At 36.5% G+C, this 57,671-nt stretch carries 53 protein-coding genes and 1 pseudogene (2 of these 54 cut by a window edge); 27 read left to right on the top strand and 27 right to left on the bottom strand.

Annotation, left to right across the window (positions count from 1 at the left end; all coding sequences use genetic code 11):
* Nucleotides 1–609 carry the 5' portion of a metallophosphoesterase gene (locus tag LV716_RS08905; RefSeq protein WP_163417390.1) on the bottom strand. It extends 117 nt beyond the left edge of the window, so only the first 609 of its 726 coding nucleotides appear in the window; its start codon is at nt 607–609; the stop codon falls past the left edge of the window.
* Between the two features lie 196 nt (nt 610–805).
* On the opposite strand from LV716_RS08905, the gene LV716_RS08900 reads away from it, so the two are divergent.
* The 4 genes from LV716_RS08900 to LV716_RS08885 all read left to right on the top strand — a co-directional run bounded on the left by LV716_RS08900 (nt 806) and on the right by LV716_RS08885 (nt 8,011).
* Nucleotides 806–4,486: a T9SS type A sorting domain-containing protein gene (locus LV716_RS08900; protein WP_163417389.1), complete on the top strand. Its 3,681-nt coding sequence runs from the start codon at nt 806–808 to the stop codon at nt 4,484–4,486.
* A gap of 191 nt (nt 4,487–4,677) precedes the next feature.
* Nucleotides 4,678–5,091: a hypothetical protein gene (locus LV716_RS08895; protein WP_163417388.1), complete on the top strand. Its 414-nt coding sequence runs from the start codon at nt 4,678–4,680 to the stop codon at nt 5,089–5,091.
* Nucleotides 5,092–5,138: 47 nt separating this feature from the next.
* On the top strand, nt 5,139–6,086 hold the full coding sequence (locus LV716_RS08890) for a carbohydrate kinase (RefSeq protein WP_163417387.1): 948 nt from the start codon (nt 5,139–5,141) through the stop codon (nt 6,084–6,086).
* Entirely contained in the window at nt 6,083–8,011 is a 1,929-nt protein-coding gene (locus LV716_RS08885; protein ID WP_163417386.1) for an amylosucrase, read from the top strand. Before LV716_RS08890 ends, LV716_RS08885 begins: the two co-directional genes overlap by 4 nt.
* Here the strand turns inward: LV716_RS08885 and LV716_RS08880 are convergent.
* On the bottom strand, nt 8,008–9,144 hold the full coding sequence (locus tag LV716_RS08880) for an ATP-binding protein (protein WP_163417385.1): 1,137 nt from the start codon (nt 9,142–9,144) through the stop codon (nt 8,008–8,010). The two genes, LV716_RS08885 and LV716_RS08880, sit on opposite strands and share 4 nt — an antisense overlap.
* Nucleotides 9,145–9,332: 188 nt before the next feature.
* Here LV716_RS08880 and LV716_RS08875 point away from each other — a divergent pair, with 188 nt between their 5' ends.
* Both LV716_RS08875 and LV716_RS08870 read left to right on the top strand, forming a co-directional pair.
* Complete coding sequence (locus LV716_RS08875) at nt 9,333–10,685, top strand: hypothetical protein (protein WP_163417384.1); 1,353 nt, start codon at nt 9,333–9,335, stop codon at nt 10,683–10,685.
* Nucleotides 10,682–11,938 (top strand): hypothetical protein, encoded by a 1,257-nt coding sequence (locus LV716_RS08870; protein WP_163417383.1) that lies wholly within the window; start codon nt 10,682–10,684, stop codon nt 11,936–11,938. Before LV716_RS08875 ends, LV716_RS08870 begins: the two co-directional genes overlap by 4 nt.
* On the opposite strand, the gene LV716_RS08865 is transcribed toward LV716_RS08870, so the two are convergent.
* A complete protein-coding gene (locus LV716_RS08865) occupies nt 11,935–12,693 on the bottom strand; it encodes an SDR family NAD(P)-dependent oxidoreductase (protein WP_163417382.1) in 759 nt (252 codons plus the stop codon). The two genes, LV716_RS08870 and LV716_RS08865, sit on opposite strands and share 4 nt — an antisense overlap.
* Before the next feature lie 160 nt (nt 12,694–12,853).
* Here LV716_RS08865 and LV716_RS08860 point away from each other — a divergent pair, with 160 nt between their 5' ends.
* The 16 genes from LV716_RS08860 (at nt 12,854) to LV716_RS08785 (ending at nt 30,783) form a co-directional block, all read left to right on the top strand.
* The gene (locus LV716_RS08860; protein WP_163417381.1) at nt 12,854–13,855 is read left to right on the top strand and encodes a MoxR family ATPase; all 1,002 of its coding nucleotides are present in this window, start codon (nt 12,854–12,856) and stop codon (nt 13,853–13,855) included.
* Nucleotides 13,856–13,942: 87 nt separating this feature from the next.
* Complete coding sequence (locus LV716_RS08855) at nt 13,943–14,809, top strand: DUF58 domain-containing protein (protein WP_163417380.1); 867 nt, start codon at nt 13,943–13,945, stop codon at nt 14,807–14,809.
* On the top strand, nt 14,810–16,483 hold the full coding sequence (locus LV716_RS08850; RefSeq protein ID WP_233759266.1) for a BatD family protein: 1,674 nt from the start codon (nt 14,810–14,812) through the stop codon (nt 16,481–16,483). It abuts the gene before it with no gap.
* Nucleotides 16,484–17,482 carry a VWA domain-containing protein gene (locus tag LV716_RS08845; protein WP_163417379.1) on the top strand — a complete coding sequence of 333 codons (999 nt, stop codon included), beginning with the start codon at nt 16,484–16,486 and terminating at the stop codon, nt 17,480–17,482. It begins immediately after the preceding gene.
* A 6-nt stretch (nt 17,483–17,488) separates the two neighbouring features.
* On the top strand, nt 17,489–18,535 hold the full coding sequence (locus tag LV716_RS08840) for a VWA domain-containing protein (protein ID WP_163417378.1): 1,047 nt from the start codon (nt 17,489–17,491) through the stop codon (nt 18,533–18,535).
* Nucleotides 18,528–19,409 (top strand): tetratricopeptide repeat protein, encoded by an 882-nt coding sequence (locus LV716_RS08835; RefSeq protein WP_163417904.1) that lies wholly within the window; start codon nt 18,528–18,530, stop codon nt 19,407–19,409. Before LV716_RS08840 ends, LV716_RS08835 begins: the two co-directional genes overlap by 8 nt.
* Nucleotides 19,409–21,190 (top strand): BatD family protein, encoded by a 1,782-nt coding sequence (locus LV716_RS08830; RefSeq protein ID WP_163417905.1) that lies wholly within the window; start codon nt 19,409–19,411, stop codon nt 21,188–21,190. The genes LV716_RS08835 and LV716_RS08830 overlap by 1 nt, the downstream gene beginning before the upstream one ends.
* On the top strand, nt 21,187–21,951 hold the full coding sequence (locus tag LV716_RS08825) for an SH3 domain-containing protein (protein WP_163417377.1): 765 nt from the start codon (nt 21,187–21,189) through the stop codon (nt 21,949–21,951). The genes LV716_RS08830 and LV716_RS08825 overlap by 4 nt, the downstream gene beginning before the upstream one ends.
* Nucleotides 21,952–22,006: 55 nt before the next feature.
* A complete protein-coding gene (locus tag LV716_RS08820) occupies nt 22,007–22,315 on the top strand; it encodes a hypothetical protein (RefSeq protein WP_163417376.1) in 309 nt (102 codons plus the stop codon).
* A 68-nt stretch (nt 22,316–22,383) separates the two neighbouring features.
* Entirely contained in the window at nt 22,384–23,991 is a 1,608-nt protein-coding gene (locus tag LV716_RS08815) for a SulP family inorganic anion transporter (protein WP_163417375.1), read from the top strand.
* Nucleotides 23,975–24,601 carry a carbonic anhydrase family protein gene (locus LV716_RS08810; protein ID WP_163417374.1) on the top strand — a complete coding sequence of 209 codons (627 nt, stop codon included), beginning with the start codon at nt 23,975–23,977 and terminating at the stop codon, nt 24,599–24,601. The genes LV716_RS08815 and LV716_RS08810 overlap by 17 nt, the downstream gene beginning before the upstream one ends.
* A 28-nt stretch (nt 24,602–24,629) precedes the next feature.
* Nucleotides 24,630–25,355 carry a ceramidase gene (locus tag LV716_RS08805; protein ID WP_233759265.1) on the top strand — a complete coding sequence of 242 codons (726 nt, stop codon included), beginning with the start codon at nt 24,630–24,632 and terminating at the stop codon, nt 25,353–25,355.
* Entirely contained in the window at nt 25,348–26,367 is a 1,020-nt protein-coding gene (gene pheS / locus LV716_RS08800; RefSeq protein WP_163417373.1) for a phenylalanine--tRNA ligase subunit alpha, read from the top strand. Before LV716_RS08805 ends, pheS begins: the two co-directional genes overlap by 8 nt.
* Nucleotides 26,368–26,572: 205 nt before the next feature.
* Complete coding sequence (locus LV716_RS08795) at nt 26,573–28,228, top strand: SulP family inorganic anion transporter (protein WP_163417372.1); 1,656 nt, start codon at nt 26,573–26,575, stop codon at nt 28,226–28,228.
* Nucleotides 28,229–28,466: 238 nt separating this feature from the next.
* Nucleotides 28,467–29,660 (top strand): histidinol-phosphate transaminase, encoded by a 1,194-nt coding sequence (locus LV716_RS08790; protein WP_163417371.1) that lies wholly within the window; start codon nt 28,467–28,469, stop codon nt 29,658–29,660.
* A gap of 4 nt (nt 29,661–29,664) precedes the next feature.
* A complete protein-coding gene (locus LV716_RS08785; RefSeq protein ID WP_205600111.1) occupies nt 29,665–30,783 on the top strand; it encodes a permease in 1,119 nt (372 codons plus the stop codon).
* Between the two features lie 282 nt (nt 30,784–31,065).
* Here LV716_RS08785 and LV716_RS08780 read toward each other — a convergent pair whose 3' ends face one another.
* The 4 genes from LV716_RS08780 to LV716_RS08765 form a co-directional block, all read right to left on the bottom strand.
* Nucleotides 31,066–31,815, bottom strand: coding sequence for a YqjF family protein (locus tag LV716_RS08780; RefSeq protein ID WP_163417370.1), 750 nt, complete (start codon nt 31,813–31,815; stop codon nt 31,066–31,068).
* A 204-nt stretch (nt 31,816–32,019) separates the two neighbouring features.
* A complete protein-coding gene (locus LV716_RS08775) occupies nt 32,020–32,685 on the bottom strand; it encodes a hypothetical protein (RefSeq protein ID WP_233759264.1) in 666 nt (221 codons plus the stop codon).
* A 96-nt stretch (nt 32,686–32,781) separates the two neighbouring features.
* Nucleotides 32,782–33,693 (bottom strand): sugar phosphate isomerase/epimerase, encoded by a 912-nt coding sequence (locus tag LV716_RS08770; RefSeq protein ID WP_163417368.1) that lies wholly within the window; start codon nt 33,691–33,693, stop codon nt 32,782–32,784.
* 94 nt (nt 33,694–33,787) lie between these two features.
* On the bottom strand, nt 33,788–34,588 hold the full coding sequence (locus LV716_RS08765) for an endonuclease/exonuclease/phosphatase family protein (protein WP_163417367.1): 801 nt from the start codon (nt 34,586–34,588) through the stop codon (nt 33,788–33,790).
* A gap of 471 nt (nt 34,589–35,059) precedes the next feature.
* Here LV716_RS08765 and LV716_RS08760 point away from each other — a divergent pair, with 471 nt between their 5' ends.
* The 4 genes from LV716_RS08760 to LV716_RS08745 all read left to right on the top strand — a co-directional run bounded on the left by LV716_RS08760 (nt 35,060) and on the right by LV716_RS08745 (nt 38,557).
* Nucleotides 35,060–35,761 carry a response regulator transcription factor gene (locus tag LV716_RS08760; RefSeq protein WP_163417366.1) on the top strand — a complete coding sequence of 234 codons (702 nt, stop codon included), beginning with the start codon at nt 35,060–35,062 and terminating at the stop codon, nt 35,759–35,761.
* Complete coding sequence (locus LV716_RS08755) at nt 35,751–37,136, top strand: HAMP domain-containing sensor histidine kinase (protein WP_163417365.1); 1,386 nt, start codon at nt 35,751–35,753, stop codon at nt 37,134–37,136. The genes LV716_RS08760 and LV716_RS08755 overlap by 11 nt, the downstream gene beginning before the upstream one ends.
* 84 nt (nt 37,137–37,220) lie before the next feature.
* Nucleotides 37,221–37,724 (top strand): hypothetical protein, encoded by a 504-nt coding sequence (locus tag LV716_RS08750; protein WP_163417364.1) that lies wholly within the window; start codon nt 37,221–37,223, stop codon nt 37,722–37,724.
* A gap of 206 nt (nt 37,725–37,930) precedes the next feature.
* Nucleotides 37,931–38,557: a hypothetical protein gene (locus LV716_RS08745; protein WP_163417363.1), complete on the top strand. Its 627-nt coding sequence runs from the start codon at nt 37,931–37,933 to the stop codon at nt 38,555–38,557.
* 92 nt (nt 38,558–38,649) lie between these two features.
* Here LV716_RS08745 and LV716_RS08740 read toward each other — a convergent pair.
* The 20 genes and pseudogenes from LV716_RS08740 to LV716_RS08645 all read right to left on the bottom strand — a co-directional run bounded on the left by LV716_RS08740 (nt 38,650) and on the right by LV716_RS08645 (nt 57,531).
* Nucleotides 38,650–39,509, bottom strand: a pseudogene (locus tag LV716_RS08740) (helix-turn-helix domain-containing protein).
* A gap of 131 nt (nt 39,510–39,640) precedes the next feature.
* Nucleotides 39,641–40,459: a DNA alkylation repair protein gene (locus LV716_RS08735; protein ID WP_163417362.1), complete on the bottom strand. Its 819-nt coding sequence runs from the start codon at nt 40,457–40,459 to the stop codon at nt 39,641–39,643.
* A gap of 155 nt (nt 40,460–40,614) precedes the next feature.
* On the bottom strand, nt 40,615–41,718 hold the full coding sequence (locus tag LV716_RS08730) for a serine hydrolase (RefSeq protein ID WP_163417361.1): 1,104 nt from the start codon (nt 41,716–41,718) through the stop codon (nt 40,615–40,617).
* A gap of 186 nt (nt 41,719–41,904) precedes the next feature.
* Complete coding sequence (locus LV716_RS08725) at nt 41,905–42,366, bottom strand: DinB family protein (RefSeq protein WP_233759263.1); 462 nt, start codon at nt 42,364–42,366, stop codon at nt 41,905–41,907.
* 229 nt (nt 42,367–42,595) lie between these two features.
* Nucleotides 42,596–42,985: a VOC family protein gene (locus LV716_RS08720; RefSeq protein ID WP_163417359.1), complete on the bottom strand. Its 390-nt coding sequence runs from the start codon at nt 42,983–42,985 to the stop codon at nt 42,596–42,598.
* A 77-nt stretch (nt 42,986–43,062) separates the two neighbouring features.
* Nucleotides 43,063–43,929: an AraC family transcriptional regulator gene (locus LV716_RS08715; RefSeq protein ID WP_163417358.1), complete on the bottom strand. Its 867-nt coding sequence runs from the start codon at nt 43,927–43,929 to the stop codon at nt 43,063–43,065.
* 17 nt (nt 43,930–43,946) lie between these two features.
* Complete coding sequence (locus LV716_RS08710; protein WP_163417357.1) at nt 43,947–44,423, bottom strand: TrmO family methyltransferase; 477 nt, start codon at nt 44,421–44,423, stop codon at nt 43,947–43,949.
* 337 nt (nt 44,424–44,760) lie between these two features.
* Nucleotides 44,761–45,576: a PD40 domain-containing protein gene (locus tag LV716_RS08705; RefSeq protein ID WP_163417356.1), complete on the bottom strand. Its 816-nt coding sequence runs from the start codon at nt 45,574–45,576 to the stop codon at nt 44,761–44,763.
* Between the two features lie 129 nt (nt 45,577–45,705).
* Complete coding sequence (locus LV716_RS08700) at nt 45,706–46,620, bottom strand: alpha/beta fold hydrolase (RefSeq protein ID WP_163417355.1); 915 nt, start codon at nt 46,618–46,620, stop codon at nt 45,706–45,708.
* A 149-nt stretch (nt 46,621–46,769) separates the two neighbouring features.
* Entirely contained in the window at nt 46,770–47,162 is a 393-nt protein-coding gene (locus tag LV716_RS08695; RefSeq protein ID WP_163417354.1) for a carboxymuconolactone decarboxylase family protein, read from the bottom strand.
* A gap of 139 nt (nt 47,163–47,301) precedes the next feature.
* A complete protein-coding gene (locus LV716_RS08690; protein ID WP_255674480.1) occupies nt 47,302–48,078 on the bottom strand; it encodes an AraC family transcriptional regulator in 777 nt (258 codons plus the stop codon).
* 189 nt (nt 48,079–48,267) lie between these two features.
* Nucleotides 48,268–48,711: a hypothetical protein gene (locus LV716_RS08685; RefSeq protein ID WP_163417352.1), complete on the bottom strand. Its 444-nt coding sequence runs from the start codon at nt 48,709–48,711 to the stop codon at nt 48,268–48,270.
* 235 nt (nt 48,712–48,946) lie between these two features.
* Nucleotides 48,947–50,548, bottom strand: a complete 1,602-nt coding sequence (locus LV716_RS08680) for an Eco57I restriction-modification methylase domain-containing protein (protein ID WP_163417351.1) — start codon at nt 50,546–50,548, stop codon at nt 48,947–48,949.
* A gap of 6 nt (nt 50,549–50,554) precedes the next feature.
* Nucleotides 50,555–51,277 carry a PaeR7I family type II restriction endonuclease gene (locus LV716_RS08675; protein WP_163417350.1) on the bottom strand — a complete coding sequence of 241 codons (723 nt, stop codon included), beginning with the start codon at nt 51,275–51,277 and terminating at the stop codon, nt 50,555–50,557.
* A gap of 217 nt (nt 51,278–51,494) precedes the next feature.
* Complete coding sequence (locus LV716_RS08670; protein WP_163417349.1) at nt 51,495–52,451, bottom strand: hypothetical protein; 957 nt, start codon at nt 52,449–52,451, stop codon at nt 51,495–51,497.
* Between the two features lie 781 nt (nt 52,452–53,232).
* Nucleotides 53,233–53,454: a helix-turn-helix transcriptional regulator gene (locus tag LV716_RS08665; RefSeq protein ID WP_163417348.1), complete on the bottom strand. Its 222-nt coding sequence runs from the start codon at nt 53,452–53,454 to the stop codon at nt 53,233–53,235.
* A gap of 368 nt (nt 53,455–53,822) precedes the next feature.
* On the bottom strand, nt 53,823–54,914 hold the full coding sequence (locus LV716_RS08660) for an SMEK domain-containing protein (RefSeq protein ID WP_163417347.1): 1,092 nt from the start codon (nt 54,912–54,914) through the stop codon (nt 53,823–53,825).
* Between the two features lie 234 nt (nt 54,915–55,148).
* Nucleotides 55,149–56,090 (bottom strand): alpha/beta fold hydrolase, encoded by a 942-nt coding sequence (locus tag LV716_RS08655; protein ID WP_163417346.1) that lies wholly within the window; start codon nt 56,088–56,090, stop codon nt 55,149–55,151.
* A gap of 131 nt (nt 56,091–56,221) precedes the next feature.
* Nucleotides 56,222–56,785, bottom strand: a complete 564-nt coding sequence (locus LV716_RS08650) for a DUF4870 domain-containing protein (protein ID WP_163417345.1) — start codon at nt 56,783–56,785, stop codon at nt 56,222–56,224.
* A gap of 266 nt (nt 56,786–57,051) precedes the next feature.
* On the bottom strand, nt 57,052–57,531 hold the full coding sequence (locus tag LV716_RS08645; protein ID WP_163417344.1) for a CYTH domain-containing protein: 480 nt from the start codon (nt 57,529–57,531) through the stop codon (nt 57,052–57,054).
* Nucleotides 57,532–57,558: 27 nt separating this feature from the next.
* Here LV716_RS08645 and dinB point away from each other — a divergent pair, with 27 nt between their 5' ends.
* Nucleotides 57,559–57,671, top strand: the beginning of a protein-coding gene (dinB, locus tag LV716_RS08640) for a DNA polymerase IV (RefSeq protein ID WP_163417343.1). The gene runs 997 nt beyond the window's last position; 113 of the gene's 1,110 nt are visible here — the first part of the coding sequence; the start codon lies at nt 57,559–57,561; the stop codon falls past the right edge of the window.

The raw sequence follows: 57,671 nt of genomic DNA, 5'->3' as shown, positions 1-57,671 counted from the left end.
ATTCCAAATATTGGCCTTGTTTTTAGGAGGTACCAGTTCCTTTTTTGAAACTGGTGTATGACCAATAAAAATTTCTTTATAGTGAACCAATCTTTTTGGAAAGTTTTCATCTTCAGGTTTTAATTCAGGATTTAAAGCTTGTACCATTTCCCATAACGTGCGGTCCCAATAAAAGGTTTGATGAAAGTACTCGTAATCCACTCCCTTGAGATTGGTATAACCGGCATGAAGGTAAAGTCTGTTATTGGCATCCAGATGATAGTTTTGTAACTGGGCGTAAAATTCCAAATGTTCTTCCCATTTTTCTTTTTTTACCCCCAAATAAGAATCCCTTGTAGCCTTTCCGCCATGGGCCAACCACTGCGGGTTTTCCTTTTGGGTCAACAGCCAGTCTCTGCAGAGTTCGTCGTGATTACCGCGGATAAAAGTACAGTTGAGCTCATTTTTTAAATTAATGAGAAAATCAACGGTCTCAACAGCTGTGCTCCATCCATCTACGTAATCTCCCAAAAAAATGAGATGATCATCTGGGTTTACTTCAGCTTTTGCCAAAAGCTGTTCCAAAGCTCTTATACCAGAATGAATATCACCTACTACCAATGTTCGCATCTGCTAAATTTTGAGCAATGATACGGAACAAATGGTTCCCCACATTAAAAAAGAATATAAAGTTAAAACCTAAAAAATTCCAGTTTAGGCTCTAAACATAAATTAACAATGTATTTCATCGATTTTTGTAAGGCACTTTAACAATACTTTAGGTTTTTTGTTATATTGAAAGGCTATTCAATTAAACCTCAACTATATGAAAAAAATTCTACTCACTAGAGTCGCATTATTTTTTTGCGGCTGCCTTATGCTAAGCATTTCAAATTTAAAGGCACAAAACCTAAAAAACACTCATGACGACGCACCTCAAAAAGGTCACAATCTCTACAAACAGTCAAAGCTCTATGATAGTAAGAAAGGGCCAACAGGTGCAAAACCAAAAGCGGTAGGAGACCGTGCAATGGATCGCTTGTCCTATGAATTTAGACAAGTACAAGACCCTTTCACCAAAACAATCCCCGATAACATCCGGTTGAAAGAAGCTGCTTTTTCTGGAAAAATAGACTCCACCGACATTCAACAGCAAATGTCAAAAAGTTATGGAAGCGCAGTTTCCAAAAAAAGATTCTTTTACTGGCGAAATCGTGGTCCTGCAAATGTAGGCGGTAGAACACGTGCCCTAGCACTGGACAGACGTAACGAAAACACTATTCTTGCAGGTGGTGTTTCCGGCGGCCTATGGCGCTCGACCAATGCTGGTGATAGCTGGCGCAGAGTTACTAGAAAATGGCAATCTCCAAGCATAACCGCAATTGTACAAGATCCTAGAAAATATAGGAGCAATGTATGGTATTACGCTTCAGGGGAGCGATATGGAAATTCCGCAGGAGCACCTGGGGCATTCTATCAAGGAACAGGAATCTTCAAATCCTTTAACAATGGAAGAAGCTGGATACAGATGCGGGACAACATATCTGATAACGATGTTACCACAATATCTTCCTTTGATATTATAAATAGTTTGGCCGTGCATCCTTCAAACGGATATGTTTACGCTGCTACTTTTGATGGATTGTTTCGTTCTAAAGATGGAGCAAGGTCTTTTGAAGAAGTTCTGCCAAGCGGATTCGATAGCCAGACTGAAATTATGATTACGCCCGACGGAACACTTTATGGAACCGTAGATATTTTTGGAGGTGAAAATGCAGGTTTCTTTACCTCACAAGATGGTGAAACCTGGACGAATATCACACCCGAAGGAATATTTCCTTCTTTTGGAAGAACAGTAATGGCCTATGACCCTTCAGACGAAAATAGAATCTACTTCTTTTCCTATGATCTTAGCAATGCTGGCGAGGCATTCCTTTGGAGATACCAAGCAGATGCTGAAACCCCAGAAGAACAATGGGTAGACCTTACCGCTAACCTTCCTACCAATATTGGTGGTAGGGCCGGAGATTTGGATTTACAAGGCGCCTATAACATGATTATCAAGGTACATCCTACAAATCCGGACTTGGTATTTTTGGGCGGAACCAACTTGTACAGGTCTACAACAGGGTATACTACACCTACGGGACGCGAAGGTTGGATAGGTGGTTATACCGCCTTTGAAGATAGTTTTGCATTATACCCTAATCATCACCCAGATCAACATAATATGGTCTTTTTACCCTCTAATCCCAATAAGGTAATTACCGGAAATGACGGTGGTGTGCAAGTGACTGAAGATATTACCATTCAAACAGAACCTGTAAGTTGGACTTCTTTAAATAATGGATACATCACAACACAACCCTATGCGATTGCCATAGATCCAGAAGGCAATAGCGAAGATGTAGTAGCTGGTTTTCAAGATAATGGAACATGGTTCACGAACTCAACCAATGGGAGTGACCCTTGGGAGAGCGATTTTGGTGGTGACGGATCTTATAATGCTATAGCGGATGGAGGCCTTACCAGATATGTCTCATCGCAATTTGGCAATGTGTACCGTCTCAATTTTAATGAAACCAATGAATTCCAATCCTTTACGAGAGTACAGCCTGCGGGCGCAACCGGTTTTGATTTTGTTGCACCATTCTTATTGGACCCTATCAATGATAATATAATGTATATGCCCGCGGGCAATCGTATGTGGCGTAATAATAATTTGGACGAAATACCCTTATTCTCCAATGCGTTGGCAACCGTAAACTGGGTTGAACAAACGCAAACCGCAACCCCAGATGGTTCTTTGATCACTGGATTGGATGTATCCAAATTTCCAGTTGCAAACCGACTTTACTACGGAACTTCGAGTGGTTTGATTTTCAAGGTAGAGAATGCCAATTTGGATGACCAAGCTGTTGTGGATATCTCCAGTGGCAAAGGGCTTCCAACAGGGAACATCAACCAAATGTATGTAGATCCCAATAACGCCGATAAAGTTTTTGCAGTGTTCTCCAACTACAATATCCAAAGTATATTTATGAGTAAGAATGCTGGAGAAACTTGGGAGAATATTAGTGGTAATCTAGAAGAGAATAGTGATGGTACGGGCAATGGCCCATCTGTAAGATGGTTTGCTATAGGAGGAAACAATAACCTTTACTATGCAGGAACCAGTACAGGTCTTTATGTCGCATTTTGGCTAAACGGAGAGCGTACCAGATGGTTTAGGGAACCTTTCGTAGTAGGGAATGTTGTTGTGCCACAAGTAAGAACAAGAGAAGATGGTTTTGTGGCTGTAGCTGCACATGGAAACGGTATATACAATGCCCAGTTCTTTGCTACTCCCTCACCAGAAGCTACACTAAGTACCGCTTATTTACTACCCGATTTGAAACTGCCACTGAACAGTGCGGACAGAGAAGTAAACGTAGAAGATTTATTTGTAAACTCTTCGGGGGGTTCAATATCCATAGAATTGACCAATTCCAATCCTGAGTTGGTTACCGCTGAATTGAACGGAGATATCATTTCCCTATCCTTTGCCTCAGATAGTGAAGGTACCGCAGCTATAGGACTTATAGCAACTTCGGGCAAGGAACAGGTAGCCGAAGGGTTCACTGTTACACTCACTGAATTCCCAATTTATGAACAAAATGATGTTTCGACAAGTAGCAATCCTTCACAATTGATTCCAGATTTTGGTGGAGCTTTGCTACAATCAGCAGACGATTTTATTGTTCCCGAAGGAAGTCAATGGACCATAAATAATCTTGTTGCTTTTGGTGGTGCCAATAATAGTCCATCCTTGACCAGTGCATCCGTTGTAATCTATGAAAACAACAATGGTGTTCCAGGACCAATTGTTTATGATAGTGGAGCTTTAGCACTTTCTTCAGCACCCACAAATACTAATCTAAGTATAGATTTACCTGAACCCGTTCAGTTGGAAGCTGGCACCTATTGGCTTTCTGTTTATGCCAATTTGGATTTTCTGCCCAATGAGACCCAATGGTTTTGGTTGACACAAGCCGGATTGATAGGGAACGAATCACTATTTAGGGATACTGCAGATTTGTTTGGCGCCGGTGCTGTCGATTGGACCAATAAATCTTTGGTCTTTGGCGGTCTTCCAGAAGACCATATTTTTCAGATATTCGGAACGGCCGATAATGGTTCCGAAGGCGATACAGCTATGGAAATAGCACCTTCTGGAATAGCTGAGGAACAACCCTCTCAAAATTTGGCAAATATTGAAACCGACGTAATCACCGCCGTATGGCCAAATCCATCAACGGAAGAGTTTTATTTTGCTCTAAAAAATAACGAGAACACTAAGGTAAGCACACAGATATTCAATATGGTAGGGCAGATGGTTTACGAGAAGTCAGATCAAGATGGTTCCAAACCATTCATCTGGAATGCCTCTAACAGCCCAGCAGGAATTTATTTTGTAAAAATCACTGGTGCCAATATCAACGAGAATTTTAAAATTATTAAAAGATAAAGGCTTTTGATTTCCTTGCATAAAGCTATCTAAACTGTCATAATGAGCCTGTCGAAACACTAATCTACTGATAATCAACATTCAGTTTCAACAGGCTCAACATGACAACCTAAAATAAAACTTTTTAAATGCCCATATTTTAACGTCCAGACCATTTAACTTTTCCGTACATACTTAAAGATAAAGTAGTTATGAAACCAATACTTCTTTTATTGTTGTTCGTTTTAAGTAATTCTTGCGATGAATCCGAAGATATGGCACTGTTGGAAAATCCGGAAAATGAACAAACAATACCTCAGCAACAAGCAATAGGTCCTGATGAAATTTTGTTTAAAATCAAAATTCTTAAAGCAGTTGAAGCTGATAAGGAAATATGCGGTACGCAGAAAGAAAATGTATTTGGAGTAGAAGTTGTGGAGGTCATGGTATCAGGAAGCAGTTTAAACCAAAAGTTGTCAAAAAAACATCAAATGGATGTTTCCTTTCTCTTTAAACCAAACCCTTTAGCTGCCGAGACTATAATTGAAGCTAAAGCTAAAGAAACCCTTTGCGAAGATTCCTCTCTTACCTATTTTACCATTATTGCACATAAAATATTGGAATAGCAGCTTTTTTCTCCTTACATTGGATTCTCTAATTAGTAATACAGGGTATGAGAAAAGTTTTCTGTATTGGTGAGCTTTTAATAGATTTTGTTGCCGAGAAACAGGGTAACGACCTTTCAAAAGCCATTGAATTCACCAAAAAAGCTGGTGGAGCTCCTGCAAATGTAGCCTGTGCCATCTCTAAACTTGGTGGTCGAGGTGTTTTTGTAGGGTGTGTGGGAGATGATCCTTTCGGAAACTTTTTAATCGATACCTTAAAAAGGGAAAGCGTTGATGTTTCTTTTGTCCAACGCTCCAAAACTTTTACGACCCTTGCTTTTGTTTCATTGGCCGAAGATGGGGAGCGGGATTTTGTTTTTAGCAGAGGTGCCGATAAAGAACTTGTCTATGAAGCCGAGCTCAGAAAAGACTTCAACGGAAACCTACTTCATCTAGGAGCTGCAACTGCACTTTTGGGAGGTACTCTTGAAAAAACATATGGCAAATATTTGTTCGATGCGCTTACCAAAGATATGTTTATAAGTTTTGATCCAAATTTTAGAGGTGATCTTTGGAAAGAAGACAGGCAACAGTTCGTTAAAAAATGTATGCCTTTCGTTGAAAAATCCCATTTGTGCAAATTCAGCTTGGAAGAAGCCCAATTATTGTCGGGCAAAGATGACATGTATGAAGCCTGTGGGTTTCTTCATGAAATTGGCGCAAAAATAATTACCATAACACTCGGCAAAGAAGGGACTTTGTTAAGTGCGAACAATGTTAGAAAGATTGTACCCAGTATTGAAGTTAAACCCGTTGATACTACCGGTGCCGGAGATGCCTTTATCGGTTGTCTTTTACAACAAATCGCTGTCTTGGATAATTTTAATCAACTTTTTGAGAATGGACATACCTTGTTTCAAATGGTTGAAAGAGCAAATAAAGCTGGAGCACTTACCACTACCAACTATGGTGCAATCGCTGCCATGCCCACTAAATCCCAGCTTGAAGATCAATGAACCAAGCCGCCCTACACGATTTGATTTCCTCTAAATCAAAGGAAAAAAATCCAGAAGTACTGCTCAATCTTCGTTTGGCCACGAACCTAAGTCTGATTCAACAATTGTTTTTTTCAATATATCCTGAAGAAAAATATTTTGATGATTTTCAGAAATTGCTCAATCTCTTCCCAAAGTTATTTGCTTCACGACCAAATCCTCTCAAACAACAAGACCTAAAAAGATTGGGAGAAGGTAATTGGTATCTATCAGAAAAAATGGTGGGGATGCAATTATATGTGGAGCATTTTAATGAAGACCTAAAAGGACTTCAAGAAAAAATTCCCTACCTAAAAAAATTGGGGGTCAACTTTTTACATTTAATGCCAATCACCACCCGTCCAAAAGGCGAGAATGATGGAGGTTATGCAGTGAATAGTTATCATCAGGTAGATAAAAAATATGGTACTAAAAAAGATTTACTTGAATTGGCAGCAGCGCTAAGAAAACAAGATATGTTCTTGATGCTGGATTTTGTGGTCAATCATACTTCCAATGAATTTTCTTGGGCAAAAAAAGCGGCTCAGGGCAATAAAAAATATCAAGGGTATTATTACACCTTTGAAGACGAAACCATTCCAAAGGAATTTGAAAAATCCTTGCCAGAGGTTTTCCCAGAAACTTCGCCCGGTAATTTCACCCATATACCTGAAATGGATAGATGGGTGATGACCGTTTTCAACGATTATCAATGGGACCTTAACTATACCAACCCAGAAGTATTCATGGAGATGTTGACCAACTTGGTAAAACTGACCAATATGGGTGTCGACTTGGTACGGTTCGATGCGTTGGCATTTCTTTGGAAAAGAATAGGTACGGATTCTCAAAATCTACCAGAAGCACACAACCTCATCACATTGTTCAGAATGTGTTTACAAGTAGTAGCACCAGGTACGATATTCTTGGCCGAAGCCATTGTAGCGCCAACAGAGATTGTTAAATATTTTGGAGAAAACCAACAAGAGGGCAATGAATGCGAAGTTGCTTATAACGCTTCTTTAATGGCGCTCTTGTGGAACTCGATTGCAACAAAAAAAACCAATTTGTTGTACAAAAACTTGACCAATATTCCTGCAAAACCAAAAGATTGTACGTGGATCAATTACATCCGTTGCCACGACGATATAGGCTTAGGCTATGACGATAGGTTTATTGAAGCAATGGGCTGGAATCCACAACAACATCGAAAATTTTTGTTGGATTACTACTGCCAACGATTGGATTGGTCTCCTGCTTGCGGGTTACTATTTATGCATAACCCAAAAACCGGTGACGGAAGAATTACAGGAAGCGCAGCATCATTATTAGGGCTGGAAGAAGGATTGAAGAAAAAAGATGATGCCCTTATTGATGAAGCCGTATCAAAAATCATCATGCTCCATGGAATCATTCTTTCTTTTGGAGGTATTCCCATGATTTATGCCGGTGACGAAATCGGTACACTTAATGATTATTCTTTTTTAAAGAACGATTCAAAAAGAGACGATAGCCGCTGGGTGAACAGACCCCGACAGGATTGGGAAATTATTGCCGAAGTGGAGAAGAAGGATTTGCCCCAATCCAAAATATTTCTTGCGTTACAAAAATTGATTGCTATTAGAAAAGAAAATCCTGTTTTTGCAGATGATAATGGTATTTCGTTATGCTATACAGGAAACGACCATATTTTTGCCTTTGAAAGAACGGGCAATTCCAAAAATGGATTATTGGTTATCTGTAATTTTGATGTGAATCCTCAAGTAGTAGAGGCAAGTTGGATTTTAAAACTCGGCTATTTCGCAAAAGGCGAACCAAAAGATTTGGTCTCTAACGAAAAAGTATTTCTAAAAAGCGGTCTGCTGGAACTGGCACCCTATCAAATGCTTTGGCTTAAAAAGTCTTAATTGTATCTCACTTTTCTTAAAACTCGCAAAGACTCCTTTAGAGACCCGTATACGCGTTTATTCGCTGATTTCAATAGCGGTCGGGCAAGTTCCATTTGTTCCTTGGCTTCTTCAAATCCATTTAGGTAGCAAATAAGATACGTTGCAGGCAGGTGTGTCAAATCTTTTTCCTCGGTCTGATTCAATTTGATTTTCTTTTCCAGCTTCTGCAACAAAGAATTATTAATATTTAAAACATGATGTAGTGTTTTTTTATCATACTGTGGTGGTTCAAAAACCAGTTTACTATTTATCGTATACTTTCCATTATCGGAAAAAGTAATTACCATTTCTTCTAATGGAAAATACTTTTGTTGCGAACCCAATCCCAGCTGTACAAATTCCAATGTGCTGAATGAATCGTCATCGTAGGTAATGGTAATCTCATCAAGGGCAGAATAAAACAATTTGACCTGTTCATTGATCAATTCAATATCAACCCTGGAATAATAGTTTTTATTGTTGACCTTTTTTTTATTCCCTGCCCAACAGACTACAAATTGTTCTTTAAAAACCTTATAATCACTAGTTAAGTCCGCATGCCTATTGTTCATAAAATTGATGACCGCATCAAGGGTGAGCTCTATGTTATTGCGGGCATGTAGTTCTATGGTCGCTACGGCTTCAGAATTAATATCCTTTAATTCAATATCAAAAGCTTTGGGCAAGCTTATACTGCCCTCCCTAAAGAACACGGCCCCACCATAATATTTCCATATGTTTTTCCTAAGTGCACATACCTTACCGTTGGACCTTATGGTGACCAATCCCACAACCTTGCCTTCTGGTAAATGTGGAAATGGGATATTCTCATATGAAATGATGGGGGGATTGTCCAAGTAGGCATTTACCAAATTTTGAATCTTACTGTCATCAAAGAAATCTACCCCCACAATCTTATTGTCCTCGTCCTCTACGCCGATTACAATAAAAGAATTGTTTATAGGATTACTGTTTGCAAGTGCGCAAACATGCTTTAAAAACTTTGCCTTACCTTCTTTCTCGCCAATGGATATGAACCTCTTTTTATCGTAAAAGCTATTCTCATCATTATGTGCTAAAAGATTCTTTACAAGAAGGCGTTTATTAATCATAGCAAAATAGGATAGCCCTTGTAAAGTTATAAAACCAAACCTTTTAAAAGCCTATGGTTGATAAGATGTTAACTAGTTTTCCATTGCAGGGGCATTCTCAGGTCCGTTCATCCAAAACACGGAAAACAGGGGTATGTACCAGAGTAGTAAAGCGTATTTTTGTTGGAATCGTCAAAACTTTTGATCAAATGAAAAAGTGTGTCTTTATTTTGATTTGTACAGCATTGGTGAATTTCAGTTGCAGTGATTTCAAAAAAGTAGGACCGATTATTACCAGTGAAATACCTGGGGATTTTATTGGTTATGCAACGGACATTAGTCAAGATGGAAGCATTATAGCTATGGGCGCTCCTTTTAATGACACAGCGGCTTTAGGCGGTGGAGAAGTAAAAATATTAAAGAACGAAAATGATAAATGGCAACCTCTTGGAAAGCCATTGCACGGGAAGAAGATAGGCGGGCATTTTGGTTATGAAGTAAAGCTGAACGCAACGGGAAAGATTGTGGCGATAAGCGCCCCCAACAGTAATTCCAATGGTGAAAGGGCAGGACTGGTCCAAGTTTTTGAGTTTACCAAAAATGGATGGGAACAACTTGGGCAAGACTTAACAGGGGAAAATCCTTATGACAATTTTGGAAAAAGCGTATCCCTAAGCGATGATGGGAAAACACTGGCCGTTGGTTCCCCCAAAAACCAAAAAAGCGATAAAGATACCGGACATATACAAGTATACAATTTAAATAACGGCCAATGGAAACCATTGGGCAATGCAATAAAGGATAAAATCTTTTTGTCGGATAAAGAAAGTATTTATGATGTTCGTATAGATATGGAAATCGTAGAAGTCCCATATTTTGGTAATTCGATAAGCCTTAGTGGTGATGGCAGCACTATAGCTGTTGGTTCGGAAACCGGTTTTAGTGAACGGTTTTATTCAGATGCCGATTATACTACTACCGGATCGGGCACCGAGAGCGTATTGGTATTCAAATGGGATGGTTCCTTTTGGCTATGTGTTGGTAATCCCTTGTTATCAAATGAAGATTATGCCCCTGGTTTTGGAGAAAGTGTATCGTTAAATTATGACGGGTCTGTTCTTGCCATTGGATGTAACGGTTATCAAACCTACAAAACCACTGAAGATGGAGAAGATTTGTTAACCGGTTTTGTAGATACTTACCAGCTAAATTCTCAAGGAAGCTATACACTTAAGGGAGAACGTATTTATGGTATAGACTTGGGGACTTTTGGCATGGAAGTTTGTTTGGACAATGAGGGCGGTACCTTATTGGTCAGTAGTTACGGAAGAGACGATGATTCCAAAGCGTTAAATATGAACTTTGTTTCATTGTTCAATTTTAGGGATGGCCAGTGGCAGTTCCAAGGAGAAAAAATAAAACGCGACCAAGCTTACAATGGTTTTGAGACCTCCATCTCGTTGAGCAATGATGCCAGTACACTGATCATAGGCAATTGTGACATGGACGATAATAATATGAGCTACGGGGAAGTTTTGGTTTATAAAAACAAGAAAAAATGAAAGAATATTGTTTGTTACATCGTTTACTGCTCGTCTTTCTTTCGTTTGGAGTTTTATCATCATGTTTAGAAAACAGCAAAGAGCGAGATGGTAGTTTTAAAGATTGGAAACAAGTTGGAAATACCATAACCTTAGAGAAAAGTTCTATATCCAACAGTGGGAAAAAAAATCTATTTGTTTCCCTATCACCACTGACCATTGGTGTTGCCGATTTTGAAAAACCTATCGATACTTCATATATCCCAATGGTCGCCAAGCTCTTTGAACGCGATGAGAATAAGCAGTGGAATACATATATTCCAAAAAAAGAAGATACTGCTTTGATAGCACAAGCTGGCATTTTTTCCATGGCAAAAACCAAGACGCGACTTGTTGCAGGGCATTTAGGATATCAGGAACTGGAGTCGACTCAAATAGTAACCGCTGAATCCTCTGGTGGAAAATGGACTTTTACCGACACCCTTGGTGTAGCATCCAATGCATATCGTACTTTAAATGAAATAAAACTTAGTGATGATGGCAATACTATGGTTGTTTTTCCACAACTCGCCTATTTAACCAATGCCTCGATCCAACTATTTAAAAGAACCGAAAATAAGTGGCATCCAAAGGGGAAGCCCATTATCGTGAAACATCTAGAGCCTGAAAATCATTCTGGAGGTAACTTTTTAAATTATGTGGCACTGAGTCCAGATGGTTCAAAGGTAGCTTTTGGAAACCCTTTTGACGATATAAACGGCACAGATTCAGGGAGTGTAAAAGTGTTTGTTTTTGATGCCAGTACAAAAGAATGGAAACAGGAAGGAAATACAATATATGGAGATTATCCCTTCCAATCTTTTGGGCTATCTATGTCTTTTACGCCCAATAAAAAAGGTCTATTGGTAGAAAGTCACTCAAGAAGTGCTAAAGACGAGCATGCTTTATTTGAATTCAATGAGGGAAAATGGAAAAGAAACATCGATTACTTTAAAACTGAAAAAAATGGTGTTGTAGGTAATATCATTTCAATCCATGAAAACGCACAGACATTATTATCATCAGATGCAGAAGCCAATGATCTCTATGATTATCCCAAAGTAATCTACCTTTATGAAAGACAGGATAAAGGATGGAAGAATATTGGGAAGATATCAGGAATCCATGGCATGGTTCTGGAACATGACTTCATTCCATCAGAAAACGCTATTGTAATCTTATTTGATAATTACCCAAATCAAAAAATAGGATTATATAAACCAGAATCTCATTAGTCCTTTTTAATGATTGTAGAACTTGCCTGAGCTGTTGGCATCACCACTAAATCAGCAATATTCACATGGTACGGTCTGGTAATCGTAAAAAGAATAATATCAGCAATATCTTCTGGTCGTAAAGGTTGATAGCCTTGATACACTTTCTCGGCTTTTTCGGTATCTCCCTTAAAACGAACATCACTAAATTCCGTTTGAACCAGTCCCGGGTTTATCGCTCCAACTCGAATCCCATGAGCGTTCAGGTCTATTCGCATACCTTGGTTTATGGCATCTACCGCATGTTTACTGGCGCAGTACACATTTCCTCTGGGATACACCTCTTTACCTGCCGTAGAACCTATGTTGATGATATGGCCTGACTGCCTCGCTACCATTTGGGGCAAAACAGCTTTTGACATATATAGAAGCCCCTTTACATTAATGTCCAACATCGCATCCCAATCATCTATACTTCCCTGGTCAATGGTGTCCAATCCGTGTGCGTTTCCAGCATTGTTCACCAATACATCAATTTTAGAAAATGCTTCGGGCAATGTTTGTATTGCTTCAAAAACAGCAGATTTATCCCTAACATCAAAGTTCAAAGTATGAACATTGGTAAAATCGCTCAACTTTTCTTTAAGTTCATTCAATAATTCCTTCCTTCGGCCACAAATTATCAACTGAAACCCCTCTTTTGCCAATAAAGTGGCTGTTGCTTTTCCTATTCCACTGGTCGCTCCTGTGACCAATACTGTTTTTATACCTGCCATATTGCAGTGAAAGTAAAAAATTAAACCCTTAAATACTTCACAAAACTAGGGCTTTGGCGTTTTTTTTAACCATTAATTAACAGACGGATTTTAAATTAATTTTCATTTTGCACTTCTTAGAATAAACACATACATTAACACAATATTTTTAAAAGTTCCTATGGAAGAAAACACTACTATAGATATTAGTGCTGTGAATGAGAAAATTGCCAAGGAAAGTGCATTCATTGATTTGCTCACCCTGGAAATGAACAAAGCCATTGTTGGTCAAAGACATATGGTGGAGCGATTGCTTATCGGTCTTTTGGGCAGAGGGCATATCCTATTGGAAGGTGTTCCGGGTCTTGCAAAAACTTTGGCCATCAATACTTTGGCAAAAGCGGTAAAAGGAGATTTTAGTAGAATTCAGTTCACGCCTGATCTTTTACCTGCGGATGTTGTTGGAACTTTGATTTACAACATGAAAGAGAATGATTTCTCCATAAAAAAAGGTCCAATTTTCGCAAATTTCGTTCTAGCGGATGAAATCAACAGAGCTCCTGCAAAAGTACAGTCAGCATTACTGGAAGCCATGCAGGAACGACAGGTTACCATTGGGGACGAGACGTTTAAATTAGAAGCCCCTTTCCTGGTTATGGCAACGCAAAACCCAGTTGAGCAAGAAGGAACATACCCTTTGCCCGAAGCGCAGGTTGACCGTTTTATGCTCAAGACCGTTATAGATTACCCCAAGCTCAATGAGGAACAACTCATCATGCGCCAAAATCTAAAGGGAGCCAACGAACCCATAAAACCCGTGGTTACCTTAAAGCAGATTTTGAGTGCGCAGCAAGCAGTGCGTGAGGTCTATATGGACGAGAAAATAGAAAAATATATATTGGATTTGGTATTCGCTACCCGTTATCCAGAAAAATACAATCTTGAAAATCTTAAACCCCTGATCAGTTTTGGTGCTTCTCCAAGGGGAAGTATCAATTTGGCAAATGCCTCCAAATGCTATGCATTCATTAAGAGAAGAGGATATGTCGTTCCGGAAGATGTTAGAGCTGTTGTGCACGATGTATTGCGGCACCGTATCGGAATAACCTATGAGGCCGAAGCTGAGAACGTCACTTCCGAAGAAATCATAAACAAGATTGTCAACGAGGTAGAAGTACCCTAGAAAAGTCTACAGTTGACAGTTGTAGTTGGTGGTTTTAAATAACCTTCCACCGCTAAATACTGACGGCTAAACACTGTTTACTTATAAATGGATACAAAAGAGCTACTTAAAAAAGTCCGTAAAATTGAAATAAAGACAAGACGTCTTTCCGACCATATTTTTGGTGGGGAATACCATTCTACCTTTAAAGGTAGGGGTATGACCTTTAGCGAAGTACGGCAGTACCAATTTGGGGACGATGTAAGAAGTATCGATTGGAACGTAACCGCCCGTTATAATGAGCCCTACGTAAAAGTTTTTGAAGAAGAACGGGAACTCACCATGATGTTGATGGTCGACGTTAGTGGCTCTGAGCTTTTTGGAACAACGAATCAGTTTAAAAAAGGAGTTGTTACAGAAATATCGGCAACCTTAGCTTTTTCTGCGCTTCAAAACAATGATAAAGTGGGTTTGATTTTATTTTCAGATGAAGTAGAACTATTCATTCCACCAAAAAAAGGAAAAAGCCATGTTCTGCGTATTATTCGTGAGCTTTTGGAATTCACACCGAAAAGTAGCCAGACCAATATAGCCCAAGCGCTAAAATTCCTCACCAACGTAATGAAGAAGAAAGCTATAGTTTTTATGCTATCGGATTTTATTGCTGACGATTATAACAATACACTTCGCATTATTGGTAATAAGCACGACGTAACGGGGATACGGGTTTTTGATGAACGTGAAGAAGCCATTCCAAATCTAGGCATCGTACAAATGCAAGACGCCGAAACCGGGGTACTACAATTGGTCAATACGCGATCTAAAAAAGTACGTAACGCTTACGGGCAATTCCATAAAGAAAAAGTAGACTATTTTTTGGATTCATTCACCAAATCGGGTTGTGGTGTTATAAACTGTAGAGTAGACGAAAGCTATGTAAGAAAACTGTTGGGTTATTTTAAACGAAGAGGGTAAATGAAGTTCGAAATACGAAATACAAAGTGCAACCTATACGGCATCCAAAAATCTTGGCTCTCGATGCTTGGGACTTTCTTATTCGCATTTCTTACTTCCCAAGAACTCCCTGCTCAAGAAAGTTCTAAAGTCAATGCCGAAATTGATACTACGAACATCAAAATTGGAGAACAGATACAGTATAAAATCACAGTAGAGACAGACTCAACGGACATCGTTCATTTTCCAGAGGGACAAACCTTTTCGCCTTTGGAAACCGTTGATGCTATAATGATGGATACGGTAAAGAACAAAAACAAAGTGATTCTTCAACGTGTATACGCACTTACCCAATTTGATAGTGGCGCATATACCATTCCGCAGCAGCGGATAGCTATCAACGAACAACCTTTCCTAACCGATTCCTTTCGCATAAAAGTAACCGATGTCGCAGTGGATACCACCAAGCAGAAGATGTTTGACATAAAGCCTTTGATCCAGGTTGAAAAGAGCTATGCCAATGTCTGGAAAACGGTACTTTGGATAATTCTGGTATTAGCTATAATAAGTGGTTTACTTTATTGGTTCTTTTTGAGGAAGAAACCTTTAACAGAAGAAGAAAAAGAAGCATTGTTGCCACCTTATGACCGTGCACTACTGGAACTCAAAAAACTAGAAAATTCAAGGTATCTTATACAGGATGAGTATAAAAAGTATTATTCAGAACTAACGAATATCGTGCGTTCCTATTTGGAAGAAGATGTAAATGTTTCTGCTCTGGAAAGTACCACAGGACAATTAATCGCCAAATTGGAAATGCTCAAGGATGCTGGCAACCTAAAATTGGACGATACAACACTTATACAGTTTAAGAACATATTACAGACTGCTGATTTGGTGAAATTCGCCAAATCAAAACCTTCTACATCCGTAGCTGAACAAAATAGAATAACAGTTGAGCAAATAGTGGTAAAAACACATGAAGCTTTGCCTGAGCCCACCGAGGAAGAGTTACTTCAAACGGAAGAGTATCTAGAAGAACTTGCTAAGAAAAAACAACGCAAGAAAATCTATTGGGCAGCAGCTATTTTCGGAGGCGTCCTAATTATCGGAACATTTTTTTTAGTAGCCTATTTTGGATTGAAGGAAGTCAAGGATACCGTTTTGGGTCACCCTACTAAAGAGTTATTGGAAGGAGAATGGGTGACAAGCTCATATGGATATCCCCCTGTTTTTTTGGAAACACCTAAAGTTCTTATTAGGGATGAGTCTATGATTACCCCTGAAATTAGAAAACAACTAAAAGAAATTAGTACCTTCTATTATGGTAGTACTGTTGGATTAGTAAGTATTAGAACTTCATCAACTGTTTTTTTAGAGGGCGTAGAACCAAATTTTGAAAAAACAGTTCAGTTTTATCTAAAAAATCTAGAATCTCAAGGAGCTAAAAATATTGTTGTTAAACAGGAAGGATTTACTACTAAATCAGGAGTCCCAGGTTTAAAGACCTATGGAACCGGAAGTTTTACATTACCTGTTTTGGGTGAACTCCCTAAAGCCAATTATATTCTTCTAAACTTTGGAGGAACTGGTTTTATGCAACAAGTGGAAATCTTTTGGATGGGAAATGATAAATATTCAGAAAAAATTGTTGAAAGAATTTTACAAACTATTGACGTAAAAACACAGACATAAATGTTTAAGAATATAGAATTTGCAAATCCGGAGTTTTTTTGGTTGCTGCTTTTGCTTCCAGTGGCTTTGCTATGGTATTTTTTTAAACGCAAAGACCAGGTCGCATCCTTAAAAATTTCCAGTATAAAAGGATTCACCGTTGATAATTTGGTTTCAAAGTTAAGGCCTGTACTTTTTGTACTTCGTCTTTTAGCACTTGCAGCTATTGTAATGGCATTGGCAAGACCACAGACCGAGGATATTTCTACCAGGACCAAGACAACCAAGGGAATCGACATTGTTATGGCGATAGATGTATCGTCAAGTATGTTGGCCCGCGATTTAAAACCGAACAGACTATCTGCACTAAAAGAAGTTGCAGGAGAATTTATTAAGCAACGCCCCAATGATCGTATCGGTTTGGTGGGCTATGCAGGTGAAAGTTATACCAAGACTCCTATTACAAGTGACAAATCGATTGTTTTGCGTGCCCTAAAGGAAATTACCTATGGAGAACTCGAAGATGGCACCGCTATAGGCATGGGATTGGCCACTTCGGTAAACCGATTAAAGGAAAGTAAGGCGATAAGCAAAGTTATTATTCTCTTAACAGACGGAGTCAATAATTCTGGCTTTATTGAACCGAACACTGCTGCAGACCTGGCCATTGAGTTTGGTATAAAGACCTATACGATAGGACTTGGCACCAATGGTAATGCTCTATCTCCAATTGCCTATAATGCAGATGGAACTTTTAGGTACGGAATGCGCCAAGTGGAAATAGATGAGAAGTTATTACAGGAAATCGCAACTGCAACAGGGGGCAAATATTTTAGGGCAACGGATAATGAAAAGCTCGAAGCGATTTACGACGAAATCAATAAACTGGAGAAGACCGAGATAGAGGAGTTCAAATACTACAAATACGAAGAAAAATTTAGACCATTAATATTATTGGCAGGAGCTTTGCTATTATTGGAATGGGCATTGCGAAACTCAATTTTTAAAAGCTTTATTTAAAAAAGAATGATTCAGCTCGACGAAAAAATATATTTCTACTTACTGGCCATTGTTCCAGTAATCGTTCTAGCATTCTTCTTTCTTCAAATCTGGAAAAAAAGGACGCAACGTCAATTTGCAGAGCAAAAGTTACTAAAACGATTGGCCCCGAATAAATCAAAATTAAAATCGGCCTTAAAACTTCTTTTCCTTTCATTGGGCCTTACTTTTTTAATTATTGCGCTTGTAAATCCTAAAATTGGCACAAAACTGGAGACCGTAAAACGTGAAGGCGTGGACATTGTTTTTGCCTTGGATGTTTCTAAAAGTATGCTGGCCGAAGATATTGCGCCAAACCGATTGGAAAAAGCAAAAAGGCTCATTTCGGAAATCATCAACCAGTTGGCGAGTGACCGTATAGGAATTATAGCCTATGCAGGACAAGCCTACCCACAATTGCCCATTACAACGGATTACGGAGCGGCAAAAATGTTCTTGCAAAGTATGAATACCGATATGTTGTCTTCCCAAGGAACGGCGATAAACGCTGCTATAGATTTGGCAAGCACCTATTATGATGATTCCGAGCAAACCAATAGGGTCCTATTTATTGTTTCTGATGGAGAGGATCATTCAGAAAGCAATACTTTGGATGCCGTAGAGTCTGCATCGGAAAGCGGTATCCGTATTTTCACCATAGGTGTCGGAAAACCAAAAGGTGCCCCAATACCCATCAAACGAAAAGGAGTTGTCGAAAGTTTAAAAAAAGACTCGCAAGGTGAAGTTGTCATTACAAAACTGAACGAGACAATTTTATCAGAAATAGCCGACCAAGGAAACGGAGAATACATAGATGGTTCCAATACAGAAAATGCAGTAGACTTGATCAAAGAACAATTGGACCAAATGGACAAAAAAGAATTTGAGGCCAAACAGTTTGCAGAATACAAAGACCAATTTCAATGGTTCTTGGGCATAGGTCTATTATTTTTATTTTTGGATATCTTCATTTTGGACAGAAAAACAAAATGGTTGAAAAAACTAAATCTTTTTAATGAGCATGATGATGTATAAGATAAGATTACTATTAAGTCTATTGCTTTTGACAACGATAACGTTGAAGGCACAGGACGAAATCGCAGAAAAAGAGGCTGAAGAATCGCTTAGAGCTTCGAAAAACCTTACTTGGGAAGCAAATAAGGAGCTTACCAAAAATGATTTTATAACCGCTGAAGCAGACTATAGAAAAGCTATTTCCAAAAGCGGTGAAAATGCTGTTGCGCCTTTTAATCTAGGTAATGCCTACTACAATAGGGAAAACTATCAAGAAGCTTTTGGTAGATTTAAACAAGCAGGCGAGACGGCAGAATCCAAACCTGAAAAACACAAGTCCTACCACAATATGGGCAATGTGTTCATGAAAAACAAGGAATACCAAAAAGCAGTGGAAGCTTACAAGGAGGCCCTTAGAAATAACCCGACTGATGAGGAAACCCGTTACAATCTGGCCTTAGCTAAAGAAATGCTAAAAAAGCAACAGGACGAACAAAAGAACGACCAAAACCAAGACGATAAGGACAAAAAGAACGAGGAAGACCAGAAAGACAAAAATCAGGATCAGGACGATAAGGGGGAGAATGATAAAGAAAATGAAGGGGACCAAAATGAAGATGAGAACAAAGATGACGGCGATGAAGGAGATAAAGGGGAAAACAAGCCCGAAGAGAATAAAGAAGGTGAAGGAGATAAGAAAGAAGAGCAAAAGAAAAAGCCAAATGAAGGCGACCAACCCCAAGAACAAAAACAACAACCAAGACCCAATCAACTTTCTAAGCAACAAATTCAGAATCTGCTAGAAGCCATGCAGAACGAGGAAAAGAAAGTACAAGAAAAAATGGAGGCGAAAAAAGTGAAGGGCAAGAAAATTAAAAACGAGAAGGACTGGTGATGATTAAGACATGGTACTGTTTTATTATCCTTTTGAATATCTCCCCGTTTGCGGAGCTCTATCCCTATGGTCAAGAAAATGAGGTTACTTTTGAGGTAAAGCTCAGCAAGGAAAAACTGGGGATAAATGAGCGCTTGCGAGTGGATTTTACCATGAACAAGGACGGAGATAATTTTAAGCCTCCCTCTTTTGAAGGTTTCAAGGTGGTCATGGGACCATCACAATCCATAAGCTCCTCTTGGATCAATGGTAAACGCAGTTATTCAAAGTCTTATTCCTATATATTGATCCCTACGGCCAGAGGCAAGTTCACAATAAAACAGGCCACTATAGAAATTGGCGGAGAAACCTATAAAACACTTTCTAAAACAGTTGAAGTCACTGCGGCAGTAGATAAGCCGAGCGACCAGAAAACCGTGGATGACGTTGCGGATGAAAACCTTCATCTTGTTGCAGAAGTGTCCAAGGGTAATCCATACCTGAATGAAGCAGTAACCGTTGTATATAAACTTTATGTAAGCCCAAACATCAGCGTTACCAATTATCGCCCTTTAGATAATCCTAAATACAATAATTTCTGGAGCCAAGATATTCCTGTAACAAAACATAGTGCTCAAAATGGCACCTATAAAGGAAAACCGTATCGTTATGTTGTCCTAAAAAGAGTGGTGCTGTATCCACAAAAATTTGGAAGCTTGGAAATAGAACCACTTTCACTTGAGATTTTTGTAGATGTTCCGACCAACAGAAGGGATTTTTTTGGTGGACGTATTTACACCCAGACAAGCAAAACCGTTTCTGCGGGCAGACGTACATTAAATGTAAAAGCTTTGCCAGAAGCAGGCAAACCTGCTAATTTTGGAGGTGCCGTTGGAGACTTTAAATTTTCGGTAACATCGAGCAAGAAACGATTGAATGCCTCCGAATCGTTACAGGCAAAAGTGGAAGTATCTGGAAAAGGAAACTTAAAATTATTTCAATTACCAGAACCCGAACTACCAAGCGCACTTGAAGTTTACGAACCTGAGTACGATGAGAGTGTACGTACCCTGATTTCTGGAATGGAAGGAAAGGTAGCCAATAATTACACCATAGTTCCTTCATTCAGGGGAAAATATCCAATTCCCAGTATTTCCTTTAGCTACTTCAATCCAAAAACAGCAAAATATGTTACGCTGAATTCAGAGGAAATCAATATTGAAGTTTTGGAGGGTCCTGTGAACTCCTCCTCCAATACGGCAGCAACATCCGGCAACAAGCAATTTGTGGTCGCCACGGGAAAGCAATTTCATTTTATAAAACTGAATCCCAATCTTAGTAAAATAGGAACCCGCTATTTCTTTGGTTCCAACAATTTTTATCTTCTATTGTTATTGCCATTGTTATTGATTCCCATTGCTGTGTTCTCCTTCAAGAAAAGAGAAGCGATTGCCAGTGACGTCATAGGCAACAAAATAAAGCAAGCAAACAAACTTGCCAGAAAATATCTGTCAACCTCCAAAAAAGAGCTTGGTAACAAAGAGGCATTTTATGTAGCTTTGGAAAAGGGGCTTCATAATTATCTAAAAGCTAAATTGAAGATTGAGACTACAGAATTCAGTAAAGAAAAAATCACAGCTATATTGACCGAAAAGAAAGTGGACACTGATGATATCGATGGATTCATAAGTTTACTCAAAAACTGTGAAATGGCGCGCTATAGTCCCTTCTCAGATGTTCAAATGAAGAATGATTACGACAGCGCAAGCGAAGTAATCTCTAAATTGGACAAACAATTATGAGCATCAAAAAGTTGGCCATACTAATCTGTCTATTTTCGGTTTACTTTGGAATATCCCAAAACGAGGCCCGTTTTACAAGAGCTACCGAACACTATAACAAAGGTGAATATACCCAAGCTATAGAAAACTATGAGCAAATATTGGAAAACGGGGAGCACTCGGCTTCACTTTATTTCAACTTGGGCAATTGCCACTACAAACTAAATGCCATTGGCCCCAGCATCTATTATTATGAAAAGGCGCTGTTGTTAAAACCAAACGATAGCGAAATTCTTAACAACCTTGCTTATGCGGAGAATATGAGATTGGATGCAGTCGAAGAAATCCCAAAAACCGATATTGCAGCACTATATTCCAGTATTGTGAACATGCTATCCTTCGATCAGTGGTCCTATTTAGCAGTTGCTTTGATTCTCCTATTTGTTTTAGCTTATTTAGCTTACTTTTTCTTGCGTTTTGCAACTCAGAAACGAATTGCTTTCATTACTAGTGTCATCGCTTTGATTCTTGGTTTTTTCAGTATTTTGATCGCATATCTCCAATATCAAGATTTTAAAAAGGATAACCCCGCCATCATCTTCAGTTCGGAAGTCAAGATAACTTCGGAGCCCAATACCAACAGTGAAGTCGTATTTACACTTCATGAAGGAACCAAGGTCAATGTTTTAGATGAACTCGAAGATTGGAAAAAAATAAGGCTTACGGACGGGCAAACAGGCTGGTTGACAAGCGAAAATCTAAGATTATTAAAAGATTTTTAGCCAAGGTTCGACAAAAATTAATAGCTTTACTATTATTCTTGTAAAAAGCAACCTGGTGTTAAGAACCATTTCATTTCCTTGTATTGCGCTATTGCTGATATTCTCCATTTTGGCTCCATCCATTATGCCCTTGCTTAGCCAAAAACATGATATTGTCGTTCTTGCAGATGCTAATGAGGAAGAAAAGAATCATGAAAAAGAGTCTGAGAAGAAGTTTGATGAAAAAGATTTGTTCTTACTCAATTATGTGTCATCCCATTTTACTCTCCTTCAGAATAAAAACCTAAATCATATTGGACATACTTTTCCAACTTCCAATTTTAATACTGATATTATAATCCCACCTCCTAAGACATTCAGTTAAAATTATTTTTTTAGTTTCTAATCCTCTTCAACCATTCTTTGTTTTGAAGACCAATCCAGTTTAATATTATGTTCAAGTATATAAAAAATGACCTGCCGGCTAGTATTGTAGTATTCTTTGTAGCACTTCCCCTTTGCCTTGGTATTGCTCTGGCAAGTGGAGCACCCTTGTTTTCTGGCCTTATTGCCGGAATTGTTGGCGGTATATTAGTTGGTGCACTCAGTAATTCACAAATAGGGGTGAGCGGTCCCGCAGCTGGTCTTGCCGCAATAGTTTTAACAGCGATAGGTACCTTGGGAGGTTTTGAAAACTTTCTGGTCGCTGTGGTACTAGGAGGGATCATTCAAATTATTTTTGGCATTTTAAAAGCGGGTGTCATCGCTTATTATTTCCCATCATCTGTTATAAAGGGAATGTTGACCGGTATAGGAATCATCATCATTCTAAAACAAATTCCGCACTTTTTTGGCTATGATTCAGACCCCGAAGGAGATTTTTCATTTTTTCAAGTAGATGGAGAAAATACGTTCAGCGAAATTCTGAATGCCATAAACTTTATAAGCCCAGGCGCTACGCTTATAGCGGTAATTGCATTGATTATTTTAATAGTATGGGACCAAGTATTGAGCAAAAAGTCCAAGATCTTCAAATTAATTCAAGGACCTTTAGTCGCGGTTGTCTTAGGGATACTATATTTTGTCTTCACTAAAAATAATGAGCAATTGGCAATCTCGAGTGAACATTTGGTAAGCGTTCCCATTCCCGAGAGTATGGACTCTTTTAAAACCCTTTTACGGTTTCCAAACTTTGGTGTAATCGGTAATCCAGAAATTTGGATAACGGCATTTACTATTGCCCTGGTTGCTAGTTTAGAGACGTTGTTATGTGTAGAAGCTACTGACAAATTGGATCCCTACAAAAGAACTACACCAACGAACAGAGAACTTTTGGCACAAGGGATAGGGAATAGCGTATCCGGTTTACTTGGTGGCTTGCCCGTTACCCAGGTAATCGTTAGAAGTTCCGCAAATATCCAATCCGGTGGTAGGACTAAGGCCTCAGCAATCATACATGGTTTTTTTCTATTGATTTCGGTAGTACTTATTCCAAAATTATTGAATATGATTCCCTTGTCCGTACTGGCAGCCATCTTGTTTATTGTTGGATATAAATTGGCCAAACCTGGACTCTTCAAAAAAATGTACCATCTGGGTTGGAAGCAATTTGTTCCTTTTGTAGTTACCGTAGTCGGAATCGTATTCACAGATTTATTGGTAGGAATCGGTCTTGGTCTGGGAGTGGGAATCATAGTTATCTTGATAAAGAGTTATCAAAACTCTCACTTTCTCCATATTGAGGATAAAAGTAACGGTGTCCATAAAATTAAAATGACCTTAGCTGAAGAAGTAACATTTTTTAACAAAGGTGCCATCTTGAAGGAATTGGATAGTCTTCCTGAAAATTCATATCTTGAATTGGACGTTAGAAAAACCCGTTATTTGGACAACGATATCATTGAAATTTTAGAGGATTTCTCTGAGAAAGCCAGAAATAAGAACATAAACATAAAATTGGTTTCAGAAAGAGGCGAAGTAGAAAACCCCGAAAGCTATATTAAGTTTTTCAAATTGGACAAAGAATCACAAAAAAATATAGAAAATGATTACGCAAACTAAACAAACCCAAGATGCTCTTAACCCCAATAAAGCTTGGGAACTATTAAAAGAGGGCAATAAGCGCTTTATAGAAAAAAAACAAGCGGATAGAGATTTATTGACCCAGGTAACCGAAACCGCATTGGGGCAATATCCCTTCGCAACAATTTTGAGCTGTATAGATTCCCGAGTTTCTTCAGAACTGATTTTTGACCAAGGTATAGGGGATATATTTAGCGCCCGTGTGGCCGGTAATATTGTAAACGAAGATATTCTGGGCAGCATGGAGTTTGCCTGTAAACTTGCAGGCACCAAAATCATAGTGGTTTTGGGGCATACGAGCTGTGGAGCAGTAAAAGGTGCTTGCGATGATGCCAAAATGGGTAATCTTACAGTTCTACTTAGCAAAATAAAACCCGCAGTCGATGGAGTTATTGAACCCAAGGATCAGACACTGCGCAATTCCAAAAATATCGATTTTGTGAATTCCGTAGCTGAAAAAAATGTAACCCTTACCATTGGTAACATAAGACGCCAGAGCCCTGTTCTCAAAGAAATGGAAGAAAACGGAGAAATCATCATTGTTGGTGGCATGTACAATATCTCTAACGGTGAGGTAACTTATTTATAATTTTTCGGATTGGGTTTTCTGTCATAACATGGTAATCGCCTCTACGATGGTCGTCCCATTTCTATTTTTTTTCCAAAATTTCCCCAATGATTCGGGTCCGATTTACAAGGAAACCCTAGCAGGAGGAATTATTGCAGAACCTTTCAACACACTTAGTAATACTGTTTTTCTTATTATCTTATGGTATTGGGGCGCTAAGGTTTATAAAAATCCAAAGAGACATCTTTTTCTGGCCATAGTACTCCCTGTGATTGCAATAAGCTACATAGGGGGAACAATTTATCATGCTACAAGAAGTCATGAGTTTTGGCTATTACTGGACTGGGCGCCCATTATGTTGCTCTGTATGGCCATGGTCATCTATTTTATCCTTAAAATAGTTTCCAAAACGTGGCAGCGCGTACTTTTTTTGCTCATTATCTTTGGGTTATCTTTTAGCTTGCGAATACTCCCTATACCAGAAGCGGTTCGTATCTCTACTGGATACATCATCACTGCACTGACGGTTATCGTTCCTTTGATATGGTATCTTTTTAAAACCAAATTTGTACATGCACAATGGGTAGCTCTTGCTATTATAATATTTGGTATAGCGATCTTCTTTAGAAGTATCGATTTAAAACAATCCATTTTTGAAATGGGAACGCACTGGTTATGGCACTTTTTTGGAGGTGTTGCAGTTCATTGCCTCATAGCCTATATATTCAAGGACAATTTGCTAAATTTGTCCGCTACGAGCGACAACCATGATTGAGACAATAAAAGAACACTTGAGCGAAGTGGAGCAATTCACTTCGACCTCAAAAGATGAAATAGAAGCTTTCCGAATTAAATATTTAGGGAAGAAAGGACTTTTGAATACATTCTTTGCTGAATTTAAAAACGTTCCAAACGAACAAAAAAAAGAATTCGGTCAAGTTATCAATCAACTCAAAGGGACAGCTACAGAAAAGGTAAATTCCCTAAAAACAGCACTCGAAAACAGTTCCGAAATAAATGGCAAGTTCGGGGACTTGACAAGACCTGGGGAACCTATCGAAATTGGTGCAAGACACCCAATATCAATAGTAAAAAATCAAATTATCGATATTTTTTCACGGATAGGTTTTAATGTCTCCGAAGGTCCTGAAATTGAGGATGACTGGCATAATTTCACTGCATTGAACTTACCGGAATATCATCCTGCCCGGGATATGCAGGATACGTTTTTCATTCAGACCGATCCAGATATTTTATTGCGCACCCATACCTCATCCGTTCAGGTTAGGTACATGGAAAACAACAAGCCGCCTATTCGAACAATTTCTCCTGGGAGGGTCTATCGTAACGAGGCAATTTCGGCACGTTCGCATTGCTTTTTTCATCAAGTTGAAGGCTTGTACGTCGATAAGGATGTTTCGTTCGCAGATTTAAAACAAACACTCCAATATTTTACTTCGGAGATGTTCGGAAAGTCAAAAATTCGCTTGCGTCCTTCCTATTTTCCTTTTACAGAACCCAGCGCAGAAGTTGATGTCTATTGGGGTCTTGAAACAGAAACGGACTATAAAATGACCAAGGGCACCGGATGGTTGGAAATTATGGGTTGTGGAATGGTCGACCCAAATGTATTACAGAATTGTGATATTGACCCAGAAGTCTATTCTGGTTTCGCATTTGGTATGGGTATTGACCGTATTGCATTGTTGCTCCATCAAATTTCTGACATCCGCTTGTTGAGTGAGAACGATATTAGGTTCTTAGAGCAGTTCAAGAGTTCTTTATAAACCTTATTTCATTTAGGGTCGCTTCCTCTCTAGATTTTTCGAACAGTACTATTTTATTTAGCATGAAAACCATGGTAATAAAAGAAAAGTCATTGTAACAACAATACCTAAACGCATATTTTATTCTAAATAAGTGCCTTAAAGAAAATAATTTCTTTGAAAGAGACCTTTTTACTTCCTATTTTTAGGATTCAACTTTGTAACCATGATCAAATCAATTTACAATTCAAAATATCTTAAAGGTGATGTTACGGGAGGGCTCGTAGCAGGTGTTGTTGCATTGCCCCTAGCACTTGCATTTGGAGTACAATCTGGATTAGGGGCCATAGCAGGGTTATATGGAGCAATAGCTGTTGGTATTTTAGCGGCTCTCTTTGGGGGTACCGCTACCCAAGCAAGTGGCCCAACAGGTCCAATGACCGTAGTATCCGCTGCATTGGTTGCCAATGCAATCGAAGTTGCAGGAAGCTTGCAAGACGCCATGGGCATTATTCTGTTGAGCTTTTTAGTTGGAGGTGCTTTACAAATTATTTTTGGACTGATCAATATTGCTGGTTACATCAAATATTTTCCTTATCCTGTGATATCAGGTTTTATGAGCGGTGTAGGGTTGATTATCATCATTTTACAAATCTTCCCATTTGTTGGATTGGGTTCGCCAAAGTCCACGATCAAAGTTGTTATGGATTTGCCCAGAATGTTTGCAGAGTTCAACTGGCAAGCATTGGCCTTGGGCGGATTGACCGTTCTTATTTATTATATTTTTCCAAAGATTACAAAAGCTATCCCAAGTGCATTGGTGGCATTGATAGGAGTATCCATTTTTGCCTATTTCATCAAATGGGATGTACCCATCATTGGTGAAATCCCATCTGGTTTGCCAGCGTTACAATGGGAAGGTTTATTTAGCGTAGACAGCAGTGCCTACTTTATGGTATTGGAATATGGAATGGTATTGGCCGTTTTGGGCTCAATAGATTCTTTGTTGACTTCTGTAATAGCAGACAACATGACCAAAACAAAGCACAACAGCAATCGCGAATTGATCGGTCAGGGTATTGGGAATATGGCTGCAGCGCTCATTGGAGGAATCCCTGGGGCCGGAGCTACAAAAGGCACGGTTGTCAACATTAATAATGGTGGCCGTACCAGACTATCTGGTGCTTTACATGGGGCATTTTTATTAACTGTTCTGTTGGGTCTTAGCTCTCTTGCCGCATTTATCCCATTGGCAGTATTGGCTGGTATTTTGATTCCCATAGGTTTTAAGATTATTGACAAAAGGGGATTAAAACATTTAAGGATCATTCCCAAGGCAGATGCTGCTGTTCTTCTCATCGTATTACTTTGGACAACGTTTGGCAGTTTGATACAAGCTGTAGGTATAGGTGTAACACTCGCAGCACTACTGTTTATGAAGAGAGCAAGTGATATTGGTGAAAAAGGCATGCAAGTGGGAACATTGGCCGGTTTTGATGGAGAAAAACCATGGGAAGATGAAACCGACCTGTCTCAGAAATTTAGGGAGCAAATCTATATCAAACATTTGTATGGCCCTTTATTTTTTGGATTTACTTCCCATTTTCAAGAGCAGGTCAAAAACGTTGGCAATGAAATAAAGATTTTAGTTTTCCGAATGGATAGGGTGCCACATGTAGATCAGTCTGGGGTTTACGCTTTGGAAAATGCCGTTTTGGATTTGACCCTTAAAGGAATGAAGGTTGTTATTACCGGACTAAAAGAACAACCTAAGGACATCCTGACTTCAGTTGGTATCATTCCAGATTTGGTTCCTCAAGAACAAGTGTTTCCAAATATCGAAGAAAGCTTTGATTGGATTGCCAAAGAATTGGAGTCATAACTCTAGTTTTTCTGAAACTTGGAGAAATTTTGATTTTCCATATGCTTGGGTTTAAGGCAATACAAGTACCATAAAATATATCTTTATTGCAATTATCAGTATGACAGATTGATAATTTCTACAGTGTCAAATTCATTTTTATATATTTTAACCCATTGATTTTTATCGTATTACCATAGGTTTTTTCTTCCCCTGCCTTTAATTTAGTGACTATAGCTAACTCAAATTAACATTGCTCATGGAAACTAAAAAAATCAACAGAAGAAATTGGATAAAAACTGGGGTTCTTACCGCTGGTGGTGTACTTGCAGCACCTTACTTAGGATTTTCTAAAAATCTGGAACTACCGCTCCAGCTCGATTCAAATGGCGATGCGGTTTATAGTCCTTTCTTTAAAGAATACCTTCCCAAAAACTTAAGGGAGTTTCCTGTTCTGGCTGCTAAACTCAACGCAAATGAAAATCCTTATGGGCCTTCACCAATGGCGTTGGAAGCATTGAAAAATTCAGCAGCTGGTGGCAACCGCTATGCTTGGAAAGAATTATTTCAGTTAATGGATAAAATTGCAGAGTTTGAAGGAGTGGAACGCAAGAATGTAATGATGGGACCTGGTTCTTCGGATTTATTGGAAAAAACCGCCATGGTATTATTTATGAATGGTGGAAATGTAGTTTCAGCGGACCCAGCGTATATGTCATTGATTCGTGTTGCCGAAGCAGCGGGCGGAAGCTGGAAACCAGTTCCATTGAAAGACGATTGGTCTCACAATTTGGATGCTATGGAAAAAGCGATTGATGCGGATACAAAACTGATCTATATCTGCAACCCCAACAATCCTACCGGAACCATAACACCGCATGAAGATTTATTGGACTTTTGCTCAAGGGTATCTGAAAAAGTACCTGTTTTTATTGACGAAGCTTATCTTGGATTTTTAGACGATGGAATGAAAAAGAGTATGGTTTCTTTAATAAGCGAAGGAAAAGATGTAATTATCGCAAGAACCTTTTCAAAGATTCACGGTATGGCCGGGCTTCGTGTAGGCTATGCAGTAGCCCAAGAGGAACGATTGAACAAACTTCAAAAAATCACACGTGCCGGAATGGGTATTTCCTACCCTTCTGTTTTTGGAGCTATGGGCGCTATGGATGATTCGAAATTTTTGGATAGTTCCAGAAAGCTAAATGCCGAGTGCAGGGAATATGTATATCAAAGTCTTGACCAAATGGGTTTTGAATACGTTCCCTCCTATACCAGTTTTATGATTTTTCCAATAGAAATGGAAGGCAAAGCATTTCTTGAAAAAATGACCAATTTAAAGGTTGGGGTGCGTGCTTTCAATTTTATGGGCAAAGATTGGTGTAGGGTAAGTATGGGCACTATGGATGAAATGAAACTCTTTACACAAGCACTCGGAAAGGTTTTGGCCTAATACGATGGATATTAGTCTTCAAAAAACGGTCGTATTTCTATTTTTTATCCTGATTGGGGTTTTACTTAAAGTAAAGTTTAAGTCCAAGGATGAAATCTCTGGTATAAAGAAAATCATTTTGAACTTGGCACTACCAGCAACAATTTTTATTGCCTTATTGGGCGTAAAAATTGAACTTCAATTGTTGTTATTGCCTCTGCTCGCCCTAGGGCTCAACCTGCTTTTGTTCATCGTTATGCCTTTCTTGCTCCCAATTCTGGGTATTTTGAAGAATACCTCCGAGTTTCGTACCGCAAAATTATTAATGCCCTCCTTGGCACCCGGCCTATCCTGCTTTCCCTTTGTGCTGGAATTTTTGGGGAAGGATTATTTAGCTAAAGCCGCTATGGCAGATTTAGGGAACAAGGTATTTGTACTGGTATTTTTATACCTCATCGCTATGAATTGGCACTATACCTTGCAATCAAAAAAAACCAAGGCCAAATTCTCTAAATTAAAGCCCATGCTAAAAGCCATGGTTACAGAACCTGTAAATTTGTTTATAATAGCGGCATTGTTTCTACTAGGTTTTGGCTTTACCATGGATACACTCCCCTTTTTCTTGAGCGAAACATTGAAAAAACTAAGTCTTATTATGACCCCTTTGGTTCTCCTTTTTATAGGGCTAGCCGTAAAAATTAAAAGAAAACAGTTTTTTCAAATTTTTTCATTGCTTTGTTTACGTGCTGGCTTGGTCGTGTTGATAGTAGGACTGTTTGTGTCCATTTCAGGGATACAGGTCACCAACGAAATCCTATTATTGCTTTCTTTCGGTCTAAGTGCTTGCAGTTTTTGGCCATATGCCCATATTGCAGCGGTAGATAGCAATGAAAATGAAATACCAGAAAAGAAAAAAACATTTCATAATAATTACGCCATCACTATTTTGGCACTATCCTTTCCGCTTTCAACCCTACTTATTCTTGGTGTGCTTAACAGCGGTTCTTTTTTAGCATCGACACCCAATATCTTCGTATTGGCAGGGCTGTTGCTTGGGACTGGGATAATCTTTCCATTATTCAATACCATCAATAAAAGGCTTTTGGAGCAAAAATTGAAGCCTAGCGTAACAGAAAACGTATAGTGGTGGTTTTACGAAGTTCTGCTCGTGTTTACAACGTCTAACTATCATTCTTAAAGTTGACTTTTCAAGTACTTTATCGTACTCGCCTTTCGCAAACCTGATTGCTGCTAGCAGAATTTAAGTAAACTTATGGAGATGGTGCCCGTTATGAATTTTATCTATTCAAATCCACAATATTGCCATGTTCAGGGTCAATCTTCCCATTGAGCATATTTAAGTACAATTGCTCCAATTGCTACAATCCAACGTGTTTTTTAATCGAAATGATTGATTGAATGGCGGTTATAAATTGTTGCCATTATTGCAAGCAGTTTTTTTGTTTTTAATTTTCCCCCAAGCCAATACTTTCACTCCTTTAGAGTAATGGATTTTACTTGGTCCTTCATTTATTAACTTTTCAAATCTTGGATAACTTAAATCTAATTTCCCTAAATCGATCTCATTAATTGACCATTCCAAATGATGGATTTCATATTCGTTAATTGACTCGTCAGTATCTTGAAAAAGAGCATATCTTTCCGTTAACCATTTGTCCAATTCTGTTTTTTTGGTCAGTTCTTTTCCAATTGTAAATTCAATGTCAAGTTTATCATTAAATTCCAAATTTTGGGATTGATATCTCTTGTTGGTCCTTTTAATTTTTGAAAATCTATAAGGAAGTTCTGAAATTCCTTTTGCGACTTTACAAGATAACCTTTTACCCCCTTCGATGCTTAAAAAGTAAACTCCGGTTTTAGTATTTGACTTAACATAGGTCCGAATATTTATTTCGTCAAAATCTGATATTGGCGAAAAGTAAGGTAGGTTTTTTGGTCTTATCTTTTCCATGGTAAAGGCAACAACTGAAATCCAAGGTTCGCCGTTAAAAAGCTCGATTTCCAATTCTTTGGGCACGAATTTTTTCAATTCGGTCAAGTCAACTTGATAATGAAGAAATATTGCATTGTTCCATTCTTGATAAAATTTCCAACTATCGGTCGGAATTTCCCATGGTCTGTGATTTGTGGTATTTAATATTTCTCGGATTGTCATTTCTCAAATTGGCTACAATGGTCTAGCATAAGAAACATTGGTTGTTAATATGCAATGTGTTTCAGATTGACACTAGGCAAAATATAACTCCTTTTCTCTTATTATTCTTCCCAAACGCCAACCTTAATATTTGGCGACATTGTAAATCACAGACAGATCTTCCGCTCAGCGTAAAACCCTATTATGTATTATTATACACCATTGTTAGCCTTTGTTATTTTCAGCAACAAATTTTACTTTTCGCTTATTAGTAGTATTATAAAAGTCAGCTGATATGATTTCGTTGTTACTAAATTTCAAAATTCGTTTAAAGTTAGATTCAAAATGATAATAACTATAAATATCTGATGTAGTAATTTTAAGATATTTTAACTCCGCTAGTTTTGTTAGTTCAATATTTACAAGCGAACCTTGAATAAAAGTTTCGACAGTTGGATCATCAACTTTTTTAAATTTGCTTTTAGGTATTTTTATCGTTCCATTATCAAAATCGACATAAAAGTATTCTTCTTTAAACTTAATATATCCAGATATTTGGTTTTGTTTTAAATCGTTAAACTTAACAATCAATGTATCGGTTTTTTTTGATTGGTCATATATTTTGGTAATTCTGTTTTCTATCTTAATCTCTTTCTCAGAATCTCCAAAACTTAAAAACAATTTCCCGCCATCAATTTTATAAGCTCCTTTTCCATACCAAATTTGTCCATCATCAGTTTTGAATTTATGCTCAAATGTTTTTGACTTAGGATACAAATAATATTTATTGCTAAACATTAGAGAATTTTCTTGAGAAAAAACCAATGTGTCTTGAGCAGACAATTGTGATATTATCAGTACAAAGATGAAAAGTAGGAACGATTTTTTCATAATGAAGATAATGGTCTTGTATAAGCACAGTAACGGATTTTTAGCACTGATATCAGAGATTCCAAGTGGATTTGGACATCCCTGAATCCACCGTAATTATATTTGTACATTATTGTGGGTTGTTTTATTTTCTTCCAGCTTATTCAGTTTTGAATTTATTAATTTTAATCCCTCCATATTTCGATTTAAAACTTTTTCCACGTCTTCAGTTTTAATATGTCCTAAAATGCCCCAAGGTCCATCAAATCCTTCATCCAATAATTGCCTGATCATTCCAAATTCGTGATCACCCTGACCTATTGGCAAAATTTGAGGCCCTTCCTTTCTTACTCCATTTAAATTGACATAGGATAAATATGGCAATATCTTTTTTACGATTACAGGGAATTCATCAACATACTCATGGGCATGATGAAAGTTATACACCATAGTGATTGAGTCCTGGTTCAACCTTTCCAAAATCTCGACTTGATTATGGGGATTTCCAAACCAACCATGATGATTATACAGAGCCAATTTACAACCCAATTCATCAGCTTTTAACTTTACAAACGCTATCATTTCAATAGATAACTCTACGGATTGCTCTTGATTAAGCTCCTCAAAAAAATTATTGCTAAAGCTTAACCATATGATGGGCTTACTATCTGTTTCAGCTAAATTGGTCAGTAATTCTTGATTCATTGGACTCAACTTGCCCACACTATCTCTTTTGGCATTTAACCAAAGAAAAATCGAGGTTATCTCAATATTATTCTCCTTAGCAAGTTTGAATTCATCCTTCATTTTGCTCAGGTCTCCTTTTCCCTTATTAAAGCCATATTTTGTAAATCCCATTTGTTTTAACATGGCAATCCGCTGTTTTGGCGTCCTATCTAAAGAGTCAAAATCTATGATACACCAAGGCGATACCTCATCAACTTTGATAAGGTCTTTGGTTTTTCTCGTGCAAGCAAAAAGAAATACTACAAAAAACAGCGAAAGAGTTGGTCCAAAAAAAGTCTTCATATTGTTGAATTCTTAATGTCTTATTTCTTTTACAATGCGCTACAACGGTTTGGTATAAACGGTCGTTTTGATGCATTTTTTGTTTTCCATTTATTTAGATAGTCAGAACTAGTGGGCAATGGTCCGAAACTTCAGGCTCAAAAATTACGTTGAAACCCAAAACATTGATCAATTCATTGACCAGCATATAATCCGCATATCTACTTTCCTTCTTATATTGAGAATTTCGAGTGCCCTTTGATGTTCGTGTGGTTACTAATTCAGTTAGTCCAGCTTTGGATAAAATTTTTAAAGTCTCACTATTTGGCTCTACATTGAAGTCTCCGCATACTACAAGAGAATCATTCTGCTCAGTAAGCTCATTTGCAAGAGACATTAATTTATGTGCCTGTACCGTTCTCTCGGGCGTGTCCATTTTCCCGTTCAAGTCTCTTAACCCGTGCATATGGGCTACAACAACAGATCTGTCTTCTTTATAATCGAATACTTTAATAGCGTGTGCACTCCGAGAGCGTGGATGTTCACCATAATCATAAGGTGCATATGATTTATGCACGAATCTTTGTATTTGTCCGATTATTGGATATGATTTTCGTACAAATGTTGCAAGTCCCCATTGGGAAGGAATTTTGATTTCCTCATCCCAAAGTATTCCTTGGGATGCAGGACAAAAAATTCCAATATGGTCAGGCAATGCAGTTTGAACATCTTGAAAAAAGTTGGCCCGCTGAGGAAGAATGTGGTCTCCGTCTTTGTACATTAACCAGTCTTTATCCGTTTCTAGTGTATGTACAACTTCTTGCAAACAAAGAACGTCTGGATTTTCTTCTATCAAATATGGAAGTAACTTATCATACAGTTTTCCGCCCCATCCGTTAAGACACATTATTTTCATATCCCATTTTTTTTAATCCCGTTTTTTTTAACGAGCCATGACGGTCTCGGCTATGATTTTGTTACAGAATCGCACACAAGTATCATTCTACCATAAACATAAACTTAGCAAAAAGTCTTGAAATTCTAATTAGGAATTTTAGCCATTATTGTCGTGTCCTTTTTTCAGCTTATCCAACTTCCTAATATTTCGTTTATAGTCCGTTCTCCGTTTTTGTACTCATAGATTCGTGCTACTCCGCTACCATATAATCCTCCAAAAATACCTTCAATCTGCACATATGCTAAATCAAATGTTTCATTGAATATTGATTTTGAAACAGAACAAAATCCATAATTCGGTCAATTGGTTGAATTCTTTTTCAAAACTTAGATATAATTCTAATACCATTCTAATATCTTTCACAACTTCTTCTGAACACTATATGATTATCTTTATTTTTAGTTTTAATATCCTACATGGTATTCCTTAATGGCAAAACGCATATTGGTCATAGAAGACGAGCAGAACGTAGCTGCCTTTATTAAAAAAGGATTAAATGAAGTGGGCTATGAAGTTTTTTTGGCTTATGAAGGTGCACAAGGCTTAGAACTGTTAAAACAGAAACGAATAGACCTTGTTATACTTGATGTTGTCCTGCCCAGCATGGATGGGAGGCTGGTCGCTAAAAAAATTAGGGAACTGGACTATGAAAATCTGCCGATCATAATGCTCACCGCCCTTGGAACAACCGAAAATGTGGTCAAGGGATTGGATTCAGGAGCGGATGATTACTTGGTGAAACCTTTTAAGTTCAAAGAACTTTTGGCAAGGATTCGGGCATTGTCAAGACGGCACATCTCAACGTTATCTATAAACCAAAAACTTGTTGTATTTGACCTAGAACTTGATAGGGATGCCAAAATAGTAAAAAGATCTGGTGATGAAATAAAATTGACTTCCACAGAATTCCGTTTGCTAGAGTTTTTCTTGAAAAACAAGAACAGGGTCTTGAGCCGCATTGATATTCTTGAAAGTGTATGGGACATCAACTTCAATCTTGGGACCAATGTTGTTGATGTTTATGTCAATTATCTTAGAAATAAAATCGATAGGGACTATAAGCCAAAATTAATCCATACAGTAATTGGAATGGGATATATAGTGAAAGAGCCTACGAATCATGAAGATTAGAAACAAGATAACATTGATCTTTGTGTTGCTGACCGCTATGTTACTATTGTCAGTATTTCTGTTTATCTACTTTTCTGTAGAGAATTACACGCAGAATGAGTTCTACCTTAGATTAAAACAAAGGGTGTCCATTGCGGCACAGGCCTATTTGGAAGAGGACGAATTAAGCACGAGCATCTACGAAGATATACGCAAAAAACACTTACGGACACTTCCTAACGAAAAAGAGAAAATCTTGAAAGTCAATTTGGACGAAAGATCTTTAATCTCTCACTCACAGTCTCCTTTGCAACCAGAATTCTTTGATGACGTCTTTAATAATGGCCACGCAGAAGTTAAGATAAAGAACAATTATTACACGGCTATCCTTTACAAAGACAATCAAGGGGACTTTATAGTAGTACTTTCTGCTGAAGACCTTTACGGATCTGCAAAAATGCAAAACCTAACAAGGACACTGTTGACAGCATTTACTTTGAGTTTGATTCTGCTTTTCGTTATTGGCCGATATTATGCCAAAGAGGTCCTAAAGCCTATTTTGGTTATCACAGGGCAAGTAAATAAAATAAGGGCAAAAAACCTTCATCTGCGACTTGCTACAGAACATAAAAAGGATGAGCTTGGGGAACTATCCAGAACGTTCAATACCATGTTGGACAGACTTGAAACCTCTTTTGAGATGAAAAGTAATTTTGTACACAACGCTTCGCACGAACTTAGAAATCCCCTAACAGCAATCATTGGCCAAACGGAGGTCTCCCTGAATAAAGCCAGAAAAGAACCGGAATATATTGAAGCACTCCAAACCATTGAAAAAGAAGCTTTGCGTCTTGATGAGTTGATAAACGCTCTTCTTGACCTTGCACACACCGAGCACGATTCCAAAGGGTTGATCATTGAAAACATTCGGGCCGATGAGTTATTGATGGAAGTAAAAATGAGTTTTGATTCCCTTATTTCAAACAAGATAAACTGCAACTTTCAATTTTTACCGCAAAATTCCAATACGCTTGTTTTTCGTGGAAATAATGGTCTTATGAAAGTGGCCTTGTTGAATATTTTGGACAACGCATTGAAATATTCAACAAACGGTACCGTTGACCTGAGTCTTCAAGTGGAGGATAACGGCATTCTGTTCTCTATAAAAGATAAAGGTATAGGCATACCCAAAGAGGATCTTAAAAACGTATTTGAACCTTTTTATCGGGGTTCAAATGCAAGGGGCTATAAAGGATTTGGTTTTGGTCTTGCGCTATCCCAAAAGATAATTCGCCTACATGGGGGAGAGTTAAAAATTTATTCAGAAATCGAAAAAGGAACTCATGTCCTTGTACAATTACCAAATACTGACGAGGGTTTTAAAATAGCCCGTTGAAATTCTAATACTGTTCTAATCTCCTTCTTACCTCTCTTTAATGTCACGAGGCTACTATTGTATCCAAGTAAAATAAAGTACATTATGAGAAAAGTATTGATTCCTACCGACTTTAGCGCAAGGTCGTTAAAATTGGCCGAGTACGCTTTTGAGCTCTATTCCAAGGAAATAATCAACCTTATACTGGTATATCCTTATAAAATGCCGCTCTTTGACTCTGAACTTTACGGATTCTCACCAAATCAAATTATAACTGCGCTTGAAAATGAGGAGTTTTCAACTGCAAAAACCTTTTTAATCAATAGGTTTTACAGAAATATACATTCCATTGAAACAGCTCTGTTTACAGGAACCAATTCCATCGATTTTAAAAATTTCAGGGATGAGCACAACATACAAACGGCAATAGTGCCTCAAAAGGGGTTCTTGGATTTCTCACGTAGCACTACGTTCGATCCCTTGCACTATATTCAGAAAAATATACCTGAGGCGCATATCACGGATATCGACAAAAAAGATAGGATAATACCATATTCAAACGGAACAATGTCCGATTTTCCTCTATACAAATCCTTACAACAGCAATAAAAAATACTTGGATGGATTTTTTGTTCCAACATCAAAATTAAACAATGAGTATGGCCATAAACAATACCGAATAGCTAAGAGAATGTTTTCCTTCGATAAAAAACATCTCCAATTTTTTGGTTAGTGATTCCGTCCGGTATACCAAAGCCTACTTCTATTCTTAAGGTGCCGGGCGGAACATTAAAAAACGATAAATAAATTAGAAGATGCATGCAAAAGTTAAGGGCAAAGGAACGGTCTTGGTAAATAATTTTCTACTGGCCAAGTCCATACTTTTAGTAATCATCTTGATACTAGGGACCCATTGGTTAAATAAAAAGCATTCATCAATGGTACATAGCACAATGGATTCCATATATGAAGACCAAAGAATTGCCCAATACTACGTGTATAAACTATATCATCAGTTCCACTTAAAACGATTACAGTTAAGTACTAATGGCATATTGTCCCACCCTTTCAATGAAACTACAACGATTGAACGGTTATTGACCAACATTGGAGCGCTAAAGCTTACACCAAACGAATCATCTCATTTAAATGAACTGGAAACAAAATATCTTAAGTTGCTGGATTTGGAAGAATCTATCCTGGACGATACCGATGAAACCTTAGAAAAAAAACGCTTAAAAATGAACGTTATCCTTGACCGTATCACGATAATTATGGATGACTTTGCAAACATTAGGTTTACAGAAAGTCTGACTCTTTCGGAAAAAGGGGAAAAATCATTGAATATGGGCAAACTGCTCTTAAAAGTAGAAATCGTTTCTTTAATTATTGTTGGAGTCATTGTCCAACTCATCATTGTCCATCCTTGGAAAAAGGAATAAGTCCTTTAAGGCTTCCGTTTTAAAGATGTTCTATCAAAATATTTGTTCCTAGTTTTATTTGTACTAGCTACTACTTAACCTGACAGTTTTGGTTAATCTGACACTTGAAAAGAGCCTTTAAGCTCATTGTGCTCGATGAGCTTTTCTTTTGCTAAAAGTATGGAATCCTCAAAAGTCTGCAAAGGAGTCTTTCCATAACAGTGTTTTCCTGTGTGCGTTCTTTCGGTATTGTACCGTTCCATCCACTGGTCGAGGTCGGTTTGCAGCCCTTCGATGGACTTATAGACCTTTTTTCTGAAAGCGACAAAGAAGAACTCGTTCTGCATTGTCTTGTGGAAACGTTCACAGGTACCATTTGTCTGCGGACTCTTTGCCTTGGTCTTGGTATGGTCGATGTCCTCAATGGTCAGGTAAAGTTGGTATTCGTGGTGTTCGCGTTTCCCGCAATACTCGGTTCCTCTGTCGGTCAATATACGCAGCAAGGGAAGCTCTCTTTGCTGGAAGAAGGGGATTCCCTGTCATTGAGCAGATCGGCCGCAGTGATGGCGTTCTTACGGTCATAGAGCTTAACGAAGGCCACTTTGCAATAAGTGTCGATAAAGGTCTCCAGATCGTGGCGCAGCCAAACGCTCCTTACGCCACCAGGGGATATGAACGTGCCCCGCTTCTTCAGTTCATTGGACACACGTAATTGTCCATAGGCTGGAAGTTCAATGGCCATCCCAACAACTGCCTTTTCGATTTCCTCCCCGATACGGTTCTTCAGAATCGGTTTCTTCCTTGAAATTTCTTGGAGAGCTAGCTGTCCACCCTGCTCATAAAGTTCTTTGAACCTATAAAAACTATCCCGGCTATATCCCATTACCTTACAGGCCTGGGATACATTGCCCAATTGCTTCGCAAGTTCAAGCAATCCTAACTTGGGTTTGATGATTTTTTCTCCTGTACTCATCTGACAAATCTAATTTTAGGGTTAAACTAATTTATTGAAAGTGTCAGATTAAGTCTTAACTATTACAAATTATACAGGTAGATTGAGCTGAATTTTATTTGTTTTTTAGCTCAGTTCTTTATTGGCTGTAATTATTTTTTATCAATCGTTCGTCTTGCTCGTTTGATTATCTTTTCTGTTTCTTTTGTTGGTGATTCCTTTTGCCATTTTTTACAAAGTTCAATCACAAAATCAGGTCTCGATTTGCTTGAATCATTCAACCAATTCCCAACACTGTCTTGAATGTATTTTGATTTATCCGACTTTAGATTTTCCAAAATAGGTAAAGCCATTTCTGGATTTTCCTTTAATCGCTCAATATGTTTGCACCAAACTCCTCTTGGTCTTGTCGATTCAGTCGTAAATCGTCTTATATTTTCATCTTTGTTTTTTGTCCAACCACTTAAAATATCGATAGATTGTTCTAAATTTTCCTCAATTTCAGGTCGTAAAGCCATCCACACAACCTCTCGCACTCCAAAATGATTATCGGCAATGAGCTTTTCAGATTGATTTAGTTTTTCGGATATACTTAAATTTTGATGTAAAGATTTAAGATATGGTGCGTAACAGCGAATGGAGTCGGACAAGTGAGAACTCAATTTGTCAAAGATTAAGTTAAATGCTTTATCGTCAGAATATAATTCGTAAAGCATTGAGCCGACTAACTTGATTGTATTCATTGTAGAAGGCTTTTTTTGAGCTTTTATTTTCTCTGAAATCAGTTTTGTATTTTCTTTCGAAATTCCAATTTCCGCAAAGTTTGTTTGGATGAGTATTAAATGGTCAATCGCTAACCATTCAGTTAAATTAACCGTTTCGATTTTTCCTGCGTTCAGCAACTCCAAAACTTCTTTCGGAATATCCTGTACTTTTCTTGCTCCTTTTCGGTTAATGATTTCTTTTTTCATCCTATTGTTCTTTAATTGGCTACAATGGTCTAGTGTATGAGTAGTAGCGTATTTCTATTCACAAACCTTTCGGTTTTGTACTGACCTTTATTTTTATACTTACTTCTTATCTCTTGATTCGCTATCACTTATATACAATGTTGCAGGTAGTTTTTCTATTCCCAATAGTGGTGAGCTACTTTTTCAATTATTTTCTGAGGTGAACTGCCTGTCAGATTTGTCAAAAGAATAATTGTTAGTTCATCATCAGGATAAATAATTAAAGACGCCCGTCCACCACCAATAGGTGCTACAGCAGGATGATTTTCTCGCATAATAACAGGCCATCCATATCCATAACCGTTTAAAAACCCACCAAACCCTCCATATTTACCATCATTCAATGGTACGGCAGTCCACATTTCTTTCCTGCTTTTTGAACTTATAAATATGTCGTTTTCCAAAGCTTTAATCCATCTGCTCAAAGCATTAGTAGTTGCAAATGCACCTGCATCCGCCCAAACAAGTGGGGAAAAATCTTCTGAAATTTCAAATAGTTTTTCTCCCTTTTCGTACTTGCCAGTTTGTTTATTCTTTTCGTAATAACTGTATGTCGAGCTTTTGTTTTGAACACTTTCAAAAGAACTCCCAAAAATAATTTCTTTGTTTATGCCAATTTTATCAAATTGATTTTTTTGCAAAAACTTCAAGTAAGTCATTCCACTTACTTTTTCAATCAGTTTTAAAATCAGCACATAATTTGTTTGGATATAGTCAAACCTTTCTCCTGCTTTGAATCGAATATTCTTATTTTTAACTTTTTCCCAAGCAATTTTTTCGCCTTTGCCCCCAATCAGGCCACCATTTTGAGTGTCTTCAATATCAGGTAAACCAGAAGTGTGACTTAAAAGTTGGTGAATTGTAATTCCTTTCCACTTATTCGGTAAATCGTCCAAATAATCTGAAATTGAGTTTGATAACTTTATTTTTCTATCTTCCACCAATTGCATTACTGCAGTGCCCGCGAATATTTTTGAAAGTGAGTTAATTGAAAAAATCGTACTGCTATCAACAGGCACTGAAAAAGCAAAATCAGAGAGTCCGAGAGATTCTGAAAGTACAGTTTGCCCATTTTTAATTACTACTATTCCACATCCTGGAATTTTTTCATTTTGAACTTCTTGTTTTAGTTCATTTAAGAATTTTTCTTCTTTTTCTTGAGCTATTGATATACAGGATACAACCAAAAAAGTTAATAAAACCCAAAAGTGCTTATTCATACATTTCGTTTTGTTCAAATTACCTATAACGGTCTCGTATAACCGTCAGTTAAGGGTTTATACGCGTTAGTTTTCCGTTAAGCACAGACGCTCACAATTCTGAGTGGACTCTAGCCTGTGCTGAGCTTGTTGAAGCATATTCGAATCCGCAGTAATTACGGTTATACATTGTTAGTAACTGGCCTTTTAGTCCCATATTTTAGGTCTTTCAATTCCAGCAGTTCTTAAATAATCTAACATTTGTCCAGTATGAACAGATTCGTGATATGCAATTCGATTCAGATAATCTCCGAGTTTTTTACTTTGTCCAACTTCTTTTCTCTCAATCCTTACCTTTTCTAAATCTTCTGTTTTCAACTCTTTTATCATATTTAGAAATTCTGTTCGATATTTTTCCGAAAATTCAAGCTCACTTTTTAAGTCCGAATATTTTAGTTCTTTCCAAGGTGATTGATAATTACCTAAATTTCCTCGATTCTGAATTATTTTATGGAAAAGATGTTCGCCTTCTAAAACGTGCCTAATCATTTCAATAAATGTAAAGGCATTTTTGTCAGGTTTCCAATTTAAATATTCGTTCGGAATTCCATTCCATAATTTTATACTCCGCCTTCTAATTTCAGCAAAGTTTAATAAGATAATATCCATTGAACACATTAATTATTTTTGTTTTTAAGTGCTATTTTCAGCTTGTTGCTAACGCCGCACTATGTGAAGTCCGGCGAATTTCAGGAAACTGCCTTTCGTATTTTTTAATAAACTAAAATCAAGAAAATAAGTTTCAGTTGAGTAGGGAAGCTGCTATTTTTTATATGCATTGTTGTAGTGTGTTTTTTTATTCCGATTGCTTTCCTTTGGTTCCAATTCGTAATCTGTTTTAGAATTCAAAGTCCTTAATTGGAGATGAAATATCAACTAAGGTTCCATTAGGGTCTTTCAATAACAAACGTCTTTGTCCATAAAACGTATCTGCTGGTTCGTTTACGATTTCAAAATTTTCCGATGCTGCAATCTCAAATATTTCGTCCGTATTATCAACAACAAATGTTATATAAAACCCTTGTGGATTGTTTTGAAAACCTTTCGGTACAATTTCATTTGTTCGGTCAATTATTCCCAATTCAAGTTTTTTATCTTTTGAAATTAGATGGACAAACCAATCACTATCATAATCCACGTTAAAGTCAAACAGCTTCGTATAAAAATCTCGGCTTTCTGCTAAATTTTCCGAACAGATATTTGTCATTAATCTATTAATCTTCTTCATTGATTTGTTCAATCTTTGTTTGGCTTGACTTTATGTGTCGTTAGCCATTTTTGTTTTCGTTTAATGTAATATAGATATTATATACTTACCGGAATAAACAAATGACTTTCTGATTGTTCGTCGTTAGGTGATAAATAGTTTTCTCCATAGTACTCAAAATTGAATGGTTTCGATAATTTATAATTTGTGTCAGGAAGAAATTCATTGTAAATATACCTGTACGTATAACGAACATTTCTCGATAAGCCTTGATGGATAACCCTCAAATAAGTTCCTTTTGGAATGGTTTTAATAACAAATTGCGGACTAATTTCTTTTATACTATTCACTTCAACTCCAATAAAAAAATTCAACCCCTCTAAATCTTGATTTTCTGACCAGTATTGAATTTGATAATAGTATTCTGGAATCATTTTGTTATTGATTAAATCAACTTCTTTCATAAAACTATTCCATTCCTTGGATAAGTCTAGTTTCTTTAGATTCCCTTTGATAAAGTATGAAGTGCCGACCAACATTTTTTCTTTTAACTCAATTAAATCAGGCTCTTGATTTCTTGCTTTTTTTGATTGAAAGATAAAATCTTCCGTTATTGCTCGCGTAAGTAAATAAGCGGGTATTGTTCCACCTTTTCTAACATTTGAAGGATTAATGCCGAAACGTCTTCGAAAAGTTCGAGAAAAGACTTCGTTACTGCCAAACTGAAAGTCAAAAGCAATAGCCGCTATTTTATCTTTAGAATTACGTAGTCGACGAACACTCTCTGTTAGTCTTCGTTGAAGAAGGTATTTTTTTGGCGATATACCAGCAATGTTTTGAAAAAGCCTTGTAAAATGATACAAAGAATAACAACCTTCTTTTGCAATGTCTGATACGTTAATGTCTGATGTCAAATTTGATTCGATGAAATCTATTGTTTTAAGTATAGTTTCTTTATTGGTCATGTATAACGGGTATAGTATCAGAAATTGAATTCGTTTTCCCAACTAAAATCTGTAGATTGCTCATACGATGAAGGCCAATGTTTACACCATTGTGGCACATTGCAATTTTCGACTCTTTCGTACAGGTGGTAAGGTTTTATGTCTAATAAAGGTGTATTGTTTTCAGTATCAATATAAGGTGTGAAAATTATTCCTTCGTCGAAATCTATTTTTTCTACAACTATAGTAGTCATCAAAACTGGATTGGGTCTAAACTGAGAACGTGTAGCGAACACGCCCATCTTTTCAGGACTTGTTTTGTATGGTTTGTCTGTGGTGAGTTGGTTTCTCTGTTCAGGTGTATCAAATAAGTTTCCCCACCAAACTATTTGTAAATGACTAAAACCATCAATACTTGTTAACCCCTTTTTATATTCACTCTTTAATTTGATATAAAATATTCCATTTTCAGAATGAATACTTCCAATTGGATTTACTCGGATTACGTTTTTCATCTTTATTCTTTTATGTCAAACAATAGGACAAAGATATTTTCAGCCGTTTTATAATTCTTGATACTTATTGCTAATATTTACTTCAAATTTGATTTCAACAATCGCTAATGCACTACAACAGTCCCGGCTATAAGTAGTAGAGGATTTCCATTCATGAACTTTTCGGTTTTGCGCCGACCTTTCTCCTGTATTTATACTTTCGTTTTATCACTTAAACCGCCATTACTCATACACATTGTTAGTGATAGGCATTTACTATACATAATAGTTTTTCATTTGTTCCTGAGTTCCCAGATAACCTGAGTGTCCACCCAAAAGATGCTCGCTTTTCCTTCGTCTAAATATGTATGGAAGAATAAGTATTTTCCGTCTGGGGTGACACTACCATATATGTCCTCGCGTTCGGTATTATTTCTTCTCCCATATTTATCGCAGGTCCCCATGAACCATCTTCCTGACGAAAACTAATGTACAAATCTGAATCACCGTATCCACCTTCTCGTTCACTATCCCAAATTAAATAACTTTCATCAGGAGCAATGAAGGGGTGAGCTATCCATTTTCCTGTGTTGATTTCTTTACCGAATGCTTTTGGTGCTTCACGTTTGCCATCTATCAATCGGGAATACCGAATGGTACCAATTTCTTCTCGTTCATCAAAAACATAAGTACCAGTTGCTGAAACCGTAAGGCGCATAATTGGGATATCTTTGAAGGGTGCTCCAAGACTTTTTACCTTTGACCAACCAGAGTTGATTCGCTCTATATATCTAGAATCCAAGTATATGGTATTACCATCAGGAGAGATAGACGGTTCTCCCACAGAGGCTTCAGCCGGTGAGACAACAGATTCGCTCCATCGATAATTCTTGTATTGAATGACAACCAGCGTAGATTTTTTATATTTCCCACCTTTTCTTTTAAAATAGAACTCTTTTAAATCTGGTGTAAAGCTGCCGAAAAATTCCATATGTTCTGTCGTAACGATACCCGGAGCAAAAACTTCAGCTTTTAAGCCTGGTAGTTTTTGACCAAGATAAGATGCTTCAAAACTTAGTGAATCACTATCTTTTGATTTATGTTCTTTGATGTTACAAGCATTTAAAAATATTACACATACAAATGTTAAAAACAAAAAGTAGGATTTTTTCACTATTGAAATTATTATAATGCTTGTCCATGTAACGATTATTAGATTCTAATTACCATTACTTGGGTTTTACTTATAACGTTAAGTGTAAGATGCGTTTTAATGCATTTTTATATATTATTACCAGTAATTTTAACCCAAACTTTCAATAAAAGCCTTTATTTCATTCATGTATTTTTCTTCCTGTTCCAGCCACCCATAATGCCCACACTTATTTAGCAATACAAGTTTGGAAGTACTATAGACATTATGCGCCCTATAAGCCGTTTCAGATCCAACCAGATCTTGTCTGCCCTGTATGATAAGAACAGGTGCTTTAAATTTAGACATGGAACTACTCCAATCGTACTTGTGTTTGGACAAATCAGCAAGCATCAAATTTCTTACCTCTGGATTTGATTGCGTCAGCCTATGGGCGATTTGTTCAATATATTCCTCTCCATATAGATACGCAGGAGCTCTGAGTTCACCAATTTTATACCTGGCGAGGTAGGTGGTATCACCTTCGGCAATTTTTTTGTTCCAATACCTTAAGGCATCTCTATCTGCATCACTCATTCTAATATGCACGTTATCGCCTATGTAAGAAAAAATCTCCGTATCAATACCTCCGGAAGCGGACAATATCATTCCCTTTATCCTATCTGAATGTTTGGAGGCATAGTGTTGTGCTACAAAACCCCCGAAGGAATGTCCGAGTACTATCCAGTTTTTGATTTTTAAATGATTTCGTAGGATTTCAATGTCGTCAATCAACAAATCCATGGACAACGTACTTGAATCAACGATTTTTAAATCTGATTTGCCAGTACCTCTTTGATCATAGATAATGGCCATATAATCATCTTTCAGGAGGGATGCCAGAGATGAGAATCCTTCACAATCTATTCCCGGCCCACCATTAATTATAAGAAGAGGTTCACCCTTTCCAAAAGTTTTATAATGAATAGATCCAAAATTTGTGGTTAGGATATTGCTTGTTTGTGTAATACCCGTTTGAAGCCAAAAGCTTACTAAAGCAAAAACTAAAATTCTAATTTTCTTCATTTTTCGAATTAATGTAACGGCTTGTGTATGAAACGTAGCGGAATTTACACAACTACCTTGTCAGTTTACAATATACTTTAATTTAATGAAAAATCGGTTCGAGTTAGAACACCCAAACCGCTATAGCTTATACACGTTGTTGTAAGCAGTTATTTTTCCTTTTTTCTTTCTTCAATGACTTCTTTCAAAGCAGAAGTTCCGTTCAAAGCAGAAGGAAAACCTGCATAAACCGACATTAAAATCATAATTTCCGAAAGTTCCTCTCCGGTCACACCAACATTCAAAGCAGCGTTGATATGGACTTTTAATTGTGGTCTTGCATTTCCCATTGCTGTAAGAGCAGCAACAACAGCGATTTCCTTTGTCCTATTGTCCAAAATTTCTCTACTATAAACATCGCCAAATGGGTATTCAATGGTGTATTCCCCCAAGTCGGGTGAAACGTCTTTTAAACTTTCTATGACATTTATGCCTGCTTGTCCGTCAATTTCTTTTAATTTCTCCCAACCTTTTTTAAATCGTTCTGTTTTTGTACTGTTCATTTTTATTTGATTTTCTGTTTGCCCATATCCATTTATTGCAATGAATAAAGGGAATATTAAAATTGATAAATATTTCATTTTGTTTTTAGGCAAAACTAATAGTTGAATGAAGCCCATTTACAGGACTTTTTCCAGATTTTCAGGCACTTTTGAATTTGGTGGGCGAAAGGTTTGTTTTTTGTTTGAATATTCTTGAAAAATAGGAACTGTCCTCAAATCCTAAGCGAAAAGCGATTTCCTTTACCGATAAATCACTAAAATAGAGTAGTCGTTTTGCTTCCGTAATTTTCTTCTCCAAGATAATTGTTTTAGGGCTTTGTCCGTAATTTTCTTTGCAGATTTCGTTGAGTTTGTCAACGGTCAAATTCAATTTTGCGGCATACTCGTTTACGGAAATATTTTCGGAAATAGTGTCCGACACCAATCTTGAGAATCTTAAAATAGTATTTGGTTTAATTTCCTCGTTCTTGGGATTTTCATTTGATAATCTTTTTAGTTGAAGTAGTAAATATGAAATTCCCTGGGCGATAGTTTTTTCGCTTAATTGGTCATTTTTCTTGGACTCTTCGATGATATTTTCAAATAAAGGTTTTAGAAGTTTTGTATTCTTAGTGGACAAATCGAAAAAGGGTTCATCTGTAAAATCAGCTACTTGCTTTAAAAGATACTTGTCAAAAACAGCAATGTAACCATTCGAGTTTTTTGAATAGGACCAATTATGAACCTGTTTTGGTTGCATTAAGAAGAGCCTGTCGTGCTTGATTTCATATTCCTCAAAATCAATGACATTGATTCCTGTACTTTTCGTGAACCAAACTATCGAATAAAAATCGTGCCTATGTGGCCATTCAACATTTGGATCTTCTGTTCCCTCAAAAGTTCCAACGTAGAAAAACTTTTCTTTTGGATTGGATATTATAATGTCCGATATGGAATATTCTTTCAGCAGGATGTTGGTTTTAATTGCTCACAACAGTTTGGCTAAGAAATATGTGGGTTTTGAAACACGTATTTGTCTGCCAAGAATCGAGTTTTGTGTTGTGTTTTAACGTTTATTTTCACCTTGTCTTCCCACATGTTTTCTTAGCCTTTGTTGAGTACATTTTCAGTTCTTATCAACTATGAAAGCCTCTTTGGGAAGATAGCTGTCCGTAATTGGATATTTGAAAACGATAGCTCTTCTATCCTCCTCATCTCCAATTTTGACCTGCTCCACAGTCGCGCCGTCAGTTAGCAATAGCTGGCCATCAACAGTAATTATTAAAAAGCTGTTCTCATCCGTCAGTTTAACTCTTTCCCCACTACCATTCCAGTTGCGATAATATTCAATTGTCTCTTTTGGTTTTATGAAGGTTAAAGTCTGGTTATTATATTTATCGATTAAGTCAGCTTCATTGATTACCGTATCAGGAATTATTCGTCTTTCGTCAATTATTTCACGATATGGTTTTTGATAAATTCCCCATTGATTAGGATAAATGACTTTCCAATAATTTGAGAGGTCGACCCCTACTGTTCTATCACTTGTATTCATTAGTTTAAACTTCATAAGGAAATTCTCTTTCCCATCTGTATGAAATATTGCCTTCTCTACATATACATCAATAAGTTGCCCTTGATAAATTAATTGAACTATGTCTGTTTGGTGATTTGTAATGCACATAGATGTTAATATAACCATCAAGAGTGCTGTTGTTTTCATTGTTATACTTTTCTTAATTCAGTATTACACACAACGGTCTAGTATAAGAGTAGTGGCGGATTTTATGCACTAATTTTTCGGTTTAAGCCAATACTTCACTTTTATCCAAGTGCTTTGGTTTTTCCACTGACTCCGCCATTACTTTTATACAATGTTGGGTGCAGTATTTATTTACTATTTTATTTATATTTTTCAGATTCCGATTGTTGTATGATTTAATCAATTCGTCTGTTTCAAACTTCGTTAATTCATTTAGATTCGGAATTCTCAACTTCTTTAGCGTCTGCGATTGAAAACGTGGTAAACCACCATTCATTCTTATGCCGATTTGGGATAATTGGTCTTTAATAAAATCTGACATTAAAATACTAGCCAAAATTTTTAATTTGTTTAAATCATGGTGCGTTATATAGTAAATATTGTGATGTGGGTAGAAGTTACCTTCGTCAATAAATAGGAATTTACAACCTGAAAGGTCTGGCAATAGTAACTTAAATTTACTTTGTAAATCAGGTTTTATTTTATCAATTGTCTTGTACCAAGAGTCAGGCGATTTTTTTGCAATATGACGTTTTAATAAATCCTCTTTTTTCGACTCTAAATAAGATTTTAAATGCGGGTATTTACTTAAGTCACATAATTGTCCTTGTTCAAATGGATTAATTACATATGAATTATCCCAATCAATATTCTCTCCTTTTAGGCTACGAGATTTAATTATTGGGATAAGTCTATTTTTTTCAATCCCATTCAGCTCGCTCTCTTTCTTGATATAAACTTTATCAGCTCCTGTAGCGACTCCAATTCCAATTTCAAAACCTTGCTCTCTAATTCCAATTAACGAATTGTGATTGATATTGTAATCTAGAAATAGATTTTGCCAAGATTCATTTTTAGGCGATTCCATTTTCGTAAAAGTCAATTTATTCATATCAATCTCTTTGTCTTGAGATTCAAAATACTCTGTATATTCTCCGTTTGTTTTATGAACGGTAGTTACACAAGGGTAAGCTATTACGTCTTCGTCAAAAACATTGGCTTTTTCAATGTTTATGATTTTTGAAATATGATAATTGTTTGCGATTAACTTTCTTAGAGGCTGACCATATTGATTGAAAAGCCATCTGTTAGAACAGATAAATGATAAAACACCTTTCGAATTTAATAATTGCAAAGACTTCTCATAAAAAAGCACGTAAAGGTCTGCTCTGTATTTGAATGTTGAGAATATTTTTTTGTATTGTTCTTTTAGGCTTGATTCAATTAATTCGTGTCTAATGTATGGTGGGTTTCCTACAATACAATCAAATTCAATTTCAAAATTATTTATTAGAAAATCTTTTTTTAAGAATACAGAATCTTCAACTTGATTTTCATTGAATCCATAACTGTTTACGGTATTAAAAATAATCGTCTTTAATTTCTTATAACTTGAATTATCAATTTCTATAAATCTTACATTTTCATTGACTGATTTGATAAAATCAAAATTGAACTTCTTTGAAGATTCAAAAAGGCGTTTAATAATTTCAATGGCAAAAGCACCTTGTCCCGAAGCTGGTTCAAGAATCTTAATTCTTTCAAGATTTGACGAAGAACTATACTTTACTTCATCCAAAATGTATTTGACTACATTTTTTTGAGTAAAAACTTCTCCGTGTTTTCTGCCGTTTTTACGCTCCATAGGTCTTTACTTAAATTCTTTTAGTTGACCAATGAGATGACCGACAAACGAATATAGGAATGAGTCAATTGATATTTCATCTGCAATGTTTCCAAAGGATGAATCTTGTTTCGTCCACATCAAACAGCATTGCGAATAGTGCCTTTCAAGCATTAATTTTTGACAAAGTATTTTATATCTGTCAAGATATGAACCGTGAACAAATTCGGGCAATACTTTAAAGTGCGGTTCACTAACTCTAACTGGTTTAGTAGATTTTTCGGATTTCTCAACGAGCATTAGATAACCAACCCAAGGTGCGGTCTGATTTGGGTATGCTTTTTCTCTAAATGCAGTCCATAAGTCAACAGCACTGCCCAAAGACTCTTCTGTTCGATTGTTGAAATTGTTACCAAAAGAACCGACTTGAGATTTCAATTCAATTACCGAAATTAGTTTTTTGTTAGGAGAAATTATGAGTAAATCCCAATCTTTTGTTGGTCTAAAGAAACCTGGAATATGATTTCCTTTAGTGTATAAGCAGTCTTTAGGAATCCCAATATCTATAGCTACTTGACATAATAATTCCAAAAAACCATCAAGTTGTTTTCCACCTGTTACTGCACTTCTGTTTCCCGTATCCGAAATGTTGCTTTTAGACTGTTTATTCGTCTGACTGTTTCGAGTGTTCCAAAACAATTCAACAGCTGATTTTATGAGTGGTTTATATTTTTCTATATCAATTTTCATTCAATTCTCAATGTTTGTTCATATTGCACCCAACGGTTTAGCTATGAACAGTACGGGAGCAAACTAGCGTTTGCTTTCCTTAACGCACATAGCGAAATCTTTTGGTTTTGTTTTTTCTTATTTTGTGTCAAAGCGAAATCCCAAAGATTTCGCGACAATATAAATATACGCAGACGTTAGCGTTTATGCCCGAAGCCCGTATTGTTTATAGGTTTTGTTATATGCTGCCCTTTTTTAGCGTTGATATTTCATTTAATAGTTTAATAACTATTGTTCCTAAACAAACTACGTCATTGGGTTTTATTATTATTCTTTCTCCTTCTTGATAATTTGTATCTCCTGTTTTAGTTATGTACTTCTGGTCTACTATTCCAGCTTTATGTTCTATCAGGTGCCTTTTTTGGGTGTATTTATATAGATTTTCTAATTCAGGTTTTGTTAACCAATCATCGTATCCAGTTCCAAATAGGGTAAACCATAGTTTATTACTTTTTTCAACATTTTGAAATGCATTAAATGGTGCTGTTTTACTAGATATTGAATTGTATCTCAATTCACTATAATTTTGGAGAGTCCCTATTATTTCTGAAATGGAGTTTTCAATTATCGATTTTGTTATTACTGTTGCTTCATCTTTATTTAAATTCGTTTCTAGAGTCTCTTGAATTTTTTCTATGTTATTGGCATTAGAAAGAATTTTTTCAACCGCTTTTTTAGCGTTTTCTTCAATATTATTGTTTCCGCACGATGGACAAAAATATGCAGAGCCAACAACTGAATATCTGCAATTACATTTTACGCATTTTAGGTTTAATTCGAATTCCTCTCTCGGTTTAATGGATATGTTTTGTCCAGTTTGCGAATATCCATAATCCCAAAATTCCCTTATTGATTTTTTCAAATCGCTAATCACTTCATTATTTTGCTCGATTGTCAAATAACTTTTAGCCTCGGAATTATTCTTGCAAAAAGGGCAAAATACTTCTTCATCTCTTACAATATTTAACCAATCTTCTCTGTGTATTTTAAAAAGTGATTCACATTCACTTTTTGGACATTGCCTGTCAATCATTCCATTTTTGTCTGGAATAATTGGAATTACCATTTTTGATATATCCTCAATGTGGTTTTTAAATTCTCCGAGTTTGTCACTCAAGTCTTGTAAACTGCCCATTTTCTATATTTTGAGTTGGTTTTGCAGGGTTGCATATAACGGTCTCGGCTATGAATAGTTGCGTGGGTTAGCACGTAACTTTGCAAGTACACACTGAGCTGAAAATTCCTGCGGAATCTTCAGAGTGGGCAAGAACAAGCAATTATTTATAGCCAATGTTGCCATTTCGTTGTTTCTTCGATTCAAATTTTAAATCAAATTCCGATTTTAAAATTCAGCTTTTGAGTGAGCTGCGTCAACGTCTAATTCCGCTATATTTTAAATTCCGATTGAGTAAGTAATTCCGGAATTTGCTAAATTTCATATTCAGTTCGTTTTTTCCAATTCAGATTATGATTCCGCAAACAAGCAAAAAAGTCAGAATTAGTTTTACATCACACTCGATTGAGAATTTAGAGTTTAATCAGACTTTCTTTCTGACTTCTTTATATTGTAATAGCTTAAAAAAGATGATACAGCCATAATTAGCCATCCTAATCTAAAAAGCCATATACTTCCGAATAATGAGCCAGGTTCAGAATCTAAAATTGAGCTAATAAATACTATTCCCGTTAAAATTCCCGACATAAGGAATAAAGTTTTCTTGCTTTTGTTTGTCATAAAAGTAAAGTTTAATTAGTTCTCAGAGGTTTTTTTCAATGAATGGCAACGGCTTCGTATAAGATTAGTTGCGTGTTTTGGACAATTAACTTAGCTAATACAAACTGACTAGAAAATCCTTGATGATTTTCCTAAGTAGACCTGTACTAGCAATTAATTTTATACTTTGTTGTGCGTTCGTTTATTCTTTATTTTTCAAATCCAAGTGTCCACAAACCTCTTCAAAAACTTCACAAGGTTCAATGTCAATCGCTAATGCAATTAGATACAATTCATCAGCTCGAAGTTTAGTAGACTTATTCCCACTTAATTGACTTAATCGGGATTTACTTATTCCTGTTCTCCTTGAAACTTCTGCTTTGTTAATTGATTTTTTAGTTAGATACAATCCTAATTCTGTCATTATTATATCAAATTTATAGACATAAATATATATAATAACTCTACTTGTATAAAAAATCTAAACTTTTGTTTTTAATTTGGATGTACTTTGTATACATTTGTATAGAAAATCAATACTAATGTGTAATTTTTTAATTATGAATAGATATACAAAAGCAGACTTGGAAAGAATAGTTTTTACTCAATTAGAGAATTTAAATGCAATGAATGACCTTTTAGCCATAATGAAAGTCCAAAATGAACTGCTTAATAATGCGAATAAAAAATTGAAAGATGAGATTAGTGAATTTAAGCAGAAATTTTATTCGACAACAAAGAGAAAGTAAGACATTGAATCTTATAAATTAAGTTTTATTGTTTGTTCGTTTTTTATTTAATTCTTTTATCAATATCCAATTCTCTCCAAAAATATCCGAGAGTATTTTCAAATCGGTAAACTATTTTGTCAAATGGTGTTTCATCAATTCCATCATATTTACAAAATAAATGGTAATCATTATAATAAGCATCCCCATCTTCCCAATAAACAATATTTTTGAATGGTAATTCTCCTAAAATTCGAATTTTTACTCTTTGAAAGCCTTTTTCGAATTCTTTATTTTTCTCTCCATATTCTAATATATACCATTCCATATTTTCATTGACTAATGCTTCAGTACCAGAAACTGCATCAAGCCAAATAAGTATTCCCTTTTCGTAGAAATCGTACATAAATGTTCTCGACCATTTTGAATTTTCGTCAACATTTGGGTAAGATTCATCCGAAATCGAGCGTAAAATAAATCGAGAATCTTTAAACTTATGAATTGGTAATTTTGCTAGTTCTTCTCTGTCAATCTTATCCCAAAAATCTTCTATCAGTAATTCTTTGATTAGCTCTTTTTCAATTTTTTTTCTTCTCAAAAACTCTCTTTGAGACACTTTTTTGTTTTGAGATTTTTTAGCGGTTTTATTCCTGTTTCTTGGAAGCTCGTTATTATTCAATAATATGTCCCTAATTTTTAACAATTCTGTTTGTTCACATTTATCTTCTATTAAACCGCAAAACTCTATAATGTTGAAATCTTGATAATCAAAGTTGATGGGATTTTTATTCTTTTTTGGTTTTGATTGAGTTGTAAATAATATTATTAATGTATTAAATCCGTTTTGATAATGCTTATTCTCAAACTGTTGAATAGTTTTGTCTTTTTTGCTCTGCCTTTTATTTGATGTGATTTGAATACAGATTTTATTTTTCTCGTCAAATAAATCATATGTGTCTTGATTTATTTTTTGTGATTTTGAAAAATTCCAGTTGTCCTTTTTGTAGACTATATTAAATATTCCTTTAAAATAAGTCTCTGCATATCTGCTTATGTCAGTATCACCAGATTGATTGAAACAATCTATTTTATAAGATATTTCGAACAGCTTATTTTTTATTTGCTGATGTAAGTGTTGAAAATCAATTAAACTCATTCATTTGTTTAGGTTTCTCAAAATGACGCACAACGGTTCGGCTATGGCAAGTAGGGCAGGCAAGGAAACTTTTCGTTTCCGTCTGGTCTGCGAGCCAGAGCTTTTTGTTTTGTAATTATCTTTTCTTTTTTAATTGCCAAATCCAAAAGATTTGGCGGACTAAGTAAACAAGCCCAAGCCTTTAAATATAACGCTTTATGCCCTATTTGCTATAGGCAATGTTAGCTGTAGTTTTTATTCATCGATTTTATTAAAACTATTATAATTTTCCATTATCAGTTTAGCCACTAATTCCGGATTTTGATAATGAATTCCGTGACTATATTTTGGAAGTAAAATAATCATACTGTTGTCATTTTCCTTTATCAACTCAGAAAAATGTTGTATTCTCAAATTATCATATTCTTTCCAAAATGGTTTAAAGTTAATTCCGAGATTATGGCTTTCATTTAATTCCTTATCGGATTGTTCAATATTTTTGTTATATGAAATGATAACCGTTGTAGCAATGTTATTTTTTAATTCGGGTAAATTTTGATATTCGTGAAAATAGCCTAGTTTGTTTGCCTTTAATGCTCTCGTCGCATCATTTCGTGCGTCCTGACTAAACCCCTCATTTTCGGACATTATTTTCGGAATTAGCAAAAAGGTTTCTTGATATCCAGTATCACTTTCAGATTTTATTCTCGCTTTTTCATTCTCTTTAGCAGTTAACATAAAGTCGGTTGGGTCAGAGAAGACGAGCCCCGAAACTTCATTTGGAAATTTAGAAGCAAATAATCTTATGTAGGGTCCGCCTATAGAGTGTCCGACCAATAAATATGGTGGTTTAATATTTAACGTCAAAAGCAAATTATGAAGACGTTGGACGAGTTGAGAATCAGATGTTATTTCTAAATCAATTTCTGACTTTCCAATTCCGTTTCTCGCATATTGAATGCTGGATACATTGCTTGGAAGAAATGGAAGAATTGGGTCAAAAGTTCCGCCACCTAATCCTGATTCGAAGACAAGAATTGGCGAGCCGTCTTTTCTGTTTTCAAGATGGGTAGTTTTGTAGTTCATTTTTTTACCATCTACAATAACTAATTTGTCATCGTTATTTTGGGCATAATTCGACGAATTATAAACAATTAGAAATAAAATGCTCAGAATTATTTTATTCGTACTTCTCATATATGATTTGTGTTTATTCCAAATTACAATTAACTCTTGTATATGGTTTGAAGCAAAATTATTGGAATAAATAGTGATAGTTGAAAATGACATATGTCATTTTAATGTCATTTGTATGACAAATGCTGGTTTTAAAGAATTTTGGGAACGAAGCATAGCACTTCCTTTTCCTCATTTATTTGGATTGATGTATGTATTGTAATGATAATATTTGCTAAACCATAGCTTAGATATGACAATATAAATGTCAAGGGCAATCCTGCATATCCTTTTCCAATAAGAAGGAATAAAAGAACTAGGACAAAAGGGAGTATTAACATACTTAATATTTGAAAATTTAATATTCTCTTTCCTATGGTTTTTACCTTGACGTCACTTCTATTATTAAATAATATGATTGCTGGAAAAACGATATTGCCAAATGGGACTAAAAACATTGTCAGAACACTAAAATTCATAAGTTTTAATATACTTACGTTTTTTTTCTCATCTAATGTGGGTTTACTTTCTTCATAAATTATATCGGAGCTTTCAATAGATAAAGTTCTAGCTAAAGTTTTGATGGTGTAAGAACTACCTGTGGACAGTCCTTTTTCGATTCGTTGAATAGTCCTAATTGATATTCCAGAAGATTTTGACAACTCTTCTTGAGTAATTTTTCTAAGCTTTCTATGGCCTTTTAGGCTATTCTTCATTTAGTTTATAAAGTTGTTTTAAATTACAGCTAACTATGTAGATATACGGTACATGCCATATAACCATCTTTCCATACCTAAATGTAATACTTTTCCATTGGAAATTCACCTGTTGGCAATATCATACCTATTCTTGATTTTATGACTAAATAGGACGTTAATGAGAACTACGGTTTAAACTTATTAAAAATTTTCAGGATATAGTTCAAGCTTGATAGGCATCATGTAATCTTGGACTAAAATATATGACCACCTCGGTTATTTTTTCAATCATTCCATATCTTAAAAGGGTGCTTTGACAATTGCGAATTGTAATATTTTATTTCTCCCGTAACTTCTTGTCCAAGCCAAATTGGCTTGGAAAAAACTTCGTCCTCATGTTGTAGCTCCACTTCGGCCAGCACCAAACCTTTGTTTTCCCCTAAAAACTCATCTACTTCAAAAATATATCCTTCAAAAGGCACTTCAAATCGGGTTTTTTCAAGGATAACTTCTTCACAGAGGTCGATTAGATTGGTGGCTTCGGATACATTGATTTCTATTTCCCATTCAAACCGCGTTGTGCCAGATCGGTTGCTTTCGCCCTTAACGGTCAAAAAACCTTTATCTCCCTTTATCCTAACACGAACGGTACGCTTAGGATCCGTATTCAAAAATCCTTGGACAATTCGGGTCTCTGAAACCGCCTCATTTTTATATGCGCTTGACTTAACCAAAAACTTACGTTCAATTTCTAAGTGTTCCATACAACTAAATATACCCTAAATTTGAGTATGGACTTTGATTTTCCCTTACGAAAAATCATTCATGTGGATATGGATGCATTCTACGCTTCCGTGGAACAGCACGACAATCCCGAGCTAAAAGGAAAGCCTGTCGCCGTTGG

Origin of the sequence: Flagellimonas sp. HMM57, from assembly GCF_021390175.1 — a bacterium.
In the GTDB taxonomy this organism is placed as follows: domain Bacteria; phylum Bacteroidota; class Bacteroidia; order Flavobacteriales; family Flavobacteriaceae; genus Flagellimonas.
The sequence above is the reverse complement of the archived record's forward strand: the minus strand, read 5'-3'. Positions and strand labels throughout refer to the sequence as shown.

Bases quoted from the DNA above. Each gene is read 5' to 3' on its own strand.
- LV716_RS08900 (WP_163417389.1), top strand. From the start codon at position 806: ATGAAAAAAATTCTACTCACTAGAGTCGCATTATTTTTTTGCGGCTGC.
- LV716_RS08895 (WP_163417388.1), top strand. From the start codon at position 4,678: ATGAAACCAATACTTCTTTTATTGTTGTTCGTTTTAAGTAATTCTTGC.
- LV716_RS08890 (WP_163417387.1), top strand. From the start codon at position 5,139: ATGAGAAAAGTTTTCTGTATTGGTGAGCTTTTAATAGATTTTGTTGCC.
- LV716_RS08885 (WP_163417386.1), top strand. From the start codon at position 6,083: ATGAACCAAGCCGCCCTACACGATTTGATTTCCTCTAAATCAAAGGAA.
- LV716_RS08880 (WP_163417385.1), bottom strand. From the start codon at position 9,144: ATGATTAATAAACGCCTTCTTGTAAAGAATCTTTTAGCACATAATGAT.
- LV716_RS08875 (WP_163417384.1), top strand. From the start codon at position 9,333: ATGAAAAAGTGTGTCTTTATTTTGATTTGTACAGCATTGGTGAATTTC.
- LV716_RS08870 (WP_163417383.1), top strand. From the start codon at position 10,682: ATGAAAGAATATTGTTTGTTACATCGTTTACTGCTCGTCTTTCTTTCG.
- LV716_RS08865 (WP_163417382.1), bottom strand. From the start codon at position 12,693: ATGGCAGGTATAAAAACAGTATTGGTCACAGGAGCGACCAGTGGAATA.
- LV716_RS08860 (WP_163417381.1), top strand. From the start codon at position 12,854: ATGGAAGAAAACACTACTATAGATATTAGTGCTGTGAATGAGAAAATT.
- LV716_RS08855 (WP_163417380.1), top strand. From the start codon at position 13,943: ATGGATACAAAAGAGCTACTTAAAAAAGTCCGTAAAATTGAAATAAAG.
- LV716_RS08850 (WP_233759266.1), top strand. From the start codon at position 14,810: ATGAAGTTCGAAATACGAAATACAAAGTGCAACCTATACGGCATCCAA.
- LV716_RS08845 (WP_163417379.1), top strand. From the start codon at position 16,484: ATGTTTAAGAATATAGAATTTGCAAATCCGGAGTTTTTTTGGTTGCTG.
- LV716_RS08840 (WP_163417378.1), top strand. From the start codon at position 17,489: ATGATTCAGCTCGACGAAAAAATATATTTCTACTTACTGGCCATTGTT.
- LV716_RS08835 (WP_163417904.1), top strand. From the start codon at position 18,528: ATGTATAAGATAAGATTACTATTAAGTCTATTGCTTTTGACAACGATA.
- LV716_RS08830 (WP_163417905.1), top strand. From the start codon at position 19,409: ATGATTAAGACATGGTACTGTTTTATTATCCTTTTGAATATCTCCCCG.
- LV716_RS08825 (WP_163417377.1), top strand. From the start codon at position 21,187: ATGAGCATCAAAAAGTTGGCCATACTAATCTGTCTATTTTCGGTTTAC.
- LV716_RS08815 (WP_163417375.1), top strand. From the start codon at position 22,384: ATGTTCAAGTATATAAAAAATGACCTGCCGGCTAGTATTGTAGTATTC.
- LV716_RS08810 (WP_163417374.1), top strand. From the start codon at position 23,975: ATGATTACGCAAACTAAACAAACCCAAGATGCTCTTAACCCCAATAAA.
- LV716_RS08805 (WP_233759265.1), top strand. From the start codon at position 24,630: ATGGTAATCGCCTCTACGATGGTCGTCCCATTTCTATTTTTTTTCCAA.
- pheS (WP_163417373.1), top strand. From the start codon at position 25,348: ATGATTGAGACAATAAAAGAACACTTGAGCGAAGTGGAGCAATTCACT.
- LV716_RS08795 (WP_163417372.1), top strand. From the start codon at position 26,573: ATGATCAAATCAATTTACAATTCAAAATATCTTAAAGGTGATGTTACG.
- LV716_RS08790 (WP_163417371.1), top strand. From the start codon at position 28,467: ATGGAAACTAAAAAAATCAACAGAAGAAATTGGATAAAAACTGGGGTT.
- LV716_RS08785 (WP_205600111.1), top strand. From the start codon at position 29,665: ATGGATATTAGTCTTCAAAAAACGGTCGTATTTCTATTTTTTATCCTG.
- LV716_RS08780 (WP_163417370.1), bottom strand. From the start codon at position 31,815: ATGACAATCCGAGAAATATTAAATACCACAAATCACAGACCATGGGAA.
- LV716_RS08775 (WP_233759264.1), bottom strand. From the start codon at position 32,685: ATGAAAAAATCGTTCCTACTTTTCATCTTTGTACTGATAATATCACAA.
- LV716_RS08770 (WP_163417368.1), bottom strand. From the start codon at position 33,693: ATGAAGACTTTTTTTGGACCAACTCTTTCGCTGTTTTTTGTAGTATTT.
- LV716_RS08765 (WP_163417367.1), bottom strand. From the start codon at position 34,588: ATGAAAATAATGTGTCTTAACGGATGGGGCGGAAAACTGTATGATAAG.
- LV716_RS08760 (WP_163417366.1), top strand. From the start codon at position 35,060: ATGGCAAAACGCATATTGGTCATAGAAGACGAGCAGAACGTAGCTGCC.
- LV716_RS08755 (WP_163417365.1), top strand. From the start codon at position 35,751: ATGAAGATTAGAAACAAGATAACATTGATCTTTGTGTTGCTGACCGCT.
- LV716_RS08750 (WP_163417364.1), top strand. From the start codon at position 37,221: ATGAGAAAAGTATTGATTCCTACCGACTTTAGCGCAAGGTCGTTAAAA.
- LV716_RS08745 (WP_163417363.1), top strand. From the start codon at position 37,931: ATGCATGCAAAAGTTAAGGGCAAAGGAACGGTCTTGGTAAATAATTTT.
- LV716_RS08735 (WP_163417362.1), bottom strand. From the start codon at position 40,459: ATGAAAAAAGAAATCATTAACCGAAAAGGAGCAAGAAAAGTACAGGAT.
- LV716_RS08730 (WP_163417361.1), bottom strand. From the start codon at position 41,718: ATGAATAAGCACTTTTGGGTTTTATTAACTTTTTTGGTTGTATCCTGT.
- LV716_RS08725 (WP_233759263.1), bottom strand. From the start codon at position 42,366: ATGGATATTATCTTATTAAACTTTGCTGAAATTAGAAGGCGGAGTATA.
- LV716_RS08720 (WP_163417359.1), bottom strand. From the start codon at position 42,985: ATGAAGAAGATTAATAGATTAATGACAAATATCTGTTCGGAAAATTTA.
- LV716_RS08715 (WP_163417358.1), bottom strand. From the start codon at position 43,929: ATGACCAATAAAGAAACTATACTTAAAACAATAGATTTCATCGAATCA.
- LV716_RS08710 (WP_163417357.1), bottom strand. From the start codon at position 44,423: ATGAAAAACGTAATCCGAGTAAATCCAATTGGAAGTATTCATTCTGAA.
- LV716_RS08700 (WP_163417355.1), bottom strand. From the start codon at position 46,620: ATGAAGAAAATTAGAATTTTAGTTTTTGCTTTAGTAAGCTTTTGGCTT.
- LV716_RS08695 (WP_163417354.1), bottom strand. From the start codon at position 47,162: ATGAACAGTACAAAAACAGAACGATTTAAAAAAGGTTGGGAGAAATTA.
- LV716_RS08685 (WP_163417352.1), bottom strand. From the start codon at position 48,711: ATGAAGTTTAAACTAATGAATACAAGTGATAGAACAGTAGGGGTCGAC.
- LV716_RS08680 (WP_163417351.1), bottom strand. From the start codon at position 50,548: ATGGAGCGTAAAAACGGCAGAAAACACGGAGAAGTTTTTACTCAAAAA.
- LV716_RS08675 (WP_163417350.1), bottom strand. From the start codon at position 51,277: ATGAAAATTGATATAGAAAAATATAAACCACTCATAAAATCAGCTGTT.
- LV716_RS08670 (WP_163417349.1), bottom strand. From the start codon at position 52,451: ATGGGCAGTTTACAAGACTTGAGTGACAAACTCGGAGAATTTAAAAAC.
- LV716_RS08665 (WP_163417348.1), bottom strand. From the start codon at position 53,454: ATGACAGAATTAGGATTGTATCTAACTAAAAAATCAATTAACAAAGCA.
- LV716_RS08660 (WP_163417347.1), bottom strand. From the start codon at position 54,914: ATGAGTTTAATTGATTTTCAACACTTACATCAGCAAATAAAAAATAAG.
- LV716_RS08655 (WP_163417346.1), bottom strand. From the start codon at position 56,090: ATGAGAAGTACGAATAAAATAATTCTGAGCATTTTATTTCTAATTGTT.
- LV716_RS08650 (WP_163417345.1), bottom strand. From the start codon at position 56,785: ATGAAGAATAGCCTAAAAGGCCATAGAAAGCTTAGAAAAATTACTCAA.
- LV716_RS08645 (WP_163417344.1), bottom strand. From the start codon at position 57,531: ATGGAACACTTAGAAATTGAACGTAAGTTTTTGGTTAAGTCAAGCGCA.